At 60.0% G+C, this 55,519-nt stretch carries 61 protein-coding genes (2 of these 61 running past the window's edge); 49 read left to right on the forward strand and 12 right to left on the reverse strand.

Annotated features, from left to right (window positions below; all coding sequences use genetic code 11):
- A protein-coding gene (locus tag ACTIEN_RS02155; RefSeq protein WP_439521457.1) for a DEAD/DEAH box helicase crosses the window boundary here: on the forward strand, positions 1-708 show its final stretch. The gene continues 1,503 nt to the left of window position 1, outside the view; the window shows 708 of its 2,211 coding nt (coding positions 1,504-2,211); the start codon falls outside the window, past its left edge; it ends in the stop codon at positions 706-708.
- Between the two features lie 31 nt (positions 709-739).
- On the opposite strand, the gene ispH is transcribed toward ACTIEN_RS02155, so the two are convergent.
- The gene (gene ispH / locus ACTIEN_RS02160) at positions 740-1,690 is read right to left on the reverse strand and encodes a 4-hydroxy-3-methylbut-2-enyl diphosphate reductase (RefSeq protein ID WP_439521458.1); all 951 of its coding nucleotides are present in this window, start codon (positions 1,688-1,690) and stop codon (positions 740-742) included.
- A 134-nt stretch (positions 1,691-1,824) separates the two neighbouring features.
- On the opposite strand from ispH, the gene ACTIEN_RS02165 reads away from it, so the two are divergent.
- Both ACTIEN_RS02165 and ACTIEN_RS02170 read left to right on the forward strand, forming a co-directional pair.
- Positions 1,825-2,292, forward strand: coding sequence for a c-type cytochrome (locus ACTIEN_RS02165; protein WP_439521459.1), 468 nt, complete (start codon positions 1,825-1,827; stop codon positions 2,290-2,292).
- Between the two features lie 83 nt (positions 2,293-2,375).
- Positions 2,376-3,629 (forward strand): MFS transporter, encoded by a 1,254-nt coding sequence (locus ACTIEN_RS02170; protein ID WP_439521460.1) that lies wholly within the window; start codon positions 2,376-2,378, stop codon positions 3,627-3,629.
- On the opposite strand, the gene ACTIEN_RS02175 is transcribed toward ACTIEN_RS02170, so the two are convergent.
- Positions 3,610-4,047, reverse strand: a complete 438-nt coding sequence (locus ACTIEN_RS02175) for a YqaA family protein (RefSeq protein ID WP_439521461.1) — start codon at positions 4,045-4,047, stop codon at positions 3,610-3,612. The genes ACTIEN_RS02170 and ACTIEN_RS02175 overlap by 20 nt on opposite strands.
- Before the next feature lie 23 nt (positions 4,048-4,070).
- Positions 4,071-4,643 carry a LabA-like NYN domain-containing protein gene (locus ACTIEN_RS02180; protein ID WP_439521462.1) on the reverse strand — a complete coding sequence of 191 codons (573 nt, stop codon included), beginning with the start codon at positions 4,641-4,643 and terminating at the stop codon, positions 4,071-4,073.
- Positions 4,644-4,795: 152 nt separating this feature from the next.
- On the opposite strand from ACTIEN_RS02180, the gene folK reads away from it, so the two are divergent.
- The 17 genes from folK (at position 4,796) to ACTIEN_RS02265 (ending at position 18,100) form a co-directional block, all read left to right on the forward strand.
- Positions 4,796-5,359, forward strand: a complete 564-nt coding sequence (gene folK / locus ACTIEN_RS02185) for a 2-amino-4-hydroxy-6-hydroxymethyldihydropteridine diphosphokinase (RefSeq protein WP_439521463.1) — start codon at positions 4,796-4,798, stop codon at positions 5,357-5,359.
- A 74-nt stretch (positions 5,360-5,433) separates the two neighbouring features.
- Positions 5,434-5,787: a DNA-directed RNA polymerase subunit omega gene (rpoZ, locus tag ACTIEN_RS02190; protein ID WP_292289188.1), complete on the forward strand. Its 354-nt coding sequence runs from the start codon at positions 5,434-5,436 to the stop codon at positions 5,785-5,787.
- A 39-nt stretch (positions 5,788-5,826) separates the two neighbouring features.
- A complete protein-coding gene (locus ACTIEN_RS02195; protein ID WP_439521464.1) occupies positions 5,827-7,965 on the forward strand; it encodes a RelA/SpoT family protein in 2,139 nt (712 codons plus the stop codon).
- A 20-nt stretch (positions 7,966-7,985) separates the two neighbouring features.
- Entirely contained in the window at positions 7,986-8,639 is a 654-nt protein-coding gene (locus ACTIEN_RS02200; protein WP_439521465.1) for a DUF2062 domain-containing protein, read from the forward strand.
- Between the two features lie 26 nt (positions 8,640-8,665).
- Positions 8,666-9,418 carry a pyridoxine 5'-phosphate synthase gene (locus tag ACTIEN_RS02205; protein WP_439521466.1) on the forward strand — a complete coding sequence of 251 codons (753 nt, stop codon included), beginning with the start codon at positions 8,666-8,668 and terminating at the stop codon, positions 9,416-9,418.
- A 9-nt stretch (positions 9,419-9,427) separates the two neighbouring features.
- The gene (locus tag ACTIEN_RS02210; RefSeq protein ID WP_439521467.1) at positions 9,428-10,912 is read left to right on the forward strand and encodes an alpha/beta fold hydrolase; all 1,485 of its coding nucleotides are present in this window, start codon (positions 9,428-9,430) and stop codon (positions 10,910-10,912) included.
- A complete protein-coding gene (gene acpS, locus ACTIEN_RS02215; protein WP_439521468.1) occupies positions 10,909-11,307 on the forward strand; it encodes a holo-ACP synthase in 399 nt (132 codons plus the stop codon). The genes ACTIEN_RS02210 and acpS overlap by 4 nt, the downstream gene beginning before the upstream one ends.
- A gap of 71 nt (positions 11,308-11,378) precedes the next feature.
- Positions 11,379-12,215, forward strand: coding sequence for a signal peptidase I (gene lepB / locus ACTIEN_RS02220; RefSeq protein ID WP_439521469.1), 837 nt, complete (start codon positions 11,379-11,381; stop codon positions 12,213-12,215).
- The gene (rnc, locus tag ACTIEN_RS02225; protein WP_439521470.1) at positions 12,215-12,904 is read left to right on the forward strand and encodes a ribonuclease III; all 690 of its coding nucleotides are present in this window, start codon (positions 12,215-12,217) and stop codon (positions 12,902-12,904) included. The genes lepB and rnc overlap by 1 nt, the downstream gene beginning before the upstream one ends.
- A complete protein-coding gene (locus ACTIEN_RS02230) occupies positions 12,901-13,800 on the forward strand; it encodes a DMT family transporter (protein ID WP_439521471.1) in 900 nt (299 codons plus the stop codon). Before rnc ends, ACTIEN_RS02230 begins: the two co-directional genes overlap by 4 nt.
- A 28-nt stretch (positions 13,801-13,828) precedes the next feature.
- Entirely contained in the window at positions 13,829-14,737 is a 909-nt protein-coding gene (gene era, locus ACTIEN_RS02235; protein WP_439521472.1) for a GTPase Era, read from the forward strand.
- Positions 14,730-15,068, forward strand: a complete 339-nt coding sequence (locus ACTIEN_RS02240) for a DUF1491 family protein (RefSeq protein WP_439521473.1) — start codon at positions 14,730-14,732, stop codon at positions 15,066-15,068. Before era ends, ACTIEN_RS02240 begins: the two co-directional genes overlap by 8 nt.
- A 9-nt stretch (positions 15,069-15,077) precedes the next feature.
- Positions 15,078-15,824, forward strand: a complete 747-nt coding sequence (recO, locus tag ACTIEN_RS02245; RefSeq protein ID WP_439521474.1) for a DNA repair protein RecO — start codon at positions 15,078-15,080, stop codon at positions 15,822-15,824.
- 91 nt (positions 15,825-15,915) lie between these two features.
- Positions 15,916-16,575: a CDP-diacylglycerol--glycerol-3-phosphate 3-phosphatidyltransferase gene (gene pgsA / locus ACTIEN_RS02250; RefSeq protein WP_439521475.1), complete on the forward strand. Its 660-nt coding sequence runs from the start codon at positions 15,916-15,918 to the stop codon at positions 16,573-16,575.
- Between the two features lie 4 nt (positions 16,576-16,579).
- Positions 16,580-16,825, forward strand: coding sequence for a molybdopterin converting factor subunit 1 (gene moaD / locus ACTIEN_RS02255; protein WP_439521476.1), 246 nt, complete (start codon positions 16,580-16,582; stop codon positions 16,823-16,825).
- On the forward strand, positions 16,825-17,271 hold the full coding sequence (locus ACTIEN_RS02260) for a molybdenum cofactor biosynthesis protein MoaE (protein WP_439521477.1): 447 nt from the start codon (positions 16,825-16,827) through the stop codon (positions 17,269-17,271). Before moaD ends, ACTIEN_RS02260 begins: the two co-directional genes overlap by 1 nt.
- Before the next feature lie 58 nt (positions 17,272-17,329).
- Positions 17,330-18,100, forward strand: coding sequence for an FCD domain-containing protein (locus tag ACTIEN_RS02265; RefSeq protein ID WP_439521478.1), 771 nt, complete (start codon positions 17,330-17,332; stop codon positions 18,098-18,100).
- Between the two features lie 44 nt (positions 18,101-18,144).
- On the opposite strand, the gene ACTIEN_RS02270 is transcribed toward ACTIEN_RS02265, so the two are convergent.
- Together ACTIEN_RS02270 and ACTIEN_RS02275 are read right to left on the reverse strand one after the other, a co-directional pair.
- Positions 18,145-19,548: an aspartate aminotransferase family protein gene (locus ACTIEN_RS02270; protein ID WP_439521479.1), complete on the reverse strand. Its 1,404-nt coding sequence runs from the start codon at positions 19,546-19,548 to the stop codon at positions 18,145-18,147.
- A 64-nt stretch (positions 19,549-19,612) separates the two neighbouring features.
- Positions 19,613-20,257, reverse strand: coding sequence for a GntR family transcriptional regulator (locus ACTIEN_RS02275; RefSeq protein WP_439521480.1), 645 nt, complete (start codon positions 20,255-20,257; stop codon positions 19,613-19,615).
- A gap of 206 nt (positions 20,258-20,463) precedes the next feature.
- Between ACTIEN_RS02275 and ACTIEN_RS02280 the strand changes: the two genes are divergently transcribed.
- The 15 genes from ACTIEN_RS02280 (at position 20,464) to ACTIEN_RS02350 (ending at position 35,143) form a co-directional block, all read left to right on the forward strand.
- Complete coding sequence (locus tag ACTIEN_RS02280; protein ID WP_439521481.1) at positions 20,464-21,549, forward strand: polyamine ABC transporter substrate-binding protein; 1,086 nt, start codon at positions 20,464-20,466, stop codon at positions 21,547-21,549.
- A 68-nt stretch (positions 21,550-21,617) separates the two neighbouring features.
- On the forward strand, positions 21,618-22,742 hold the full coding sequence (locus tag ACTIEN_RS02285) for an ABC transporter ATP-binding protein (RefSeq protein WP_439521482.1): 1,125 nt from the start codon (positions 21,618-21,620) through the stop codon (positions 22,740-22,742).
- A 3-nt stretch (positions 22,743-22,745) separates the two neighbouring features.
- Complete coding sequence (locus tag ACTIEN_RS02290) at positions 22,746-23,636, forward strand: ABC transporter permease subunit (RefSeq protein ID WP_439521483.1); 891 nt, start codon at positions 22,746-22,748, stop codon at positions 23,634-23,636.
- A 109-nt stretch (positions 23,637-23,745) separates the two neighbouring features.
- Complete coding sequence (locus tag ACTIEN_RS02295) at positions 23,746-24,564, forward strand: ABC transporter permease (protein ID WP_439521484.1); 819 nt, start codon at positions 23,746-23,748, stop codon at positions 24,562-24,564.
- Complete coding sequence (locus ACTIEN_RS02300; protein ID WP_439521485.1) at positions 24,561-25,883, forward strand: NAD(P)/FAD-dependent oxidoreductase; 1,323 nt, start codon at positions 24,561-24,563, stop codon at positions 25,881-25,883. Before ACTIEN_RS02295 ends, ACTIEN_RS02300 begins: the two co-directional genes overlap by 4 nt.
- A 143-nt stretch (positions 25,884-26,026) precedes the next feature.
- Entirely contained in the window at positions 26,027-27,790 is a 1,764-nt protein-coding gene (ilvD, locus tag ACTIEN_RS02305) for a dihydroxy-acid dehydratase (RefSeq protein WP_439521486.1), read from the forward strand.
- A 17-nt stretch (positions 27,791-27,807) separates the two neighbouring features.
- Positions 27,808-28,476 carry a dihydroxy-acid dehydratase gene (locus ACTIEN_RS02310; protein WP_439521487.1) on the forward strand — a complete coding sequence of 223 codons (669 nt, stop codon included), beginning with the start codon at positions 27,808-27,810 and terminating at the stop codon, positions 28,474-28,476.
- Between the two features lie 63 nt (positions 28,477-28,539).
- The gene (locus ACTIEN_RS02315; RefSeq protein ID WP_439521488.1) at positions 28,540-29,313 is read left to right on the forward strand and encodes a DUF6478 family protein; all 774 of its coding nucleotides are present in this window, start codon (positions 28,540-28,542) and stop codon (positions 29,311-29,313) included.
- A gap of 10 nt (positions 29,314-29,323) precedes the next feature.
- Entirely contained in the window at positions 29,324-29,701 is a 378-nt protein-coding gene (locus ACTIEN_RS02320) for a hypothetical protein (protein WP_439521489.1), read from the forward strand.
- Positions 29,702-29,793: 92 nt separating this feature from the next.
- Positions 29,794-30,534 carry a sulfite exporter TauE/SafE family protein gene (locus ACTIEN_RS02325; protein ID WP_439521490.1) on the forward strand — a complete coding sequence of 247 codons (741 nt, stop codon included), beginning with the start codon at positions 29,794-29,796 and terminating at the stop codon, positions 30,532-30,534.
- 83 nt (positions 30,535-30,617) lie between these two features.
- Complete coding sequence (locus ACTIEN_RS02330) at positions 30,618-31,532, forward strand: DMT family transporter (RefSeq protein ID WP_439521491.1); 915 nt, start codon at positions 30,618-30,620, stop codon at positions 31,530-31,532.
- Positions 31,533-31,598: 66 nt separating this feature from the next.
- Entirely contained in the window at positions 31,599-32,537 is a 939-nt protein-coding gene (gene accD, locus ACTIEN_RS02335) for an acetyl-CoA carboxylase, carboxyltransferase subunit beta (RefSeq protein WP_439521492.1), read from the forward strand.
- 35 nt (positions 32,538-32,572) lie between these two features.
- Positions 32,573-33,811 carry a bifunctional folylpolyglutamate synthase/dihydrofolate synthase gene (locus ACTIEN_RS02340; RefSeq protein ID WP_439521593.1) on the forward strand — a complete coding sequence of 413 codons (1,239 nt, stop codon included), beginning with the start codon at positions 32,573-32,575 and terminating at the stop codon, positions 33,809-33,811.
- A 106-nt stretch (positions 33,812-33,917) separates the two neighbouring features.
- Entirely contained in the window at positions 33,918-34,502 is a 585-nt protein-coding gene (locus tag ACTIEN_RS02345) for a rhodanese-like domain-containing protein (RefSeq protein ID WP_439521493.1), read from the forward strand.
- Positions 34,499-35,143, forward strand: a complete 645-nt coding sequence (locus ACTIEN_RS02350; RefSeq protein ID WP_439521494.1) for a LysM peptidoglycan-binding domain-containing protein — start codon at positions 34,499-34,501, stop codon at positions 35,141-35,143. The genes ACTIEN_RS02345 and ACTIEN_RS02350 overlap by 4 nt, the downstream gene beginning before the upstream one ends.
- A 351-nt stretch (positions 35,144-35,494) precedes the next feature.
- Here ACTIEN_RS02350 and zapE read toward each other — a convergent pair whose 3' ends face one another.
- Together zapE and ACTIEN_RS02360 are read right to left on the reverse strand one after the other, a co-directional pair.
- The gene (gene zapE, locus ACTIEN_RS02355) at positions 35,495-36,553 is read right to left on the reverse strand and encodes a cell division protein ZapE (RefSeq protein ID WP_439521495.1); all 1,059 of its coding nucleotides are present in this window, start codon (positions 36,551-36,553) and stop codon (positions 35,495-35,497) included.
- 41 nt (positions 36,554-36,594) lie between these two features.
- Positions 36,595-36,936, reverse strand: coding sequence for a DUF2794 domain-containing protein (locus ACTIEN_RS02360; RefSeq protein ID WP_439521496.1), 342 nt, complete (start codon positions 36,934-36,936; stop codon positions 36,595-36,597).
- A gap of 280 nt (positions 36,937-37,216) precedes the next feature.
- Here ACTIEN_RS02360 and ACTIEN_RS02365 point away from each other — a divergent pair, with 280 nt between their 5' ends.
- Complete coding sequence (locus ACTIEN_RS02365) at positions 37,217-37,399, forward strand: hypothetical protein (RefSeq protein WP_439521497.1); 183 nt, start codon at positions 37,217-37,219, stop codon at positions 37,397-37,399.
- A 161-nt stretch (positions 37,400-37,560) separates the two neighbouring features.
- Here ACTIEN_RS02365 and ACTIEN_RS02370 read toward each other — a convergent pair whose 3' ends face one another.
- Both ACTIEN_RS02370 and ACTIEN_RS02375 read right to left on the reverse strand, forming a co-directional pair.
- Positions 37,561-39,228 (reverse strand): Y-family DNA polymerase, encoded by a 1,668-nt coding sequence (locus ACTIEN_RS02370; protein WP_439521498.1) that lies wholly within the window; start codon positions 39,226-39,228, stop codon positions 37,561-37,563.
- 103 nt (positions 39,229-39,331) lie between these two features.
- The gene (locus ACTIEN_RS02375; RefSeq protein ID WP_439521499.1) at positions 39,332-39,598 is read right to left on the reverse strand and encodes an I78 family peptidase inhibitor; all 267 of its coding nucleotides are present in this window, start codon (positions 39,596-39,598) and stop codon (positions 39,332-39,334) included.
- Positions 39,599-39,685: 87 nt separating this feature from the next.
- Here ACTIEN_RS02375 and ACTIEN_RS02380 point away from each other — a divergent pair, with 87 nt between their 5' ends.
- The 4 genes from ACTIEN_RS02380 to ACTIEN_RS02395 all read left to right on the forward strand — a co-directional run bounded on the left by ACTIEN_RS02380 (position 39,686) and on the right by ACTIEN_RS02395 (position 44,445).
- Positions 39,686-40,798 carry an S-(hydroxymethyl)glutathione dehydrogenase/class III alcohol dehydrogenase gene (locus tag ACTIEN_RS02380; protein WP_439521500.1) on the forward strand — a complete coding sequence of 371 codons (1,113 nt, stop codon included), beginning with the start codon at positions 39,686-39,688 and terminating at the stop codon, positions 40,796-40,798.
- A 103-nt stretch (positions 40,799-40,901) separates the two neighbouring features.
- Complete coding sequence (ggt, locus tag ACTIEN_RS02385; RefSeq protein WP_439521501.1) at positions 40,902-42,710, forward strand: gamma-glutamyltransferase; 1,809 nt, start codon at positions 40,902-40,904, stop codon at positions 42,708-42,710.
- An 82-nt stretch (positions 42,711-42,792) separates the two neighbouring features.
- Positions 42,793-43,503, forward strand: coding sequence for an NYN domain-containing protein (locus tag ACTIEN_RS02390; RefSeq protein ID WP_439521502.1), 711 nt, complete (start codon positions 42,793-42,795; stop codon positions 43,501-43,503).
- A 126-nt stretch (positions 43,504-43,629) separates the two neighbouring features.
- Complete coding sequence (locus ACTIEN_RS02395; RefSeq protein WP_439521503.1) at positions 43,630-44,445, forward strand: cobalamin B12-binding domain-containing protein; 816 nt, start codon at positions 43,630-43,632, stop codon at positions 44,443-44,445.
- Here the strand turns inward: ACTIEN_RS02395 and ACTIEN_RS02400 are convergent.
- Positions 44,409-45,050 (reverse strand): TetR/AcrR family transcriptional regulator, encoded by a 642-nt coding sequence (locus ACTIEN_RS02400; RefSeq protein ID WP_439521504.1) that lies wholly within the window; start codon positions 45,048-45,050, stop codon positions 44,409-44,411. The genes ACTIEN_RS02395 and ACTIEN_RS02400 overlap by 37 nt on opposite strands.
- A 138-nt stretch (positions 45,051-45,188) precedes the next feature.
- Between ACTIEN_RS02400 and mbfA the strand changes: the two genes are divergently transcribed.
- Positions 45,189-46,163, forward strand: a complete 975-nt coding sequence (gene mbfA / locus ACTIEN_RS02405) for an iron exporter MbfA (protein ID WP_439521505.1) — start codon at positions 45,189-45,191, stop codon at positions 46,161-46,163.
- 76 nt (positions 46,164-46,239) lie between these two features.
- Here the strand turns inward: mbfA and ACTIEN_RS02410 are convergent, their stop codons facing one another.
- Both ACTIEN_RS02410 and ACTIEN_RS02415 read right to left on the reverse strand, forming a co-directional pair.
- Positions 46,240-47,556, reverse strand: a complete 1,317-nt coding sequence (locus tag ACTIEN_RS02410; protein ID WP_439521506.1) for an ammonium transporter — start codon at positions 47,554-47,556, stop codon at positions 46,240-46,242.
- Between the two features lie 38 nt (positions 47,557-47,594).
- Complete coding sequence (locus ACTIEN_RS02415) at positions 47,595-47,933, reverse strand: P-II family nitrogen regulator (RefSeq protein WP_439521507.1); 339 nt, start codon at positions 47,931-47,933, stop codon at positions 47,595-47,597.
- 250 nt (positions 47,934-48,183) lie between these two features.
- On the opposite strand from ACTIEN_RS02415, the gene ACTIEN_RS02420 reads away from it, so the two are divergent.
- From ACTIEN_RS02420 to ACTIEN_RS02455, 8 genes are all read left to right on the forward strand, one after another.
- On the forward strand, positions 48,184-50,349 hold the full coding sequence (locus ACTIEN_RS02420) for a transglycosylase domain-containing protein (RefSeq protein ID WP_439521508.1): 2,166 nt from the start codon (positions 48,184-48,186) through the stop codon (positions 50,347-50,349).
- Positions 50,350-50,456: 107 nt separating this feature from the next.
- Positions 50,457-50,918, forward strand: coding sequence for a RidA family protein (locus ACTIEN_RS02425; protein WP_439521509.1), 462 nt, complete (start codon positions 50,457-50,459; stop codon positions 50,916-50,918).
- A complete protein-coding gene (locus ACTIEN_RS02430) occupies positions 50,915-51,670 on the forward strand; it encodes a glycerophosphodiester phosphodiesterase family protein (protein ID WP_439521510.1) in 756 nt (251 codons plus the stop codon). The genes ACTIEN_RS02425 and ACTIEN_RS02430 overlap by 4 nt, the downstream gene beginning before the upstream one ends.
- A gap of 48 nt (positions 51,671-51,718) precedes the next feature.
- The gene (locus tag ACTIEN_RS02435) at positions 51,719-52,918 is read left to right on the forward strand and encodes a GNAT family N-acetyltransferase (protein WP_439521511.1); all 1,200 of its coding nucleotides are present in this window, start codon (positions 51,719-51,721) and stop codon (positions 52,916-52,918) included.
- Complete coding sequence (locus ACTIEN_RS02440) at positions 52,915-53,205, forward strand: 4a-hydroxytetrahydrobiopterin dehydratase (protein ID WP_439521512.1); 291 nt, start codon at positions 52,915-52,917, stop codon at positions 53,203-53,205. Before ACTIEN_RS02435 ends, ACTIEN_RS02440 begins: the two co-directional genes overlap by 4 nt.
- A 95-nt stretch (positions 53,206-53,300) precedes the next feature.
- Entirely contained in the window at positions 53,301-54,248 is a 948-nt protein-coding gene (locus tag ACTIEN_RS02445) for an ABC transporter permease (protein WP_439521513.1), read from the forward strand.
- Entirely contained in the window at positions 54,245-55,060 is an 816-nt protein-coding gene (locus ACTIEN_RS02450; RefSeq protein WP_439521514.1) for an ABC transporter permease, read from the forward strand. The genes ACTIEN_RS02445 and ACTIEN_RS02450 overlap by 4 nt, the downstream gene beginning before the upstream one ends.
- Positions 55,057-55,519, forward strand: the 5' portion of a protein-coding gene (locus tag ACTIEN_RS02455; RefSeq protein WP_439521515.1) for an ABC transporter ATP-binding protein. The gene runs 1,181 nt beyond the window's last position; the window shows 463 of its 1,644 coding nt (coding positions 1-463); the start codon lies at positions 55,057-55,059; its stop codon lies off the right edge, out of view. The genes ACTIEN_RS02450 and ACTIEN_RS02455 overlap by 4 nt, the downstream gene beginning before the upstream one ends.

Consider the following 55,519-nt stretch of genomic DNA (forward strand, 5'->3'; position numbering starts at 1 on the left):
GTCGGCCCCGAGATGGAGCTCGAAAAGGGTGTGACGCTGACCCGACTCGACAAAGCGCCTGATTTTGACCGCGGCGCGCGGCCCGGTGGCAAAGGCGCCCCCCGCCCAGAACGCAAGCCCCACAGCGACGGACCAAAGCCCGAGCGCAAGTCGTATGCCGACCGACCGAAATCGGAACCGGCGGCATCCAGACCGGACGACGCTCCGGCGGCCCCCAAGGCCACACCAAGATCAGCTGCCCCGATTGACTGGAACGACGATCCTGCCCCACGCGTGCGCAAGCCGAAACCCGCAGATCGCAAAGGCGGCAAACCCGAAGGAAAATATGCCGGCAAATCGGATGGCCCGGCCCGTGAGCGCAAGCCCTATCAAGGCAAATCAGACGGACCGGCGCGCGAACGCAAGCCCTATGGCGACAAACCCGGTGGCGACCGCGCGCCACGTCGGTCCGAAGGCGAGTTTCAGGCACAGCCCTACAAAGGCAAGGGAAAGCCCAAAGGTCCGCCCCCGCCCGAAGGCAGACCCGACAGCAAGAAGAACGTTGCCCGTGCGGCGGCCCGCGCCAATGCAAGCGATCCGTCACAAAGCATGCGCAAGCCGCGTGCAGGTGCCCCGAAACCAGGCGGAAAGTCCGGTGGCAAGCCGGGTGGAAAACCAACCGGCAAACCTGCGGGCAAGTTCGGCGGGAAACCCGGCGGGAAAAAATGACAGTATTGAGGGTGCGTGCTTGCGCGCACCTTTACGCAGGCACCCTCAACGCGCGCGGCACCTTGAACTCCACGTTCTCGACCGCCGTTTCGACCATCTCGACCGTGACCTCATAGCGATCCCGGAAAGCGTCTATCACTTCGTTGATCAGCTCTTCGGGCGCGCTGGCGCCTGCGGTGATGCCGACGCTGGCAATCCCTTCCAAAGCGCGCCAGTCGATATCGGGCGCGCGTTGGACAAGCTGGGAATACGCGCATCCCGCCTTGCTGCCCACCTCGACCAGACGCCGCGAATTGGACGAGTTCGGCGCGCCGACCACCAACATGGCATCGCACTTTGGTGCCATCGCCTTGACCGCCTCCTGACGGTTCGTGGTGGCGTAGCAGATGTCTTCCTTGTGCGGTCCGACGATCTTGGGAAACCGCGCCTGAAGCGCGGCGACGATGTCGATGGTGTCATCGACGCTGAGGGTCGTTTGCGTGACGAAGGCCAGCTTTTCGGGGTCGCGCACCTCGACCGTGGCCACATCCGCGACGGTTTCCACCAAAAGCACCTCACCGTCGGGAAGTTGACCCATCGTGCCGACGGTCTCGGGGTGGCCTTCGTGGCCAATCATGATCATCTGCAAGCCGGTCTCGTGATGGCGCGCTGCTTCGATATGGACCTTGCTCACCAGCGGACAGGTGGCATCGACATAGATCATCTCGCGCTTGGCGGCCTCGGCAGGCACGGCTTTCGGCACGCCATGGGCGGAAAAGATCACCGGGCGGTCATCGGGGCAGTCGTCCAATTCCTCCACAAACACCGCGCCCTTGTCGCGCAAGGTGTCCACCACGTATTTGTTGTGGACGATCTCGTGTCGCACATAGACCGGCGCGCCCCATTTCTCGAGCGCCATCTCGACAATCTTGATGGCGCGATCCACGCCGGCGCAGAATCCACGCGGCGCAGCAAGGTAAAGGGTCAGCGGCGGTTTGGTCATGTCAGTCTCCGTCATACCCCGAACCTAAAGACTCAGGCCGCATGGTTCCAGAGGAATGCGGCTTCACTCAGCCGTGATTTGACCTTCCCGCGCTGGAATCCGGCGATACCCCTGCGATGACAGGAGTCCCAAAGATGCAAAAAATCGTGATCGCGGCCGTTGTCGGCTCTATGGTGGTTGCTGGCGCTGTGTTCGTTGCACCGGGATGGAGCGCAGACCGGTCCGCGACGACGCTTCCCTTTGCCGACGCAGACAGGGTGGCCGAAGGAAAGGCATTGTACGACACTTATTGTGCAAGCTGTCACGGCGCGAAACTTGAAGGTCAGGCCAATTGGCGCGAACCCGATTCCGACGGCTATCTTCCCGCACCCCCGCATGATGAGACCGGCCACACATGGCATCATGACAACGCGTTGTTGATGCGTATCGTGCGCGAAGGCACGGAAGCCATTGTCGGTGGCAGCTACAGGTCCAACATGATCGGCTTTTCCGACTCAGTGTCCGACGAACAGATCGCCAGCATTCTGGGCTATATCAAAAGCACCTGGCCTTCCGAAATTCAGGACATCCACACCGAAATGAACGCGCGGGTTCTGCCCTAGCCGCCAAGACAAACCGGCGGGCATGTTCCCGTTCACCGCTTTTGCACCTTGCAACGCTCTGATCATGGGGGCATGGCGGGCGTATGCAGATCACAGAGTATCTTCGCGCCAATGCGCCTTTCTTGACGGCAGGTGCCATGCTCACCTTCCTGTCGTCTTTTGGTCAGACCTATTTCATCTCGCTGTTTGCGGGCGAAGTTCGGCTGGCCTTTGACCTGAGCCACGGCGCCTGGGGCGGGATCTACATGATCGGCACCATGGCGTCGGCCGCCGTGATGGTTTGGGCCGGCGGCCTCACCGATCTGTTCCGGGTGCGCGTGCTGGCCCCGATTGTCCTTTTCGGTCTGGCGGCGGCCTGCCTTGCGATGGCGTTCAATCCCTGGGTGTGGGCCTTGCCATTGGTGATCTTTGCCTTGCGGTTCTTCGGGCAAGGGATGTGTTCGCATATCGCCGTGATCGCAATGGCCCGCTGGTTCGTCGCGACACGCGGACGCGCGTTGTCGATTGCGTCACTCGGCTTTGCCCTGGGTGAATCGTTTGTTCCGATGGCTGTTGTCGGTGCGATGACGGTCATGGCGTGGCAAAGCCTTTGGGTCCTTGGCGCAGTCATCTGCATCTGCGCCATTCCCGTCCTTGCCAAGCTGCTTGCGCAGGAAAGAACCCCTGCTTCGCATGCGGAATCGGACGTGTCTTTCGGCATGCGCGGCCAGCATTGGCGGCGACTGCAGGCTCTTCGGCATCCGCTTTTCTGGTGCATGGTCCCTGCGGTTCTGGGACCATCGGCGTTCAACACCGCGTTTTTCTTTCACCAGGTGCATGTTGCCGACGTAAAGGGGCTGGAGCACTTGGTCTTCGTAAGCTTCTTTCCGCTTTATACGGCGGTCGGAATCGGGTCGATGGTTCTTTCGGGATGGGCGCTTGACCGATTGGGAACTGCGCGCCTGACCCCGTTCTACCAATTGCCGATGGTGGCGGCGTTCCTGATCTTCGGTCTGACGCACAGCCCGCTTGGACTGGTGGTTGGTTTTGTCTTCTTGGGCATGACATCGGGCGCGAACGCCACCTTGCCCAACGCCTTCTGGGCAGAATTCTACGGCACCGCACATATCGGTTCGATCAAGTCGATGGCGACAGCAGTGATGGTGCTGGGGTCGGCAATCGGACCTGGTCTGACAGGACTGCTGATTGATCTGGGCATCGGGATCGAAACGCAATTCGTCGGAATTGCAATGTACTTTGTCGGGACGACCCTCTTGATGCTGTGGGGCATTCGCCGTGCTGCGCAAGACCTTGTGCCGGGAATAACCGACACCGATCTCAGAACGCCGCAGACGTGATCAGGGCCACGACGATATAGCGGATGGTCTTGGCAATGGCGACCAGCAGGAAGAAGAGCCAGACATTTGTCCGCATGACACCCGCAACGACCGTGAGCGCATCGCCCAATGGTGCCCAACTGAACAACAGCGTCCAGACTCCCCATTTGAGATACCATTCTCGGGCGCGGTTTAACTGGGCTTCGGAGACCGGGAACCAGCGGCGGCCACGATAGCGTTCCAGAACGCGACCCAGAGCATAGTTCAACCCCGATCCGAGGATATTGCCGACACTGGCAAAAATGACGATCCATTCAATCGCAATGTCGCCGCGCACTTGCAGCGCGACGAACACGATCTCGGATTGAAACGGTAGGATTGTCGCCGCGCCGAACGCCACGAAGAACAACCCGCTCAATGAAAGCAGGTCACTCCACATGTGCCATCCGGCGCAGAGTCAAATCAGTCCTGTTCCGCCGCAACAGGTTCACGTTCCGCCATCGGTTCACGCGGCGGGCGTCCGATGACGTCACGCAATTCGTCAAGCTCGATGAAGTTATCTGCCTGACGTCGCAATTCATCCGCGATCATCGGCGGCTGGCTGCGAATCGTGGACACGACCGACACACGCACACCTTTGCGCTGCAGGCTTTCGACCAGTGGGCGGAAGTCACCATCGCCAGAGAACAGCACGATATGATCGACGTGATCTGCCAATTCCATGGCATCAACAGCCAATTCGATATCCATGTTGCCCTTGACCTTACGGCGACCCTGGCTGTCGGTGTATTCTTTCGCCGGCTTCGTCCGCATGTTGAACCCGTTGTAGTGCAACCAGTCCACCAGCGGCCGGATCGGCGAATACTCATCATTTTCGAGAAGCGCTGTGTAGTAGAAGGCGCGCAGCAGTTTGCCACGGCGCACAAATTCCTGACGCAACAGTTTATAGTCGATGTCAAAGCCAAGAGACTTTGCTGCAGCGTAGAGATTGGAACCATCAATAAACAGCGCCAAACGCTCGTCTTTGTAGAACATGAATTGAACCTTTCAAAATAAAGTTGCGCCCTGGCCCACATTCGGGAGTGGTTGGTCCGAAGCTCATGGCCAAGCCGCGACGCGTGATCTAATGATTTGATCTAGCTTCGCAAGGTGCGATTTCCGATCACTCTCCCCTATATGACAACTTTATGAATGATTTTTACATTGCCTTGGGAGCTAATTTGCCATCAGGCGAAGGTCCGCCGAGTGAGACACTCAAAGCGGCGATTGAAGCAATTCGTCAAGAAAACATAGAGATCGTGGCGGTCAGCGCCCTTTATCAGACCCCCTGTTTTCCAGCCGGCGCAGGACCGGATTACATAAACGCCGCCGCCCATCTCAAGTGCGACATACAACCCCGCGACATTCTCGCGATCCTTCATGGAATCGAAGCAAAGTTCGGGCGAGAACGAATAGAACGTTGGGGTATGCGGACGCTTGACCTTGATCTGATCGCCTGTGGCGACGCGGTTCTCCCGGATGCCGAAACCTATGGTCATTGGCACGGTTTGGCCGAGGTGGTGCAAAAGACCAGCGCGCCAAATGATCTGATTCTTCCGCATCCCAGATTGCAGGATCGCGCATTTGTTCTTGTGCCGCTCCGGGATATTGCGCCACAATGGCGGCATCCGGTGCTGAATCGGACCGTAGAAGAGATGTGCAACGCGCTCTCGCCAGAGGATCTGGCCGAGATTCTTGTGCTTGAATCCTGATATCGACTTGTATTCACCCTGCCGGAGCGATATCTGTCAATTTCTCAAAGGCTGCCCGATGAATTGGAGTTCCCATGGCCCGCGTGACGGTTGAAGATTGCGTTGATAAAGTCCCAAATCGTTTTGAACTGGTGATGCTTGCCGCGCACCGCGCGCGTGAAGTGGCTGCTGGTGCAGCAATTACCGTGGATCGTGACAACGACAAGAATCCTGTTGTTGCGCTGCGCGAGATTGCGGACGAAACTCAGTCGGCAGATGAACTTCGTGAGCGTCTGATCGAATCGAATCAGACCCAGATCGAAGTCGATGAGCCGGAAGAAGATGCCATGGCGTTGCTGATGGGTGCAGAACCCGACAAGCCCGCCGAAGACGATCTTTCCGAAGAAAAGTTGCTGCGTGCGCTGATGGAGGCGCAGGGCCAAGGCTAAGGTCTGCCGCGATGTGGGCCGCATGAGAATGAGGCGCCGATGATCGCGGCTGACGACCTTGTTGCGCTTGTCCGCAACTACAACCCCAAGACCAACGAAGCCCTCATCCGCGCGGCCTATGACTATGGCCGCGAGATGCATGAAGGTCAGTTTCGCCATTCGGGCGAACCCTATTTTTCGCATCCCGTCTCCGTCGCTGCGATCCTGACGGAACAGCAGCTTGATGACGCCACCATCATCACCGCCCTGCTGCACGACACGATCGAAGACACCAAATCCACCTATTCCGAAGTGTCCCGGCGTTTTGGCAGCGAAGTCGCCATGCTTGTCGATGGTGTGACCAAGCTGACCAATCTACAGCTGTCCAGTTCGGAAACCAAACAGGCCGAGAATTTCCGCAAGCTGTTCATGGCGATGTCCAAGGATCTGCGGGTCATTCTCGTCAAACTCGCCGACCGCCTTCACAACATGCGCACCATCAAGGCAATGAAGCCGGAAAAGCAGGTGCAAAAGGCGCGTGAGACTATGGATATCTATGCGCCGCTCGCCGGGCGCATGGGGATGCAGTGGATGCGCGAAGAGCTGGAGGATCTGGCCTTCCGCGTGCTCAACCCCGAGGGACGTGCAAGCATCATTCGCCGCTTCATCACCCTTCAGAAAGAGACCGGCGACGTGATTCACCGGATCACCGGTGACATGCGATCCGAACTGGACAAGGCGGGGGTTGAGGCCGAAGTCTTTGGCCGCGCCAAGAAACCCTATTCGATCTGGCGCAAGATGCAGGAGAAAGAGATCGGGTTTTCCCGGCTTTCCGACATTTACGGCTTTCGCATCATCACCCGCACCAAGGCCGACTGCTACGCAACGCTTGGCGTGATCCATCAGCGGTGGCGGGCCATTCCGGGGCGGTTCAAGGATTATATCAGCGAACCCAAGTCCAACGGGTATCGGTCGATCCACACCACCGTGTCGGGTCGCGACGGCAAACGGGTTGAGGTGCAGATCCGCACACGGCAAATGCATGACGTCGCCGAGACCGGCGTTGCTGCTCATTGGTCCTACCGCGACGGCGTGCGCAGCGAGAACCCGTTTGCCGTTGATCCGGCAAAATGGGTTGCCTCGCTCACCGAACAATTCGTCGGTGAGGATGACCACGAGGACTTCCTCGAGGCGGTCAAGCTCGAGATGTATCCGGACAAGGTGTTCTGCTTTACGCCAAAGGGAGACGTCGTCAAACTCCCCCGCGGGGCGACACCGCTCGACTTTGCGTATGCCATTCACACGCGGATCGGGTCCGGCTGTGTCGGCGCCAAGGTTGATGGCATCCGCGTTCCGCTCTGGACCCGTCTCAAGAACGGTCAATCGGTCGACATCGTCACCGCAGAGGGGCAAAGCCCGCAGGCCACTTGGCTGGATATCGCGACAACCGGCAAGGCAAAATCAGCCATCCGCCGGGAACTGCGCGAGGCGGGGCGGGAGCGTTTTGCACAATTGGGCCGCGAACTGGCCCGGTCGGCCTTCGAAAATGTCGGCAAAAAGGCCAGCGACAAGGTGCTTGAGATGGCCGCGCGGAACCTGCGTATTCCGGATGCGCAGGAACTGCTTGCACGATTGGGCAGTGCGGAAATGTCCGCCCGCGAAGCCGTGGCCGCAGTCTATCCCGATCTTGCGCCCGAACCGATGGATTTCATCGAACTCCAAAGCGCCGTGATCGGCCTTGAACACGGACAGGCCTTTGACCGAGCGCCCTGCTGCCAACCCCTTCCGGGCGAGCGGATTGTCGGGATCGTGCAACGCGGCAAAGGTGTGGATGTTCACAGCATTGATTGCGGCGCGTTGGCCGCTTTCGAAGACCAGCCCGCGCGCTGGCTTGATCTTCACTGGGAAAGCGGGAACCACCCGCCAGTCTATGCCGTTTCTCTTGAACTCACCATCGGCAACGACGCGGGTGTCCTGGGACGGATTTGCACATTGATCGGGGAACAAAAGGCCAATATCTCGGATTTGAATTTTGTGGATCGCAAACCGGATTTTTACAAACTGCTCGTAGATATCGACCTGAGCGATGCCAATCATCTGCATACGGTCATGTCCGCGCTGGAAGCAGAAAGTGATGTAGCGTCTGTCGTCCGAAGACGGGATCCCGCATTGTCGGTGCAATCGGCTGCGGCCGAATAGGTAGATCGAAGGGACGCAACTTGGTATTCAAACGGCGGGACAGGCGTTCGATCCTGATCACCCTCCGCGAGGCGCTTTGGCCCCGCGGCGGGTGGGGTCGTGCCGCGCGCTATGTCCAGCACCGTCTGCACCGTTTGCCCGACCCACCCGAACGCATCGCACGCGGCATCTTTGCCGGTGTTCTCACCACGTTTACACCGTTCTACGGCATGCATTTCGTGACGGCCGGCATCATCGCCTGGGTGATGCGCGGGAACATCCTTGCCGCGCTGCTATCGACCTTCTTCGGCAATCCTCTGACCTATGTTCCGATCAGTGTCGCGTCTCTTCAGACAGGGTACTGGATTCTCGGCCTGGGAGAGATCAGGCATTCGCACGGCAGCATCGGCTACAAGTTCGCGAAAGCCGGCGAAGATCTCTGGCGCAATCTGGTGGCCATCTTCACAGAGGCAGAGGCAAACTGGGCCGGGCTCAAGATTTTCTATGACGAGGTTTTCTTTCCCTGGCTGGTCGGCGGTATCATTCCGGGAATCATCTGCGGCCTCATCTGTTATTATCTGTCTGTTCCCCTGATCCGCGCCTATCAGAACCGCCGAAAGGGCGCGCTCAAGGCGAAACTGGCGTCTTTGAAGAAAAAGAAGAAACAGGCTGACGACGGGTCGGCTGCCGACTAGGTTCAGCCTCAACAACGGAGGCGAAAATGACTGACTTTGCAGGCCGCTTGCGGCTGGGTGTGAACATCGACCACGTCGCGACACTGCGCAATGCGCGCGGCGGCACCTTGCCTGACCCCGTGCGCGCCGCGCAATTGTCCCAAGAAGCGGGAGCCGATGGCATCACGGCGCATCTGCGCGAAGACCGACGCCACATTATCGACAGTGACATTGATCGCCTGATGGACACCCTGAGTGTTCCCTTGAATTTCGAAATGGCCGCGACCGAAGAAATGCAGAAGATCGCCCTGCGCCACAAACCTCACGCGGTGTGCATCGTCCCGGAAAAGCGCGAAGAGCGGACCACCGAAGGCGGGCTGGAGGTTGCCCGCGAAGAGGACAAGTTGGCGCGCTACATCGCGCCTCTTGTTGATGCCGGGTGCCGTGTGTCGATCTTTATCGGTGCCGATGAGCGCCAGATTACCGCAGCACACCGCATTGGCGCGCAGGTAATCGAACTGCACACCGGCGCGTATTGCGATGCCCATGCCGAAGGCCGGTTTGAAGAGCGCGACAAAGAACTTGCAATGATCCGCGACATGTCGGCCTATGCCCATTCACTGGGGCTTGAGGTGCATGCCGGACATGGCCTGACATATGACACCGTCGCACCAGTGGCCGCGTTCCCGGAAGTGATGGAATTGAATATCGGTCATTTCCTGATCGGCGAATCCGTGTTCCGCGGCCTGGGTCCAGCTATCGACGAAATGCGCCGCCTGATGGATGCCGCGCGCGCCTGATCACATCCCATGACACGCACGGTCTTTGCCTTTATCGCGATCCTGATTGCCGCTGTCTCGGTCTTCGTGCTCGAGTCCGCCCGTTCCGGAGTGACCTATACCGAGCGTCTTGTGGGCCTCACGCCTGTCACCACGTTGGCCCGCGATAATGTCGATGGTCCAGACGTCGTCATAGCCCACGGCTTTGCCGGATCACGCGAGATGATGCAGGGATATGGCCTTGTCCTCGCCCAGGCAGGCTATCGTGTGCATATGTTCGACTTCGAAGGCCACGGCGCGCATTCGTTGCCCATGTCCGGGGATGTAACCCAGATCGAAGGCACAACGCGCCGGCTGATGGATCAGACCAAAGCGGTCATCCGGGATGTGGCGGGCGGTCAGCCAGTGGCGCTGTTGGGGCATTCGATGGCCACCGACATCCTGATCCGCGTCGCGGCCGAGGTTGAAACCGGGCCGCTTGTTCTTCTGTCGGCATTTTCCCAAGCAGTGACGGCACACCAACCGCGAAACATGCTGCTGATTGCCGGTCAATGGGAACCACATCTGCGCGACTTCGGCGTCGACGCGGTTCGGATGGTCGATCCACAAGCCAGCGAAGGCGACGTCGTTCGCACCCAAGACGTGGTCCGCGCCGCCTTTGTCGCGCCGTTGACGGAACATGTTGCGATCCTCCAATCACGGGTGGGCCGTGCCAAGGCGCTTGCCTGGATGAACGCCACTTACAACCGCGATTCCCCCGCCGCTGTTCCCCCGACCGGCTGGGCGTTCCTGGCGTTGATGGCGGCCATTACGATCCTGTCAGCACCGCTCGCGCGCCTGATCCTTGCGTCGCACACCTTACCCCCCAACCAACAGCCCACTATGGCACGCTTCGTGGCAACCCTTGCAGTGCCCACTTTGGTCACTCCCTTCCTTGCGGCCCCGTTGGATTTCGGCCTTCTCCCGGTCCTTGTCGCAGACTACCTGGCCATCCACCTTGGAATTTTTGGCCTGCTCAGCCTGCTGATGCAGCGGCTTCTTTGGGGGCGTCTGGTCTTTGGCTGGACTGGGGTCGTTTCCATTGGCGCCGCAGTGCTGGCGCTTCTGGTCTGGGGAATTGGTGTGTTCGGTTTTGCGCTTGACCGGTATGGCGCGAATTTCTTTCCGATTGCCGAACGCCTTCCGATCATCGCGGCGCTGATCTTGGGCGCGGTCCCTTTCATGGTGGCCGATGCACAATTGGTCTGGAAAGGGTCGATCTGGCGGCGCATTCTGGCACGAGTCGCGCTCTTGGTGTCTCTTGGCATCGCAGTCGCACTTGATCTTGAGGGATTGTTCTTTTTGATCATCATTGCGCCCGTGATCGTTCTGTTTTTCTTCGTTCACGGCGCGATGGGGCGGGGATTTGGCAAAAAGGCTGGGCCATTGGTGGCCGGTCTGGCGCTTGGCATTATCCTTGCCTGGGCGCTTGGCGTCAGCTTTCCCATGTTTGCACCAGGCGGAGGCGGCACATGATCTTAGGTATCGGCACCGATCTGGCTAATATCGACCGCATCGCGGGTACGCTCGAACGCTTCGGCGACAGGTTCCGCAACCGCGTCTTTACGGAAACCGAACAGCGCAAGGCGGAGCGCCGCCGCGATGTCGCGGGCACCTATGCCAAACGCTGGGCCGCAAAAGAAGCCTGTTCCAAGGCGTTGGGAACCGGGTTGCGCATGGGCATCGCATGGAAAGACATGTCCGTCCGCAACCTGCACACCGGCCAGCCCATCATGGAAGTCACCGGCTGGGCGAGGAAGCGACTGGATGACCTGACACCACCGGGTCACGAAGCGATCATTCATGTCACGCTGACCGATGACCACCCCTGGGCGCAGGCCACCGTCCTGATCGAGGCCCGTCCCAAGTAACGGCCCCTTGGCTTGACACCCGCGCCGCCCCCGCTCATGTAGCGCGGGACAATCGAGCAAAAGGCAGGATCATGGCGTCTGAAACCAAAAAAGGCGGTGGTATCGTCGAAACGATCAAGACCATCGTCTATGCCCTTCTGATCGCCGGGGTCTTCAGGACGCTGTTCTTCCAGCCCTTCTGGATCCCGTCCGGGTCGATGAAGGACACGCTTCTGATCGGTGATTTCCTGTTCGTGAACAAGATGGCCTACGGCTATTCCTACGCCTCCTGCCCGTCGCTTTACCTGCCCGGTTTCGGCATCGACATCGACGCCAAGGATCTGTGTGGTTGGGCCGACGGCGACAACAGCCGTCTGTTCGGGTCCGAACCCGAACGTGGCGATGTGGCGGTCTTCCGTCACCCTGTGACAGGGCGTGACTTCATCAAACGCGTGATCGGTCTTCCAGGTGACGAGGTGCAGATGATCCAGGGTGTTCTGCATATCAACGGCGAAGGTGTCGAAATTGCACCCCAACCCGACTTCGAGGAAACCGCCTCTCCGCAAGGCCCGCAAGGCCTGCGTCCGCGCTGTGCCAATGGTCCGGTTGGAACAGGTGGAACCTGCGTCAAGGAACGGTTCCTGGAAACCCTGCCCGACGGAACAACCCATTCGATCCTGAACATCGGCAACCAGGGTTCCGACAACACTCCGGTCTATTCGGTCCCCGAAGGCTATTACTTCATGATGGGTGACAACCGGGACAACTCTTCTGACAGCCGTGTACCAAGCGTGGCAGGGGGTGTCGGTTTTGTTCCCTTCGAGAACTTTGTCGGCAAGGCCAACCGCGTGATGTTCTCGTCCGCCGGATCGTCCATGCTGTTCTTCTGGACATGGCGCGGCGACCGCTTTTTCGAGAAGATCGAATAGTGAAACTCTCGGTTGACCTTCAGGCGCTGTCCGAGCGCTTGGGGCATCGGTTCGAACGCCCCGAACTTCTGGTACGCGCAGTGACCCATTCATCACGCGCCGGGATCAATCGCGAAGACAACCAACGGCTCGAATTTCTGGGCGACCGCGTGCTGGGCCTTGTCATGGCAGAAGCCCTATTGGCCGGGGACAAGACCGCATCCGAAGGTCAGCTTGCCCCTCGTTTCAATGCGCTTGTGCGCAAGGAAACCTGCGCGGATGTCGCCCGCGAAATTGAACTTGGGGCAGCATTGAAGCTGGGAAGATCCGAGATGCTTTCCGGAGGGCGGCGCAAACTGGCCCTGCTTGGCGATGCTATGGAAGCCGTCATCGCCGCCGTTTATCTGGATGCCGGTTTTGACACGGCCAAGGCGATGGTGCTGCGGCTTTGGGGGAACCGGATCGGATCGGTCGAAGACGATTCCCGCGATGCCAAGACCGCGTTGCAGGAATGGGCGCAGGCGCGGGGCATGCCCCCACCAAGCTATGTCGAGCTATCCCGCGACGGGCCTGATCATGCGCCGAACTTCGTGATCTCGGTTCGCCTTGAGAACGGTCAATCCGCCGAAGCCAAGGCCGGATCGAAACGTCTTGCCGAACAAGCGGCTGCAAAAGCGTTGCTCCGCGGTTTGGAAAAGAGCCCGTCTTGAGCGACAACCTGCGCGGAAGCCTGTTCATGGTCCTCGCCATGCTGGGCTTTGCCATTGAAGACGCGTTCTTCAAGGCGGCCACCGGCACGGGCGATGTGTCTGCCGGTGTCGGGACGATGCTTTTCGGGCTTTTCGGCATAGGCTTTTTCGTTCTGTACGCACTCTGGATCAGGGAACCGCTGGTCAGCCGCGCTTATATCGAAGGCCCGCTCTTGATCCGGTCGGCCTTTGAAATCCTCGGGCGGCTGTTCTTCGCTCTCAGTCTTGCTTTTGCTCCTCTGTCCACGACCTCCGCGATCCTTCAGGCCGCACCCCTCGTTGTTACGCTTGGTGCTGTTATCGTCCTCAAGGAAAAAGTCGGCCTGCGCCGCTGGATGGCGATGGCTGTTGGATTTTTCGGTGTTCTGCTGATCCTGCGCCCCACCCCGTCGGGCTTTGACGCAACTGCGATCTTCGCGGTTCTGGGGATGATCGGGTTTGCGGGTCGTGATCTGATGACCCGTGCCAGCCCGCCCGAAGTGTCCGCAACGCAGCTTGGCATTCTGGGGTTTCTGATGGTCTTTATTGCCGGTGTGGTGATTGCCCTTTTCGAAAACGGGCCACTGTCAGCCCCCAGTCTTCCGGCTTTGTCGATGCTCATGGGCACAGGCCTAGCTGGACTTGTCGGGTACAGCGCGCTGACCAAGGCGATGCGGACGGGCGAAGTGTCCGTCGTTGCACCCTTCCGCTATGCGCGGCTTCTGATCGCCCTCGTCTTTGCCTATCTCATCTTCGGTGAACGCCCGGACAGCCTCACACTGATCGGGGCCGCCCTGATTGTCGGCAGTGGCGTCTACACCCTTGTGCGCAGCGGCCGCAAAGACAGGGCTGGCTCTGCACCCCGATCTGGCGTATGAGGCCGGACTTCTGGATATGGATGTTGCTATGACCACCCGCGCCGGTTTCGTCGCTTTGATCGGAGAGCCCAATGCGGGCAAATCCACGCTGACCAATCAGATGGTCGGCGCGAAAGTGTCCATCGTCACCCACAAGGTGCAGACCACCCGCGCGCGCATTCGTGGCGTTGCCATGGAAGGCGATGCGCAGATCGTTCTGGTGGACACACCCGGCCTGTTCAAACCCCGCCGCCGTCTGGACCGTGCAATGGTTGCCGCCGCATGGAGCGGGGCATCGGATGCCGATATCGTCGTGCTGCTGATCGAAGCGCATCGCGGCATCACCGAAGGCGTCGAAGCGATCCTTGAAAACCTTGGCGAAGTGGTGGGCAAACGTCCCGTTGCGCTGGCCATCAACAAGATCGACCGCGTCGAGGCGCCAAGGCTCTTGGCGCTGACACAACAGATGAACGAGAAGTTTCCCTTTACCGAAACCTTCCTGATCTCGGCCGAAAAGGGGCATGGCGTGAAAGCCTTGCGCAAGTGGTTGGCAGCAGAACTGCCCGAGAGCCCGTGGCTGTATCCCGAAGACCAGATCGCAGACCTGCCCCTGCGCATGATCGCCGCGGAAATGACGCGCGAAAAGTTGACCCTGCGGCTGCATCAGGAATTGCCCTACCAATTGACGGTAGAGACCGAAAGCTGGGAAGAACGCGACGACGGGTCAGCCCGGATCGACCAGATCATCTATGTCGTGCGCGATGGTCACAAGGGTATCGTTCTTGGCAACAAGGGCGAAACCATCAAGGCGATCAGCAAAGCCGCGCGCGAGGAACTGGAAGAGTTCCTTGGCCGCCGCATTCACCTTTTCATGCAGGTGAAGGTGCGCGAGAAATGGCTGGACGAGGCCGAGCGCTATTCCGAGATGGGTCTGAATTTCAAGGACGGCAATGGCTGAGGCCCGGCTGGCCAGCGGGTTCTGGGTACAGGCTTATCTGCGCCGTCTGTCGCTGTTCGACATTCCCGCCTTTGTCACAGCGCATGGCGACGACACCGCCGGGGCCATATTGGTCAAACTGAACACGCTGGACGGCCAGGCAAAGGCATTCATGCGCCAATATGACCTGATGACCGGGGCGCGCGCATGGCAGGTTCTCGCGGACGGTTCTGAACCTGATGTCGATTCCAGTATCACCAACCAACGCAGTTTTGACAGTGACCTCTGGGTGATCGAGGTCGAGGATCGCGCCGGACGACATCTTCTGGATGAAGACGGGCTGTCGGGCTAACATCGCGGCATGGACTGGCGCGACACAGGTATCCTTCTCAGCAGCCGCCGACACGGCGAAAGTTCGATGATCATCGACGTGTTTACGCCCGAACGCGGGCGTCATGCGGGCGTGGTCCGTGGCGGCGCATCACGCAAGGTGGCCCCGACCCTGCAACCCGGCGCACAGCTTGACCTTGCATGGCGTGCCCGGCTTGAAGACCATCTGGGCAGCTTCACGGTAGAGCTCCAACGCTCCCGCGCCGCGATTGCCATGCAGAACCGGACCACGCTGGCCGGTCTGAACGCCACACTCGCGCTCTTGGCCTTTGTGCTGCCCGAACGCGAACCACATCCCGACCTCTATGCACAGACCCAGAACCTGCTGGACCTGCTGGACCAGACAGACCTCTGGCCACTGGCCTACCTGCGCTGGGAAACCGCGCTTCTTGAGGATCTGGGATATGGCCTTGATCTGAGTCGCTGTGCTGTCACGGGCACAACGGACAACCTGATCTATGTCTCGCCAAAGTCCGGCCGCGCCGTATCCGCCAAAGGTGCAGGCGACTGGGCAGACCGGCTCTTGCCGCTGCCTCAGGCGTTGCGTGCCGGTGGCGCGACCGAAAATGCCGATATTGCCGCCGCCTTGGGCCTCACGGGGTATTTTCTGGAACATAAGCTGGCCGCAGATCAGGTGGGCAAACCGCTTCCAGATGCGCGGGCCCGATATCTTGATCTATTGAACCGCGTCGCGCCCTCGCCCAAACCAGCCCCCTAGGCAAAGCAGGCAGAGTGCGCCGCAGGTGAAGTTCCGAAAAACACCAAAACGCCGCCTTTTCAGTTTCACGCAGGCACGATAGGTAAAGGTCATGACCATGACGGTGCCAAATATCCTGACTGTTCTGCGACTTCTGGCTGCGCCGGGATTGGCATTGATGTTTCTCTACTTTTCGCGCCCTGCGGCCGATTGGTTCGCCCTGATCCTGTTCGTTCTGGCCGCGGTCACCGACTGGTTCGACGGCTACCTCGCCCGCGCGTGGAAACAGGAAAGCAAACTGGGCGCGATGCTTGATCCGATTGCCGACAAGGCGATGGTGGTCATCGCTTTGATGGTGATCGTGGGCTATTCGTCGATGTCCCCCTGGCTGGTTCTGCCGGCCACATTCATCCTGTTCCGCGAAGTGTTTGTCTCTGGCCTGCGCGAATTCCTGGGCGATACGGCCGGCACTTTGAAGGTGACTCAACTGGCCAAGTGGAAAACGACGCTGCAAATGGTCGCCATCGCGGTCCTGTTCGCGCAAGGCGTGTTCGAACACTACCTTGGCATGTCCACAATGGGGATGAGCCCCGAGATAATTCAGGGCGTGATGACAGGCGAAATCGAAGATCTGCATGGCCTTTGGTGGAAACACGCCGGTATGGTCTGGGCAGGGAATGTCGGCATCGTGCTTCTCTGGCTTGCGGCCTTCCTGACCCTGCTCACGGGTTGGGATTATTTCCGCAAGGCTGTGCCGTTTTTGAAGGATTGATCAGATGGATGTTCTGTATTTTGCATGGGTCCGTGAACGGATCGGATTGCCCAAGGAAACGGTGACAACCGAAGCCGCCACCGTGACCGATCTGATCACCGAACTCCGCGCCCGCGAAGACCGGTATGATCTTGCCTTTTCCGACCTGAGCGCGCTGCGCGTGGCCGTGGATCAGGAACTGACCGACTTTGACGCCTCGATCAAAGGCGCGCGGGAAGTGGCCTTCTTCCCGCCGATGACAGGCGGTTGATGAGGGTCGTCGTTCAGGACGCGCCGTTCGATTTCGGCGCCGAGGCCGAGGCCTTTGCCAATGGCCGCCACGACATGGGGGCGATTGTCACCTTCACCGGCGTGGTGCGGGATTTTGGCAAGGGTGGGCTTGATGCAATGGAGATCGAACACTATCCCGGCATGACCCAAAAGGCGCTCGAGACCATTGCCGCCGAGGCTCGCGTGCGTTGGTCGCTGGGGGATGTTCTGGTGATTCACCGATACGGGCGGATGGAACCGGGCGATAAGATCATGATGGTCGCCACCGCTGCGCCGCATCGCAAGGACGCATTCGAAGCGGCGGAATACCTGATGGACTACCTCAAATCCCGCGCCCCGTTCTGGAAAAAGGAACACGCCGCGACCGGAGAAACCAGTTGGGTGGCCGCCAAAGACGAAGATGAAGACGCGCTGACGCGCTGGTAACTTGTACGGCTCGTGGTTTGGTCATATCAATTGACCACTTGTTTCAGTTGCGAGCATCATGCCCTTTCAACCCGTCACGCCGGAAAAGCTGTCGACCTCGGTCACACGCCAGATTGAAAAGCTGATCCTTCAGGGCATCCTGCGCCCCGGCGAACGCCTGCCGTCCGAACGGGAATTGTCCGAGCGGTTGAACGTGTCCCGCCCGTCCCTGCGGGAATCCATCGCCGACCTGTCGGACCGTGGGCTTTTGACCAGCCGCGCGGGGGCCGGTGTGTTTGTGGCTGATGTCCTGGGATCCGCCTTTTCCGATGCGTTGATCCAGTTGTTCGCCAACCATGACGAAGCCGTGTTCGACTATCTGTCGTTCCGCAAGGACATGGAAGGCTTGGCGGCCGAACGTGCGGCGCGGCTGGCCTCTGACACGGATCTCAAGGTGATCAACACCGTTTTCGAACGGATGGAGTCCGCGCATCAAAAGCGCAATCCGGCGGATGAAGCGGCCCTCGATGCCGAGTTTCACCTGTCCATCATCGAGGCCAGTCACAACGTCATCATGCTTCACATGATGCGATCAATGTATCAACTCTTGCGTGAAGGCGTGTTCTACAACCGTCAGATCATGTTCCGGCAACGCACAACACGGGCGACGTTGCTGGACCAGCACCGTGCGATCAACGATGCCCTTCAGTCGCGTGAACCAGAGGACGCGCGGCAAGCGGTGGTCGATCACCTGACCTATGTGGAATCCTGCCTCGCAGACAACCGCAAGGCAGAGGCACATGAGGCAGTGGCCCGGCAACGGTACCAACACACGGTTGCCAAAGGCTGAAATGCTTCAAAGCATTTCGCCAAAACCTTCGAAGGTTTTGGCGCCTAGCTGGACACGCGGGCCTTCATCAGACCGTCTTCCTTCAACTTCGCATGACACTCATCCAGCGACTGCCACGCCCGCGCAATCAACATGTCGATCTCTTCATGCGAAATCACAAGCGGCGGTGAAATGATCATCCGGTCGCCGACATGGCGCATGACGAGGTTGTTGGCGAAGCACCGTTCGCGACAGATGAACCCGACAGTCCCGGCATCCGCCTCAAACGCCGCGCGCGCATCTTTGTCCGGAGTGAGCGCAAGCGACCCCATCATGCCAACGATCCTGGCTTCACCCACCAATGGATGGTCGGTCAGGCTTTCGAACTTTTGTTGCAGATAGGGTGCCGTCTTTTCCCGAACGCGTGTCACGATGCCCTCTTCGTCCAGAATACGAAGGTTCTCCAACGCCACCGCGCTGGCCACCGGGTGTCCGGAATAGGTGTACCCGTGGTTGAATTCGACCGAGTTGATCACCTCGGCCACCTCGTCACAGATGATCGACCCGCCAATCGGCTGGTAGCCCGACGACAACCCCTTGGCGATGGTCAGGATGTGCGGACGGATGTTCATCGTCTGGCTGCCGAACCAGTTGCCGGTACGGCCAAAGCCGCAGATCACTTCATCCGCGATCAGCAGGATGCCATACTTGTCGACGATGCGCTGGATTTCCGGCCAGTAGGTTTCCGGCGGCACGATCACGCCACCGGCACCCTGCACCGGTTCCGCGATGAAGGCGGCCACGCGATCCGGGCCCAGTTCTTCGATGGCCGCCTCAAGTTGGCGCGCACGTTCAAGGCCGAATTCCTCGGGAGTCATGTCGCCACCTTCGGACCACCAGTCCGGCTGGTCGATGTGGTGAATATTCGGGATCGGCAGGCCGCCCTGCATGTGCATGCCCTTCATGCCGCCAAGGCTTCCCGACCCGACCGAAGATCCATGATAGGCATTCCATCGGGAAATCACGATGTTGCGGTCGGGCTGGCCCTTGGTCGCCCAGTAGGTCCGCACCAGCCGCAGGTTTGTGTCGTTCGCCTCGGAACCGGATCCGGCAAAGAAGACCTGGTTGAAACCTTCCGGCGCCAACTCGGCCAGTTTTTGGGACAGCGCGATGGCTGGAACATGGGTCGTCTGGAAAAACGTGTTGTAATACGGAAGCTCTTCCATCTGACGGGCTGCTGCCTGTGCCAGTTCCTTGCGGCCATAGCCGATATTCACGCACCACAGCCCCGCCATCGCATCCAGAATGCGGTTGCCGTCGCTGTCATTGAGCCACACGCCATCCGCCCGCGTGATCACGCGGGCGCCTTTCTCGGCCAGCCCTGCACCGTGGGTGAAAGGGTGCATGTGATGCGCGGCGTCAAGCGCCTGCAATTCGGATGTGGGCATGTGGTTGGTGATCAAAGCCATGGGGACAGATCCTTTCAAACAGGTTGCCGCCAAAATATGATCAAATTATTCCAAGTCAATCGAATCAGACCAGACCCTGACGGATTTGATCCATTCCCTGCGCGACGTCGCTTTCCATGGCAATCGCCGCGGCGTCGCCATCCCGCGTCACCAGCGCCGCAAGAACATCCTTGTGCCGATCCGGCAGGTTTCGTGTCCCGAACTGACCACACACAACCCGCAGCGACGGACCAAAGCGCAACCACAGCCTGTCCACCATTTCCGTCAGGATCGGAGCCTGCGCCAGACCGTTCAGATCAACGTGAAAATGATGGTTTTCGACAAGATACCGATGTACATCGCCTCGCCGGATCGCCGCATCCAACCGCATGTCGATCTCTGTCAGGCGCGCCACGTCCTCTGGGGTCGCACGTTGGGCAGCACGACGCGCCAATTCCGGCTCAAGCGCCCTGCGCGCAATGGTCAACTCTCCGACCGCCTGTGCATCCAGTACCGGAACAGCGATTCGGCGATTGCCCAGGAATTCGAGCGCCCCTTCCGCCGTCAGTCGACGCAACGCCTCACGCACCGGGGTCATTCCGACACCCAGCGCTTCGGTCAATCCCTGGATTGTGACGGGCTGCCCCGGCTCGAGTTCTCCGAACAGAACCTGATCGCGCAATTGACGATACACCAGTTCATGTGCGGGAAGACGCACAATTTCGGTCATAGGTTTCACTGATGTCCGACCGGTCATCCCACTCCTCACAAACTGCCGCCGCTTTAGGCACAATGCCCAATAGGCGGCCCATGACAAGTCATCTTGCACGTTCATTCCGAGCGTGAAAACATGACAGCTATTGCCAGATCGGGCAAGATTTGATCAAATTCAAATGCACGGGGCCGCAAGTGCCCCGGGATCAACGGGAGACTTTCATGAAAACCCATCTGCTGACCTTGACCGCAGGTGCCGCACTTTTGGCGTCCGTCGCCACCGCAGACGAAGTGCGCGTCTATAACTGGTCTGACTACATCGACGAAGAGCTGCTCGCGAAATTCGAGGAAGAAACCGGGATCGACCTCATCTATGACGTGTTCGACAGCAACGAACTGCTGGAAACCAAGATGCTGGCCGGGGGCTCGGGCTATGACGTCGTGGTGCCAACCGGCACATTCCTGCAACGCCAGATCCAGGCGGGCGCGTTCCAGAAGCTGGACGCCTCCAAGCTGCCGAACCTCGACAACATGTGGGAAGTCATCGAAAAGCGGACCGAACAATACGACCCCAGCAACGAGTATTCGATCAACTACATGTGGGGCACCACGGGCCTTGGCGTGAATGTCGGCAAAGTGACGGAAGTGCTGGGTGCGGATGCGCCGATGCGGTCGCTGGACCTGATCTTTGATCCCGCGAACATGGAAAAGCTGGCCGAATGCGGCGTGCATGTTCTGGATGCGCCGACCGAAATGATTCCGGCCGCGCTGACCTATGCAGGGCTCGACCCGGATCGCAAGGATGACGAAGCGCTTGCCGCTGCCGAAGAAGTGTTGATGGCGGTACGTCCCCACATTCTGAAATTCCATAGTTCGGAATACATCAACGCACTGGCCAATGGTGACATCTGCGTGGCATTCGGTTGGTCCGGCGACATTCTTCAGGCGCGTGACCGTGCTGCGGAAGCCGACAACGGCGTCGAAATCGCCTATAATGCCCCCGTCGAAGGGGCCTTGATGTGGTTTGACCAGATGGCGATCCCGGTCGACGCACCGAACCCGGATGGCGCGCATCAGTTCCTGAATTTCATCATGGACGCGCAGAACATGGCTGCGGCGTCGAACTATGTCTATTACGCCAACGGCAACAAGGCGTCGCAGGAACACCTGGTCGAGGATGTGATCGGTGATCCGGCGATCTATCCGGACGAGGCGACGCTTGAAAAGCTCTACACCACAACCCCGTTCCCGCCGCGCGAACAGCGGTCGCTGACGCGGATGTGGACAAAGGTCAAGTCGGGCACCTGACCCAATGTGCTTTCTTACCCGGCGGGAGTGTCTCGCCGGGTAAACGTCCTGGCTCGGAGGTGCCCGAAGTGTCCCAAACCGTTTTTGCGCCGTGGGAAGATCCCAACGAAAAACCGCTTATCCAGTTTCGCAATGTCACCAAGCGGTTCGGTGATTTCACCGCGATCGACAATCTGACCCAGGACATTTTCGAAAAAGAGTTCTTTGCCCTGCTTGGCCCGTCCGGCTGTGGCAAGACCACGATGATGCGCATGCTCGCCGGCTTTGATCAGGCAACAGAAGGTCAGATCCTGATCGCCGGTCAGGACATGGCAAAGGTCCCGCCCAACAAGCGCGCCGTGAACATGATGTTCCAGTCCTACGCGCTTTTTCCGCACCTGAGCGTCTATGAAAACATCGCCTTTGGCCTGAAACGCGAAGGCAAGGACACTGACAAGATCAATGCCCGTGTCGAAGAAATGCTCCGCCTCACGCGCCTGAGCAAATTCGCCAAACGCAAACCGCACCAGATTTCCGGCGGCCAGCGTCAGCGCGTGGCACTTGCCCGCTCTCTAGCCAAAGCCCCCAAACTTCTCCTTCTCGATGAACCACTCGGCGCGCTTGACAAGAAACTGCGCCAGGACACCCAGTTCGAGTTGATGGACATTCAGGAAAAGACCGGCACCACCTTTGTAATCGTGACCCACGATCAGGAAGAAGCAATGACCGTGGCAAGCCGCGTCGCCGTGATGGACGAAGGCCAGATCATTCAGGTCGCCACGCCCGCGCAAATTTACGAAGCGCCCAATTCCGTCTACGTTGCTGACTTCATCGGTGACGTGAACATCATCTCGGGCCGCGCCAAGCCAATTGGTGAAAAGGTCGCCATCCAATGGGCCGAAGGGCAGCCAGACATCCTTGGCACCACCGCAACACGCTTCGACGCCGGGCAGGAAATCCATTTCGCCATCCGTCCCGAAAAGGTCTCCATCAGTCCGGATGAACCGCAGGACGCCCCCAACAAGGTGCAGGGCAAGGTTCTCGACATTGCCTATCTCGGCAACATCTCCACCTATCATGTCGAACTGCCGACCGGCAATGTGATCAAGGCGCAAACCGCCAACACACGACGCCTGTCGCGGCGCCAGATCACCTGGGAAGACCCCGTTTGGCTTAGCTGGACAGACACCGCCGGTGTCCTGTTGGAGCGCTAGCGAATGCGCCGCCTCATCCTCATCGCGGTGCCGTATCTGTGGCTGGTCGCGCTGTTCCTGATCCCGTTTGTGATCGTTTTCAAGATCGCTCTGTCGGACGTGGCCCTGGCGCGCCCGCCTTACATGCCGCAGCTCGATTTTTCCGCCGGATGGGAGGGGATCAAATCCTTCTTTGCCGCGCTCGATCTCGAAAACTTCTGGTTTCTCACAACCGATGATCTGTATTGGAAAGCCTATCTCAGCTCGCTGCAAATCGCACTGATCTCAACAGTGATGACGCTTCTGGTGGGCTATCCCATCGCCTATGCCATGGCGCGCTCCGCCCCGGAATGGCGGCCAACGCTCTTGATGCTGGTGATTCTGCCATTCTGGACCAGTTTCCTGATCCGCGTCTATGCGTGGATGGGCATTCTTGCCAATGAAGGGCTCTTGAACCAATTCCTGCTCTGGCTTGGCGTGATCAACGACCCCCTGACGATCCTCAACACCAATATCGCCGTCTATATCGGCATCGTCTACACCTACCTGCCCTTCATGATCCTGCCGATCTATTCCGCGCTTGAACGCATGGATGACAGCCTGCTGGAAGCCGCCGAAGACCTCGGCTGTTCGCGCCTGTCGGCCTTCTGGCTCGTCACGATTCCGCTGTCCAAAAATGGCATCATCGCGGGCTGTTTTCTGGTCTTCATCCCGGTGATCGGGGAATTCGTGATCCCGTCACTGCTGGGTGGGTCCGGTACGCTGATGATCGGCAAGGTGCTGTGGGAGGAATTCTTCTCCAACCGCGATTGGCCCGTCGCCTCGGCGGTGGCGGTGATCCTGCTGCTGATCCTCGTGATCCCGATCATCCTGTTCCAGCGCAATGAACAGAAACAGCGCGAGGCCGAAGGATGAGACACGCCGTTTCCTGCTTCTTTGGGCTTGAAATACCTCGGGGGGTTTGGGGGGCTGGCCCCCCAATGTGTCGGCGCGCAAAGCGCGACGAAATTGTCGGGGGCGCATCATGAAACGCTTTTCCTGGTTCAACGCGACCTCCCTCACGCTCGGGTTTGCGTTTCTCTACATGCCCATGATCATTCTCGTGATCTACAGCTTCAACGCTTCAAAACTGGTGACGGTCTGGGCCGGGTTCTCCACCCAATGGTATGGTGAGTTGTTCCGCAACGAGGAATTCCTGAACGCCGCTTGGGTAACCATCAAAGTCGCCGTGATGAGCTCCACTATTGCCACTGTCCTTGGCACCATGGCCGCCTATGTGCTGGTCCGGGCCGGCCGGTTCTCGGGGCGCACGTTGTTCTCGGGTATGATCTACGCGCCTTTGGTGATGCCAGAGGTGATCACCGGCCTGTCGCTGTTGCTGCTCTTCATTGGCATTGGACTTGATCGCGGCGTTCTGACCATCGTGCTGGCGCACACCACGTTCTCGATGTGCTACGTTTCGGTCGTCGTCTCGTCACGCCTTGTCTCTTTTGACCAGTCGCTCGAAGAAGCCGCACTTGACCTTGGTTGTTCTCCGTTCGAGGCGTTTCGGCTTGTGACGCTCCCCATCATCGCACCTGCCGTGATCTCGGGCTGGCTCCTGGCCTTCACCCTGTCGCTGGATGATCTCGTCATCGCCAGCTTCACCACCGGTCCCTCGGCCACGACCCTTCCGATCAAGATCTTCTCGGCCGTGCGCCTTGGTGTCAGCCCGGAAATCAACGCGCTCTCGACCATCATGATCGCGATTGTCACCGTCGGGGTGATCACCGCGTCGCTCATCACCAAGCAGGCGGCGGTCCGACAGGCGCGCGACGAACGCATGGCCGAACGCCCTGCATGAAACGCATCTACGAAGGCGCGGCTTACGCAACGCCGGCAACCTGCTGGTGGCGGGACACGACGCCGCCGGCGGATCAGCCGTCGTTAAAGGGCGATCACAGCACAGAGGTCGCCGTGATCGGCGGCGGCTTCACCGGGTTGAACGCGGCACTTGCCCTGGCTCGGTCCGGGGTGGCCGTGACCGTGATCGACGCTGAACAGCCCGGCTGGGGCGCATCCGGGCGCAATGGCGGGTTCTGTTGTCTCGGTGGGTCCAAACTCGGCAGCGGCGTCATCGGCCGACGGTTCGGGCAAGACCAACGCGCAGCGTGGCACAAGACCGAACGCGCCGCCGTCGATCATGTTGAGGCGCTGCTGTCGGACAACCGGATCGACGCAGATCGCCATTCGCAGGGCGAGACCCTACTGGCCCACACACCCAAAGCCATGCAGGACATCCGGGCACATGCGGCAGAAACCGAAGCGACCTACGGCGTTCCACCAGAACTGTTCGCACCAGACGAATTGCGCCAACTTGGATTGGGCGGCACGTTCCACGGTGGCATGACCCTGCCCATCGGATTTGCACTGAACCCCGCCCAATACCACGCCGGTCTTGTCCGAACCGCGCACAAAAGCGGCGTGCGCAGCTTCGGTCAAAGCCCCGCTACCGCGCTCACCCAAAGCGGGGCGAAGTGGCGCGTGACCACCCCACAGGGCGCGATCACGGCGAACAAGGTCATTCTTGCCACCAACGGATATTCCTCGGAAGACATCCCCGAATGGCTGCGCGCCCGTTACCTGCCGGTGCAATCCACCATCATCGTCACCCGAGAGATCACGAAAGACGAGCAAGCCCGCCAGGGTTGGTCAAGCGCCCAGATGTGCTACGACACCCGCATCCTTCTGCACTACTTCCGCCTGATGCCTGACGGGCGGTTCCTCTTTGGCATGCGCGGCGGGTTGCGTGCCACACCGGGGGCCGAAGCGGCACTATCCCGCAAGATCCGCGCTGATTTTTGCCAGATGTTCCCTGAATGGCACGCGGTCGGGATCACCCATGAATGGTCCGGTCTGGTGTGCATGATGCGCAGCCTCACGCCGTTTGCAGGGGCGGTTCCCGACATGCCCGGCGTTTTTGCCGCGATGGGCTATCATGGCAATGGCGTCGCAATGGGAAGCTATCTGGGCGCGCGACTGGCCGACACCGTGATCGGGCGCGCGCCGCAGGGTCCGCTGCCGGAATTCATCACCAGCACACCGAAACGCTTTCCGCTCGGGGCAATGCGTCGAACGCTTCTGGCGCCGGCCTATGCGGCTGCCGCGTTCTGGGATCGGTAGACCGCCTTTCCAAAGGGGTCGCCACGCGGTTTCATAACCGCGTCCCAAGCTATTCTGAAATGGCTTGAAACCGCCCCTCTCTCTTGTGCCGCCCTGCCCCGTTCGTTATTCCAACTGTAACCACGAACTCAGGGAGGAGCGTCATGCTCAAGCGTTCATTCGACAAGTCGAAATTGCCCAGCCGCCATGTGACCGAAGGGCCAGAGCGCGCGCCGCATCGGTCGTACTACTACGCGATGGGCATGACCGAGGAAGAAATCCACCAGCCGCTGGTTGGTGTGGCGACCTGCTGGAACGAAGCGGCCCCCTGTAACATCGCGCTGAACCGTCAGGCGCAAGCCGTGAAGATGGGTGTCAAACAAGCTTACGGCACACCGCGCGAATTCACCACGATCACCGTGACCGACGGTATCGCCATGGGGCACGAGGGCATGCGCTCCTCGCTCGCCTCACGCGAAGCGATTGCCGACACGGTCGAACTCACCATGCGCGGCCATTGCTATGACGCGGTTGTCGGCCTTGCCGGGTGTGACAAGTCGTTGCCGGGCATGATGATGGCGATGGTGCGTCTGAACGTGCCGTCAGTCTTCATCTATGGCGGCTCGATCCTTCCGGGGCGTGCGCCGCAGGTTGACGAAATCCCCGAGGATTTCCGAACCCGCGACCTGACCGTTCAGGACATGTTCGAAGCCGTGGGTCGTCACCAGAACAACGAGATGTCGGACAAGGCGCTCGACATGCTGGAACGCGTGGCCTGTCCCTCGGCGGGTGCCTGCGGTGGTCAGTTCACGGCCAACACCATGGCCTGCGTGTCCGAGGCGATTGGCCTTGCGCTTTTCAATTCGTCCGGCATGCCCGCGCCTTATGAATCCCGCGATGCCTATGGCGAAGCGTCGGGGCGCGCCGTCATGGACCTCGTGGAACAGAACATCCGCGCCCGTGACGTGGTTACCCGCAAGGCGCTGGAAAACGCCGCGCGCGTCGTGGCCTGCACTGGTGGGTCGACCAATGCCGGTCTACACCTTCCCGCCATCGCGCACGAGGCGGGGATCGAGTTCTACCTCGAGGACGTTTGCGACATCTTCCGCGACACACCTTACTTTGTCGATCTGAAACCGGGCGGTGCGTATGTTGCCAAGGATCTCTACGATTCCGGCGGCATCCCTGTTGTGATGAAGGAACTGCGCAAGGCGGGCCTGATTCACGAGGATTGCATCACCGCCTCCACCCGCACCATCGGTGAAGAGCTTGACCTGATCGAACGCGAAGCCGATGGCAAGGTCATCTATTCCATCGAGACTCCGATCACCAAGACCGGCGGCGTTGTCGGCCTCAAGGGCAATCTTGCCCCCGAAGGCGCCATCGTGAAGGTGGCAGGCATTCCTGCCGAAGGTCAGGTCTTCACTGGCCCGGCCCGCGTGTTCGAATGCGAAGAAGACGCCTTTGAAGCGGTCAAGGATCGCGCCTACGAAGAAGGCGAAGTCATCGTCATCCGCAACGAAGGCCCCGCAGGTGGGCCGGGCATGCGCGAGATGCTGTCGACCACCGCAGCCCTGTCCGGTCAGGGCATGGGCAAGAAAGTGGCGCTCATCACCGACGGGCGCTTCTCGGGTGCAACCCGTGGCTTCTGCGTGGGCCATGTCGGCCCCGAAGCGGCACAGGGTGGCCCGATCGCGCTGCTCAGGAATGGCGATCTGATCACGATTGACGCGATCAAAGGGGCCTTGTCAGTCGACCTGTCCGACGACGAACTGGCCCAGCGCAAAGCAGACTGGAAAGGCCCGCGCCCAACCATCTACACTTCCGGAGCGATCTGGAAATTCGCCGAACTTGTAGGCCCAACCTACAAGGGTGCCGTGACCCATCCCGGTGCCGAAGGCGAAAAACATGTGTATTCCGATCTGTGAAACGGGCGCGGAAATCTTTGTTTGCCGCGCTGTTCGGCGCGGCATACCTGGCCGGATGTGACGACATCAAGACTGCGGGAAGCATGTCCTTGCTCGACACGGCATCGACAACGGCAACCCCGCTTCTGTCCTCAGCAGATCTCGCGCGGGGGCAAATCCTCATTTCCGGTCCGGACGGCTACTGCATTGATCCCGCGACATTGCGCAGTAATACAAATCGCGGTTTCGCAACCCTCGCAAGTTGCAACATCCTGTCAGGCGGCACGGATGGCCCACTTGTCGAACCGGTGCTCGTGACCGTCACCGTCAACCGTGCCACCACTGGCGCGCCGACACCGGCGGACCTTGCGGCGGCGCTGCAAACCGAACTTTTGCAAAGCCGGGAACTCAGTGCTCTTGCCGTGGGTCAAATGGCCACCGGCGGCGCAACGGCGTTCGAAGGCAGCGATCCCCGCCACTGGCGCGGCGCGTTTGTTCTTGGTCCGCATCTGATCGGTGTCACGCTGTACGCTCCAAAAGGCAGCCCGCTCTTGGGCGCGCAGGGCGCTGCGTTCCTGAACACGGTTTCTTCACGGATCCGCGCTAATTCTCCGGCGTCCTCGTCCGGCATTGCAGAACAGTCGCAATCGAAAACCGATCCGTTGGAGGCAAGACTTGGCCGTTTATTTGAACGGCGCGATCTGTAATACACTCGGGGAACCGGCGCAGCAAAGCATCGGACATAGAATGTCAGCAGGAGCGAGCAGCTCATGTCGGAGATGAAACCCGGCCTTCTGGATCGCGTCATCCAACAGTCCGCGCTCAGGCGGTTCCGCCGATGGGCCGAAACCGCGCGCGATATTGACCTGCGCGACCTGCGCCGCAATCGTGCCGCGGCGCGCCGGATCAAATATCACCTCGACGAACTGATCCATGTGGCCGATGAACGGCTTGCCCTGCCGATCCTTGGCAATCAGTCGGTGCCGATTCCCTACGATGCCGATTGGTCATGGCGACCCGAAGTCTGGTGTGGTCCATTGCCCGTGCAGGGCATTTCCTCGGTCGCGAACAAATCCACGCTGGGACGCGAAGTCACCCTGTTTCACGATTGCGCCCAGTCCGAACTGACGCTGCGCCAGCTGCGCAACACAAGCGCAGATGATCTGGCGGCCTATGGGTTGCGTCTGGATGTGTTCCGCTTCGATGGCTCTTACCTGTCGCTGGTGATCGACCTGCCTCCGGATGCGACAGTCAACCTGAAGCGGCGGCATCTGATCCGGTGCGACGCGATTGTAGAGCTAGAGCGGCCATTGGAAATCTTTGCCCGCCTCAATATTCAGCACGGCCCCAACACCGAACAGATTGTTCGGGAACTGCCGCTGAACGATCGGGAACTGGTGGTCGAATTTGATCTCGCCTACACAAAGCTGAACGAGAAACGGGTCGAAAAGGTCTGGATCGACCTGATTTTCGAAAACCCGGAAATGAGCGAGGTTGTCCTGCGCGACCTGTTCTTCAGCCGCCGCCCGCGGGCCGAGATGTGAGGAGCCGAAAATGACCGCGTATTCCCTGTCAAAGACCCGCCTTTTTGAAGGTGTCTGGGAAGGTGTGATCGCCGGCGATGCCGATGACAGCCCTGCCCCGAAAGTGGATGTGCGGGTGCATGATCAGGCAATCCCGGACGTGGCAATCGAACCTTTGCCCGATCCGGCGTCATGGCTTTTGAAAGTGCCGGTTCCTGCCAACATGATCGCGGATGGTGTGCATACCTTTGTGATCTCCGAAGCAAACCAGGGGCAGTCCCTAGGTGATTTCTCGATTATTGCAGGCGACGCTGTCGGAGAAGATATTCGCGCCGAACTGTCCCTCCTGCGCGCCGAACTGGACATGCTCAAACGGTCATTCCGGCGGCACTGCCGGGAAACCGCCTGATCCGAAGCCGCAGATCAGACCTGCCCTTTGCACCCGCCTCCCAAGACCGGTAAGTGACCTCTGACCCCCGATGGACACAGACGAGGCACTTCTTGGAATACTGGATCGTGGCAGGGCTGGCAGCCTTTCTGATGGGGTTGTCGAAAGGCGGTGTGCCCATGATCGCCCTGCTGTCCGTGCCTCTCATGTCACTGTTCATGGATCCCGCGTTGGCGGCGGGTCTTCTGCTGCCGATCTACATCGTGGCAGATTTCTACGCGGTCTACCTCTTCCGCCGCGCGTTTTCAGTGCGGAACCTCAAGATCCTGCTGCCGGGCGCGATTGGCGGAATTCTGATCGGGTTTGTGGCTGTGGCGTCTGTTCCGGGGGATGCGGTCAAACTGCTGGTGGCGACTATTGGCCTGTTCTACCTCGTGACAGCATTGCGACGCCGGTTTTCCAAGGTGGAAATTCCGCCGCGGCCTGCCGATGTGCCACGCGGGGTATTCTGGGGCATCATCACCGGAGTGACCAGCTACATCTCACATGCAGGCGGCCCGCCGTATCAGGCGTATGTGTTGCCGCAAAAGCTTGATAAAATGGTGTACCTTGGAACAACCACCATCCTCTTTACGGTGGTCAATCTTCTCAAGGTGCCGCCATTCATCCTTGCTGGCCAGATCACATGGGACAGCGCGTCCCAGGCGATATGGCTGGCCCCCTTTGCCCTTGCCGGAGCGTGGAGCGGCTCTGCTGTCTCTCGTGTTCTGCCCGAGCGCGTGTTTTTCCTTCTGATCGAGATCGCGCTCGCGGCGGTGTCTTTCAAACTACTGTACGAGGTGTTGTTGACCTGAACATGCTTTAAGGTACGGCAGTGCAATTGACCTTCCCGCACTGCACAGGCAGGTTATAGAGACACCCCTGACCCGGAGAACCTATGTCCTCGCTGCGCGGTATGGCGCTGAAGCTCAGCTCCGTCTTGCTTTTCGTCATCATGTCAGCGCTGATCAAGGCAAGCTCTGATGTGGTCCCCCCTGGCGAGGCGGTGTTTTTCCGGTCGTTCTTTGCAATTCCCGTGATCCTTTGCTGGCTGGCTCTCACCCGCCAACTCAGCACGGGCCTGCGCACCCGCAATGCTGCGGGGCATTTCTGGCGCGGCTTTATCGGCATCAGCGCAATGGCCTTCGGTTTTGCAGCACTTGGGTTGTTGCCCCTCCCGGAGGCGACCGTACTGGGGTACGCCGCGCCCATCATGACGGTGATCTTTGCGGCGCTCCTCCTTGGCGAGAAAATCCGGCTTGTGCGGATGTCGGCGGTGGCGATCGGGTTGATTGGCGTGGTGATCGTGATGCTGCCGCAACTGGGCAACCAGGCGCTTGGCACAGCCGCCCGGTGGGGTGTGGTTCTTGCGTTGGCCTCGGCCATGTTGCGCGCACTTGCCCATGTCCATATCCGCAAACTGGTGCAGCATGAAACCACCTCGTCGGTGGTGTTCTATTTTGCGCTCACCTCGTCCTGCCTGTCGCTGCTGACATCCCCGTTTGGCTGGGTCATGCCCGATGCCGCCACCGCAGCCCAGCTGATCGGGGCGGGCCTGATCGGCGGTGTGGCGCAAATCTTTCTGACGTCGTCCTACCGTCATGCCGAAGCGGCGTTGCTTGCTCCGTTCGATTATGCGTCGATCCTGTTTGCGTTGATCATCGGCTACACCATCTTCGATGAAATCCCGACGGTTCACACCATTGTCGGTTCCATCGTCATCATCGGAGCCGGGGTTCTGATCATCTGGCGGGAACGTCAACTGGGCGTCAAACGCGGACCTGCACGCTCGAATCTCACGCCGCACGGTTGATTGCATTTCCCGCCGCCGGGGCTTAGATCACATCCAGCTACGACAGGGTGACGGGAGCCGCACTGCATGAACTGGATCACGAACTACGTCCGACCGCGGATCAACTCGATCTTTTCCCGTCGGGAGCTTCCTGAAAACCTGTGGGTCAAATGCGACGAATGTGGAACGATGCTGTTCCACCGGGAAATGTCGGACAACCTGAATGTCTGCACCAATTGCAGCCACCACATGCACATCACACCACGCGACCGGTTCACCGGCCTGTTTGATGGCGGAATCTTCACCGAGGTTGCCGTCCCCGAACCGCTCGCTGACCCGCTGCACTTTCGCGACCAGAAGAAATACCCCGACCGGATGCGCGCCGCGCAAAAGCTCACAGGTGAAAAAGAGGCGATGCTTGTCGCCACTGGCGACATTGGCCGTACCCCCATCGTTGCTGCGGCACAGGACTTCAGTTTCATGGCCGGCTCGATGGGCATGTATGTCGGAAACGCGATCATTGCCGCGGCTGAAAAGGCCGTTGAACTGCATCGCCCGCTTGTCATTTTTTCGGCCGCCGGTGGCGCACGAATGCAGGAAGGCATTCTCAGCCTGATGCAAATGCCGCGCACCACCGTTGCCGTACAGATGCTGAAAGAAGCCAACCTGCCCTATATCGTGGTCCTGACCCATCCGACCACAGGCGGCGTCACCGCGTCCTATGCCATGCTGGGCGACATCCAGATCGCAGAGCCGGGCGCGCTTATTTGCTTCGCGGGTCCGCGCGTGATCGAACAGACGATCCGCGAAAAGCTGCCCGAAGGGTTCCAGCGCGCCGAATACCTTCTGGAACACGGGATGCTTGACCGTGTCACCGACCGCCGCAGGATGCGCGATGAACTGGTCCAGATCATCCGCATGCTGATGCACATGCCGCCCCCCGTCGCGGGTGACCTTCCGGCACCCGGACCGGCGGATTTGGTGTCCGTCGCACCGCCAAACACAAGCGAAGACCAAAAAGCGTGACCAAGACCACAGGTTCGGACGTCATTCTTGACCGGATGATGGCGCTTCATCCCAAGATCATTGATCTGACCTTGGATCGTGTCTGGGCGCTGTTGGCGGCACTTGATCATCCCGAAACACGCTTGCCGCCGGTCATCCATATCGCAGGAACCAACGGCAAGGGATCGACACAGGCGATGATCCGCGCCGGGCTCGAAGCCGCAGGCAAACGCGTTCACGCCTACACGTCACCCCATCTGGCGCGGTTTCACGAACGTATCCGCCTTTCTGGCGATCTCATCAGCGAGGCTCACCTGACCGACGTGCTGGACGAATGTTACCGCGCCAATGACGGTGCCAGCATCACCTATTTCGAAATCACAACCTGCGCCGCCCTGCTGGCCTTTGCCCGCACACCCGCCGACCACACCCTGCTCGAGGTTGGTCTGGGTGGACGGCTTGACGCGACCAATGTGATCGACCGGCCCGCGCTGACGATCATCACCCCGGTGTCGATGGATCACGAAGGTTACCTTGGCGACACGCTTGCCAGGATCGCGGGTGAAAAGGCCGGGATCATCAAGCGCGGCGTACCCTGCATCGTCGGCCCGCAGCGCGAGGACGCGATGGAGGTGATCGAAGCGCAGGCGGCCTGCCTTGGTGCACCATTGCTGGCATATGGCCAGCATTGGCATGTCACCGAGGAACGCGGGCGGCTTGTGTATCAGGACGAAACCGGGCTGCTGGACCTTGATCTGCCGAACCTGCCCGGCGCGCATCAGCTCCAGAACGCAGGCGCAGCACTCGCGGCACTGCGCTATCTCGAAATGCCGGAAGTGGCGTTTGATGGCGCTGTCCGGGACGCCCACTGGCCCGCGCGGATGCAGCACATCAAGGGCACACCCCTGAACGATCTGGTCCCGCAAGCCGACCTTTGGCTCGATGGCGGCCACAACCCCGCCGCTGGCGAAGCGCTTGCCACACATCTGCACAGCCTTTCCAAGCGGCCCACCTATCTGGTCTGCGGCATGCTCAACACCAAAGACGTGCGGGGGTATCTGCGCCCCTTGGCACGCGAGGCGGATCACCTGACCGCGATATCCATTCCCGGTGAGGCCAACACGCTGAGCGCCGGGGATACCGCAAAAGCCGCGCGCGATGTGGGACTGACCGCCCAAGAGGCACAAGACCTTGACGCCGCCCTTCGCCAGATCGGGGAAATCGCGCCACAGGCCCGCGTGTTGATCTGCGGTTCCCTGTATCTTGCCGGACATGTCCTTCGCCAGATCGGTTGACCTAAATCTGGACCGATCCGCTTTATATTGACCGAATTGCCAAAAATCGCCTATATATCGTCAAAAAAGAGCGGTGTCCGCAAAAGCGGAATGGGTAGGTGACAATATGGTATTGGTTCGGCGCGCCGTCGTTACGGCTGTCCTTGCTGCAGGCAGCCCCCTTTTTGCGCAGTCAGCAGCGATCACCGAAAACGCAACCGCGTTCACCTTCACCATGAACGGCGCCCAGATGACAGTGTCGCGCAATGGCCCGTCCTGCCCGTCCTCCTGTATCCAGCCCATGACCGCCGCAGCCGGAGTCGATACCCTGGCAGAGCTTGAGGTCATCGGCTTTCTGCAGAACGCCGTCAGCGATGGATCCGGTCTATTGGTGGATGTTCGGAGGCCCGGAACGTTTTCCTCGGGGTCGGTTCCCGGCGCTGTGAACGTCCCGGTGGACACGTTTCTTCCCGAAAACCCGTATCGAACTGACCTGTTGTCTGCCCTCGGTGTCAGCAATGCCGACACCACTCCGAACTTTGCAGGTGCCTTTACCTTGGTGATCTTCGCCAATGGCCCGGATGACAGCAGTGCCCACACCGCAATTCAGCATCTTCTGAGCGCGGGCTATCCGCCGGGCAAGATCAAGTATTACCGTGGCGGCGCTTCGACCTGGAGCGCGCTTGGACTCAACATCTCGGTGGGACAATGACACAGAACGCCAAGAACAGCGGATTGATCCGAATGGCCCTGATGGGCACCGCGTTTATCGCGCTGACAATTGTCCTGGTCGTGTTTCAACCCGGCTCACCCCGGCACGCACAAAACAGCACCGATCCTGACAACATCGCAAGCGTCACACGGGAAGCAGACCCGCTCAGCACCGATTCTGTCTCCGCTGAACCCCCACCCGCAGCGCCCATGGCTGTGGCGGCCCCCGCTCCATTGCCGCAAGTCACACCGTCGCCAAAGACTGATGCCCCCACCAACATGCGGGATATGACGTTCAGCGCAATTTCAAACCTGAAATCCGTCACCACCGGCGAAGCCCCTGCACCCGGCCAACCCGGCAGCCTCTTGCACAGCGTCGTGCAACGCAGCATTGCCAACAAGACGCCATCATCGGCAACATCGCCAACCCTCACCGAGGTTGAACAGGTCCGATCCGAACCTGTGCGCATGCCGTCGACCGGGGTCTATTTCGTCCGCCCCGGAGACACCTTGCTCAGCATCGCCAAGGAACTGTACGGCGACACGGCCATGTCGGCCGAGCTTTTCAGAAACAACGCTGACATCATGGTCAGCCCGGACAGCCTCAAACCCGGAATGGTCTTGAAACTGCCCAACCCGTAGACCACCACATCTAGAAAAACGTGCCCCCAGTAGAAAAGTTCCGCAACACCTCAGCTAAATGTTGACCGGTGCGAATCACTATGGCACAAGGTTCCCAGGCTTCGTGACTTGCTGGAAAAGCGAACACGGAACGGGGGATTTCTTAGTGTTGGCAAGTATCCAAAAACGTTTCGACAAGGCCCATTTTGGCCGTCGGACGTATGGGTCCGCTGCACAATCCGACCTCAGACTCCAAGACGACCAAACCTCCGGCGCCCCCTCGCGCCATCAACGTAAGGTATAGCAAGGACCTGAACACAGGCGAAAATTATTGAGCAGTCTCAGAGGTCCCTCGGGACCTCTTTTTTTGGTCTACTGCTCGCCCCACCCCTCGGCCTGCATTTCCCGCAACCGGCTTGCGGTGCGTTCGAATTCAAACGTGCCGGTGCCTTCGACATACAGCATTTCGGGCTCTGCTGCCGCAGACAGGATCAGTCGAACCTTGGCTTCGTACAATGCGTCGATCAGCGTGACGAACCGTTTTGCCTCGTTAAAGTTCTGGCGGCTCAGTCGTGGCACATCCTCGATGATCAGCACCCGCACCGCATCGGCCAATGCAAGGTAATCCGCCGGACCCAGCATCTTGCCGCACAGGTCATAGAATTTCGCCCGCGCCACGCCATTGTGAAAGCGCGGCAACTCGATCTCGCGGCCCTGAACATGAAGCGTCAGACTGGTCTGTTCGCCTTGGGTCAGGTCTTGCCAGATTTGGTTGATCGCATCCTTTGCGAGCGCATCGTTCGGGGTGAAATACGCCTGCGCCCCGGCCAGACGATCCTGCCGATAGTCTGTGTGCGACGCCAGTTCATGCACCACCATCCGATCTTTCAGCATGTCGATGAACGGCAGGAAAATCTTGCGGTTGAGACCGTCCTTGTAAAGATCATCCGGAAACCGGTTCGAGGTGGTAACCACCACAACGCCCGCTGCGAACAGTTTTTCGAACAGGCGGCCGACAATCATGGCATCGGTGATATCGGTGATGTGCATCTCGTCGAAAGCCAGCAACCGGATACTGTCGGCAACTGACTTGGCCACAGGTTTGATCGCGTCCTCGACGCCTTGCTGGCGGGCTTTGTGAATGGCGGCATGGATTTCCTGCATGAAAGCATGGAAATGAACCCGCCGCGCCGGCACGTCCAGACTTTCGACAAACAGATCCATCAGCATCGACTTGCCGCGCCCAACGCCCCCCCACAGGTAAAGACCTTTGGGCGGTTCGGGCGCTTTGCGAAACAGGCCTTTCTTGACCGGTTGGGCCAGCGCCGCGCGGATGCGTTCGAATTCCGGCAAAGCCTCTTCCTGCGCCGCATCGCGGGTCAGGGAACCATCTTTCACACGGGCGGCATATATCTCGGGCAGCGTTTGCATGTCCGCCGATTACCGCGTCTTTTCGGATTTGTGGAGGGGGGTTATTCGATTGCCCGGATCAGCTTGCGGTCAAGCACACGCAACACGGTCTTCAGGTCATTCCCCCGTTTGAGCACCTGACCATCAATCCCGATCACCGCATATTGCCCTTGGCGGCTGCGCAGCTTGGGACGTTTTTCAATGCGATAAAGCGGGTTTTCCGCCGTGCGTCGAAAGACCGAAAACACGGCCACGTCGCGCAGTGTCGAAATCCCGTAATCCCGCCATTCCCCCGCAGCCACCATGCGTCCATAGAGCGACAGGATGACACCCAGTTCGGTCCGGTGAAACGCCACCTGTTCCGGCGCGTTCTGGGGTTTCGGGAACGGCGTGATACTGTTCATATCTCATGATGTGTGCAGGTCTGGCGTGAAATCAAGCGTTTTGAAAAACGAGGCCGCCCCGACGTGGCAAATTGATCCTGCCGGGAAACCACGACCTGCCCCGATTGCGCCGGGCACCCCGCCGCATCCTGAAATTTGATCCGGCGCCTCGAAAGGTGTATGGTTCCGGTCCCACAGCGATGACCGATGCACAAGCACGGGACTGGATGCTGCGGCCGCCGATGCCGCGTCCGGAGGTGGATTTTGCACCCGCATCGCTGTCGAAGCAAAGGAGGATCCCATGGATGTCATGAAAGCGAGCGAAATCGCACATGCGCTGTACCGGGCGCGTGGGGACAAGGCAGAATACGAAGCTGCCCAGCGGGAACAACAGTTCAGGGCCGAAGGCAACACGGACGAGGCTGCCAACTGGCGCGCGATCCGTGGCAGCATTCGCCAGATGCGCGGCGCGAACCAGAGCTGACGCGCGACAGGTTGATCGCATGTCCTGCGGGAAAGGTCCGCTTCGGGCCTATTGTTTCGCGCGCGAAACATTGGGACCGGAACGGACCCTTTAACCCTTTGCAAACATTTGCACATGCCGCGTATTCGCCATGCGGAACAGCTCATGCCAACACGGCGTGCCTACGCAAACGCCCCCTGACAGAACCATCCCGACGACATCGACGCGCCATGTGCGTAGAAAAGCCAGAGACGGTGACCCTTGTCTGTGATCACCTCCCAGTAATCGCGTTGGCCACTGCGCCAAGCGGGATCGTCCAGCCACCATTCCGGTGCGATACGTTCGGGGCCACGGATGCTGTGAACCGTGTGGTCACGTCCGCGCCAGCGAAAGGTTTCAGGCAGGCGGGGGGTGTCCGCCACCATCACCGGCTCTGGTGACCACATCATGAGCGGGCGCAGCTTGGTACGATGCGGCCAGTCCTTGACCGGTTCGGACCATGCGGCGGCGACAGTGACCCATGTTTTTTCGGGGATGTGGCTGTCAGCAGGCTGCACACGGGTGATGGCCTCCATCCCGAGTCGCGTACCCAGCCGTCCGATCAACGTATCAAGCGATCCGGGCTTCGCACCCGCCAGCCGCGCGCGCCCCGCCTCTGCCGCCTCTAGATGGCCCGAGGCGGTGCGCAAATGGATCGGTTCGTGAACCACCGCTTCGAGCCGCAGCATGTCGATGCCGTACCCCGCATCCAGATCCTCGATCTTGAGCCGCAGCAGCGGGCGGATATGCTCGGGGTCGTCCGAGGGTTTGGCCATCGTGACATTCATCCACTGCATCGTGCCATCGGCGCGGTACGCCTCGAACCGCAGGGTACGCGCCCCGCGTCCCTTGTTGTGCAGCGACAGGCAAAGACGGGGCAGCATCCGGTCGATGGCGGCCATCACGTCGTCCTCGAGGCCGATGGGATCGGGCAGGCTCATCCGCGTGGCAAACCGGTCGGGCGGCGGGGCCGGGCTGACCGGTTCGGGCAACGCGCCCAACGCCTGATCCAGACGTGCCACCAGCCCACGGCCAAACCGGCGGACCAGCCCCGCGCGAGGTTGATCGACCAAGTCCTTCACCCGGCGCAGGCCAAGCCGGGCCAACTGTTTCATCGTGTGATCGTCCAGCCGCAGCGCCGCGATGGGCAGCGGGGCAAGTGCGGCGTAGGTCTTGCCCGGCGCGGCGATGCGAGCGCGGCCCGCTGCCGGGGCAACCGTCACCGAAGGGGCAGCCCCGCCGCGTTCCCAGTGCCGCCGCTTGCCCGCACGGGACCGTGTGGCGCGCGCCTCCTGGTCGATCGCGTCGCCGCTTCGGTGATGATCGCCCCCCTGCCCGCCACCGAACCGCGCCAGCGCCCAGGCGCCGCCCAGCGTGTCGGCAATGCCCAACTGAACCGACAGCCCCAGATCGGTGCAGTCCTGTTCGACCTGAAGCGCCAGTTGCTCTTCCCCGCCAAAAAGATGCGCACAGCCGGTCAGATCGACCACCAGCGCATCGGGTTCTTCGCGCGCGACCCAAGGCGAGAACTTGCCCGCCCAGCGGTGCAGCACGCCCAGAAACGCCGCCTCGGCATGGCGGTTCGACAACCGGGTGAGCAGATCGGCACTCATGGCATGGGCATCGCGCAGGGGCTGGCCTTCGTACAGGCCCGCCGCCTGCGCCAAGGGCGACAGCGACGCCAGAACCTGTGCCTGACCGACATCGCGCACCACGGCAAAGGGCACTTCCCCAAGATTGGGGTCGCGCCGGATATGGCGTTCGGCGGCCAGCCGGGGAAACCAGATGGACAGGATACGACGGTTGATCATGAGACTCGCGGCAGCGTTTGTTCCACTTTTGTTCTTTATATATCCGAACAGATGCAAGTCGAGTCACACCAACCTCTTGTCGTTCAAAAGTGTGAAAGCCGGATCAGCCGCACCAGATGCGCGCGACCTCGTCATTTTCATTCAGCGTGAAATTCACACGGTCGCCCCGGTAGTCCATCGTCATCACGTCGTCTTCCCCCAGGATGCGGTGGGGTTGTGAAAAGGCGATGCTTTCCAGCTGTGCGCGCGGCAACCCCATCAGATGGGACATTTCCTCGCTCCCGCAGGACTCAACCGGCTTATCCGCCACGATGGTTTCCTGACATGCCGCCAGACCAAAACAAACACCCAGGACACAAAAAATACGCATTGAGAAACCTTTCGAATATCCAAGCCAATGCTTGCAAACCAGACACTTTCCCGCAAGGTTCCTCGAAAGAAAACGAGGGAGATCGCTATGCGCACACGCGCCGCTGTTGCCGTTCAAGCCGGCAAGCCATTGGAAATCATGGACGTAAACCTTGATGGCCCCCGCGCCGGTGAGGTGCTGGTCGAGATCAAGGCCACGGGCATTTGCCACACTGACGAGTTCACCCTGTCGGGTGCCGATCCCGAAGGCATGTTCCCCGCGATTCTTGGCCACGAAGGCGCAGGTGTGGTCATGGAAGTGGGTGAAGGTGTGACAAGCCTGAAACCCGGCGATCATGTGATCCCGCTTTACACGCCGGAATGCCGGGAATGCGAATATTGCCTGCACCCCAAGACGAACCTCTGCCAGTCGATCCGCGAAACGCAGGGCAAGGGTGTGATGCCGGACGGGACATCGCGGTTCAGCACGTTGGACGGTGATCCTATCCTGCATTACATGGGCTGTTCGACGTTTTCGAACCACACCGTCTTGCCGGAAATCGCGCTGGCCAAGATCCGCGACGACGCGCCTTTCGACAAGGTGTGTTACATCGGCTGCGGTGTCACCACCGGCATCGGTGCGGTGATCAACACAGCCAAGGTCGAGATCGGAAGCCGGGCCATCGTGTTCGGTCTGGGGGGCATTGGTCTTAATGTCATCCAGGGTCTGCGGCTTGCCGGTGCGGACCAGATTGTCGGTGTCGATCTGAACCCCGACAAGGTCGAGATGGCAACGCGGTTCGGCATGACGGATTTTGTGAACCCCAACGAGGTCGAGGGCGATCTGGTGCCCTATCTGGTCAACCTGACCAAGGGCGGTGCGGATTACACGTTTGACGCCACCGGCAACGTCAAGGTCATGCGTGACGCGCTGGAATGCGCACACAAGGGCTGGGGCGAAAGCATCATCATCGGCGTGGCTCCTGCGGGGGCGGAAATCGCCACCCGTCCGTTCCAGCTGGTCACGGGCCGGACATGGAAAGGCACCGCCTTTGGCGGCGCACGCGGTCGGACAGATGTGCCGAAGATCGTGGACTGGTACATGGAGGGCAAGATCGAGATTGACCCGATGATCACCCACACGATGCCTTTGTCCGACATCAACAAGGGGTTCGACCTCATGCATGCCGGGGAAAGCATCCGGTCGGTTGTGCTTTACTGACCGAAGGACCGGAGTGGCGACACGCCTCTCCGGTGTCAAAGCGGCCCCTGTGAGGGCGTCTTACCGCACGGGCCGCGTTCATTCAGCGAAGAGGATCAAAACGATGATGTTTCAGTCCAGAACAGCACTGACGCTGTCGGCGGCGCTTGCGTTTGCCGTTGCGTCCGCCACCACGGCGCAGCAGACCGCCGACGCGGTGGCGCCCGAGGCTGCAACCGATACCACAACCGCTTTCGGGGGCCTGTCGCAGGCCGCAACCGATGCGCTTATCCTCAAGGGCGCGGGTCGCCCTGTCGAAGCAGAGGACTGGATGGTGGCCGCCGCCAATCCGATGGCGGTCGAGGCTGGCGCGCGTGTGCTGCGCGAGGGTGGCACAGCGGCGGATGCGATGGTCGCCGTGCAGGCGGTTCTGGGTCTGGTGGAGCCGCAAAGCTCGGGCCTTGGGGGTGGTGCGTTTCTTGTCTGGTACGATGCCAACAGCGGCGATGTGACCACGCTGGACGGGCGCGAAACCGCGCCATTGGAAGCGACACCGACGCTGTTTCAAACCGACGATGGGGAAACCATGGGCTTCTTTGACGCCGTGGTCGGGGGACGATCTGTCGGGACACCCGGCACACCCGCCCTGATGCAGGAAGCCCATGACAAATGGGGACGATCCGACTGGGCGTCGCTGTTCACCGAAGCCATCGACCTGGCCGAGGGCGGGTTCACCGTGTCGCCACGCCTTGCCGAATTGGTGGTTGGCGATGCCGACCGGCTGGGCCGGTTCCGCGCGACGCAAGACTATTTCTTTCCGGACGGTGAGGCGATTGGTGAAGGGGAGACGCTGACCAATCCAGACTATGCCGACACGCTGCGCCAGATCGCTGCGGAAGGCGCGGATGTGTTCTACACCGGCCCCATCGCGTCGGATATCGTGGCGACGGTGCGCACCGCGGCAGGCAATCCCGGCGTTCTGTCCCGCGCCGATCTGGCGCTTTACGAGGTCAAGGAACGCGACCCGGTCTGTGTGCCGTACCGTGCGCACGAGGTTTGCGGCATGGGGCCGCCGTCATCGGGTGCGCTGACCGTCGGGCAGATCCTTGGCATGCTGGATGGCTACGACCTTGCCGCGCTTGGCCCGGACAGTGCCGAGGCATGGCGGCTGATCGGTGATGCGTCGCGGCTCGCCTTCGCGGATCGCGGGCTTTACATGGCTGATACCGATTACGTCCCGATGCCGACCCAGGGCCTTGTCGCGCCCGCCTACCTGCAAGAACGCGGCGAACTTCTGAGCGGCGATGACGCGCTGCCCGAAGTTGCGCCCGGTTCTCCGGAGTGGGATCACGCGATGGAGCTTGCGCCGGATACCAGCCTCGAACTGCCCTCGACCTCGCATATCTCGATCGTGGACAGCTATGGCAACGCGCTGTCGATGACGACGACCATCGAGAACGGGTTCGGTTCGCGGCTGTTCGTGCGGGGGTTCCTGCTTAACAACGAACTGACCGATTTCTCGTTCAGCACCCATAGCGACGGGCGGCCCATCGCCAACCGGCTGGAGCCCGGCAAGCGGCCGCGGTCGTCGATGGCGCCGACCATCGTGATGCGGGGTGGCGCGCCGTCGCTGGTCATCGGATCGCCGGGCGGCAGCCGAATCATCGGCTATGTCGCGCAAGCGATCATCGCGCATGTCGACTGGGACATGGATGTGCAGCAGGCGGTGGCGATGCCGCATTTCGTCAACCGGTTCGGAACCTATGACATCGAGGCGGATACGTCCGCCGCCGATCTGGACACCGCGCTGACCGATCTGGGATTCGCGGTGAATGTCACCACGCTGAATTCCGGGCTGCACGCCATCGCGGTGGGGGACACCCTGACCGGCGGTGCCGATCCACGACGCGAAGGCATTGCACTTGGCGAATGATGTGTGACAGGGGCGGTGGGAGAACGCCGCCCCTGCAACCGCACATGTCCAGCCGGACCCCAAACATAAAAGGTGCCAAGTCATGTCCGAAAACCCGCCCCTGCTTGCCGTCCTGATCGACGCTGACAACACGTCGCCCAAATACGCGCGGGCCCTGTTCGAAGAAATCGCGTCCTTCGGCGAAGCCAGCGTGCGGCGGTGCTATGGCGACTTTTCCAGCCAGCAGATGTCGGGTTGGTCCAAGGTGCAGGCCGAATTCGGCCTTGTGCCGCATCACCAGCCGGCGAACACGGTGGGCAAGAATGCCAGCGATATCGCACTGGTCATTGATGCGATGGACCTCATGCATACCGGGCGGTTCAACGGCTTTGTTCTGGTCAGTTCCGACAGCGATTTCACCCGGCTCGCGCAGCGGTTGCGCGAACAGGGGCTGGAGGTGTATGGCATGGGCATGCAGAAGACGCCGGAAGCGTTTCGTCGTGCCTGCAAGAGGTTCATTTTCCTTGAAAATCTCGAAAGCGGGAGCGACAGCGACAGTCCCGAGGTAAAGCCCGCCAAAGCACGAAACCTTACCGAGGCGCGCAATCTGATCCTCAAGACGATGGACGCGATTGATCAGGATGAAGAATGGTATCGTCTGGGCCAATTGGGCCAGCACATCGTGTCCGCCAACCCGGATTTCGACACCCGCACCTATGGCAAACGCAAATTGAGCGATCTGGTGGCAGACATGAAAGTGCTCGAAGTCAAACGCGGATCCAACAATCAGTTGATGGTGCGTCGTCGCGACTGAGTCTGGCGAAACTCTGCCGGACGCGCCTCTGTCCACCAAAAATGATCATTGCAGCCTGTTGTGGCCCATGCCATGTTTCTGTCGGGGATGAGGGGTTTCTGCGCTTTGCGCGACGGAGACCGACATATGTTTACGATCGACACACCGAACATCGTGCGTGCCATCGACGACTGCGCGCACGGGCAAGACAGACGGCTTTCGGATGCTTCGCTTCTTGTGCTTGCGCAGGAAGTGATTACCCGTTTGTCTCATATATCGCGCAGCACACCGCTCGAGGTTGAGGACATCGACCTTAGTGGGTTTTGCCTTGCCCTGACCGAAGCCAGCGGTGAAGAGGCGAGACGGATTCTGATGCGCGCGCATGAGCGTGGTGCGAACCACCAGCATTTGTGCATTGCCTATATCGCAGCTGCGGCACGCCAGTTGGGTGAATGGTGGGAAGAGGACATCATCCATTTCAGCGATATGTCGATTGCCGCAGGTCGGATGCTGCACATGCTGCGCGATCTGAGGCGGATGACCCCGGCTGTGCCCATTCGTGGGCGACGCGAAGCGCTTTTTGCGGCGGTGCCCGGCGAACAGCATGTCCTTGGCATTACCATGGCGGCTGACATCCTGCGCGAGAAGGGCTGGGAAATTGATCTGCGGGTCGGCCATAGTGAAACCGAACTGTGCCAGATTGCGCATGATGGCGGGTATCCGATCATAGGACTGTCGGCATCGGGTGCAGACAGGGTGCGGGCCCTGACGCGCACCATCGTAGAGCTGCGCATTGCTGCGCCGCGATCGCTGATCTTCATCAGTGGCAATATCGTTCAGATCGAAAAGGACATCGCCATCCGCACCGGCGCAGATGCGGCCGCGGCGTCGATGGACCATTGCATGGAAACTCTGGAGTCGCTCTATCAGGCCGTTCTGAGCACCGGGTCGTCCAAACCGTAGCGGCACAGAAACGTCGCCACCGCACCATCAATCACACGCCGCTTGTCGTGTTCTGACACCGAATGAATGATTCCGAACAGCAGTTTCGGCCAAAGATCGGCTTTGCACAGCTCTGCGAACTGGTCCGCAGCCAAATTGAAATCGTCGATCCTGAGTTCACCACGTCCAACGGCCTGCCGCAGGTAATTGACCAGCGCGGTGCGCATGATCATCGGTCCGGAGTGATAGAATTCCCGCCCCAGTTGCGGGAACCGATCCGCTTCGGCGACGCAGATCCGAAAGATACGTTGCCCCATGTCAGAATAGATGAAGCCCAGAAACTGATCCGCAATCCGCGACAGAACTTCCTTGGGTGGTCGGGAACTGTCGATACTTCTGATGGAGGTGTGCGCCTGCGCCTTGCACTGGCGTGTGGCGACCTCCATGAAAAGAAGGCGTTTGTCGGGAAAGTAGCTGTAGAGCGTTGCCTTGGAGACTCCGGCAGCACGGGCAATGTCATCGACGCTGGCACCTTCGAAGCCGTCGCGCAGAAACACTTCGCGTGCCCCTTCGACCACTTGATCGAACTTGCGGCCCTTGCGAATTTGCGCCTGCCCGGTTGCCATTACCCACCTCATATGTCGCGTTCAAAATCTAAACAGATCAGTTTAGTCTAGCAAGTGGGGATATCTTGCGCCCGCGCCTGAAACGTATTTGGGTGTCGCAAGGGCAATCTTTTTCCCAATGAGCAGAGGGGTTTGAACATGCGTTTTTCTTTGAACAGGCGGCGCTTTTCCGATTTGTCCGAACAGGAGATCGTTGCACTGGCCATTTCCTCGGAAGAGGACGACGCGCAGATCTATCGCAACTATGCCGAACGTCTGCGGGCGGAGTTTCCAGCCACGGCGGCGATCTTTGATGGTATGGCGGCGGAAGAGGACACGCACCGCCAGCGTCTGGTGGATTTGCACCGTGAACGGTTTGGCGACGTCATCCCTCTGATCCGACGTGAACATGTCGCGGGGTATTACGCCCGCAGACCTGTCTGGCTGATCGAGAACCTAGGGATCGAGCGTATTCGTGCCGAAGCCGAGGCGATGGAGCGGGACGCGGAACAATTCTACCTCGCCGCGTCCAAGCGCACCACCGATGCAGCCACCCGCAAGCTTTTGGGCGATCTGGCTGCGGCAGAGGCGGGTCACCAAGAGACCGCAGAGGCGCTTGAGCAGGAACACCTGACCGACGACACACGCAGCAGCGAGGAGGAACACGCCCACCGGAAATTCCTGCTCACCTGGGTCCAGCCGGGTCTGGCCGGGCTGATGGATGGGTCGGTATCGACGCTGGCGCCGATCTTTGCCACCGCCTTTGCCACGCAGGACACCTGGACGACCTTCCTTGTCGGTCTGGCCGCGTCGGTCGGGGCGGGGATCTCGATGGGGTTCACCGAAGCCGCCTCGGACGACGGGCAATTGTCGGGCCGGGGCTCTCCGATCAAGCGCGGCTTCGCGTCGGGCATCATGACCACAATCGGCGGGTTGGGCCACGCCCTGCCCTACCTGATCCCCGATTTCTGGACCGCAACGATCACCGCCTTCGTCGTGGTGTTCATCGAGCTTTGGGCGATTGCGTGGATTCAGAACAGGTACATGGACACGCCGTTTTTCCGCGCTGCGTTCCAGGTGGTTCTTGGTGGGGCACTTGTCTTTGCCGCCGGTGTTCTGATCGGCAGCGGCTAGAGTCCTTTGCCCAACAAAAAACCCGGGCGCGAACGCCCGGGCAGTTGGTCACATAAGACTGACAGGAAGGAGGAGATCAGCCTTTGGAGAATTCCGGATAGGCCTCCATGCCCAGTTCCGCCATGTCGAGACCGTTGATCTCTTCTTCTTCGCTGACACGGATACCCATGGTTGCTTTCAGGATGAACCAGAGGATCAGCGAGCCGACGAAGGTGAACACACCGTAAGCCACAATACCTGTCAGCTGTGTCATCAGGCTTGCGTCACCGTAGAAGATCACGGCGATGGTGCCCCAGATGCCTGCGAAAAGGTGGACCGGGATCGCACCGACAACGTCGTCGATCTTGAGCTTGTCAAGGAACGGAATTGCGAAGACCACGATCACACCACCCACGGCACCGATCCAGAGCGCACCGAAGAGCGTCGGCGCAAGCGGTTCAGCCGTGATCGACACGAGGCCGGCCAAAGCGCCGTTGAGCACCATGGTCAGGTCGACCTTCTTGTAGAGAATCTGGGTCAGGATCAGAGCTGTCACAGAACCAGCAGCCGCCGCCATGTTGGTGTTGGCAAAGATGCGCGACACGTCGGACACGTCACCCACGGTGCCCATCGCAAGCTGCGAGCCACCGTTGAAGCCGAACCAACCCAGCCACAGGATGAATGTGCCGAGGGTTGCAAGAGCGAGGTTGGAGCCCGGGATCGGGTTTACCCGGCCATCCTTGTATTTGCCGATGCGCGGACCAAGCACAATCACACCAGCCAGAGCAGCCCAGCCACCGACAGAGTGAACAACAGTGGACCCAGCAAAATCGGAGAAGCCCATTTCGGACAGCCAGCCGCCACCCCACTGCCAGGAACCCGAGATCGGGTACATGAGGCCGGTCAGGACCACCACGAAGGCAAGGAAGGGCCACAGCTTGATCCGTTCAGCCACGGCACCTGACACGATGGACGCGGTTGCGGCAACGAACACCAGCTGGAAGAAGAAGTCAGAACCCACCGACGCATAATCAAGCGCGGCATCTGCTGCCGACACGCCCACCGCGTCGAGCACTGTCTGGCCACCGATGGCGAAGAAGCCATTGAAGTCGCCCGGATACATCGTGTTGAAGCCAATCAGCCAGTACATGATGGCCGCGATCGAGAAGAGCGCGATGTTCTTGGTCAGCTGCATCGCCACGTTCTTGGACCGCACAAGGCCCGCTTCGAGCATGGCAAATCCGGCGGCCATGAAGAACACGAGGAACCCCGCCATCAGGAACAGCAGCGTCGTAAAGATATACGGGCCGACCTCGTCCATTGTCGGCGCGGCGGCCTCGGCCTCTTGGGCCATGCCCATCACCGGCAACGCGATCAGCGCGGCAGCGGGCAGGAGTGTCTTGAATAGTTTCATCTTGGTGTTTCCCCTAATCTCTCTGTCACAGCGCTGGTTCAAAGCGCGTCCCCGTTGGTTTCGCCTGTACGCACGCGGATCGCCTGCTGCGCATCGAGTACGAAGATCTTGCCGTCACCGATCTTGCCGGTCCGGGCTGTTTTTGTGATGGCTTCGATCACCTGGTCGGCCATGTCTGCGGCGACGACGATTTCGAGTTTGATCTTTGGCACGAAGTTTACCGCGTATTCTGCACCGCGATAGATTTCGGTATGGCCCGACTGAGAGCCGAACCCTTTGATCTCGGTTACCATCATGCCGCGGACGCCAATGTCTGTGAGCGCCTCGCGGACCTCTTCAAGCTTGAACGGCTTGATTGTCGCTATGATGAACTTCACCTTGGTCCCTTTCCCTTGCAGGTCGACTGTGTTTGCAAGCGCAGAAAAGAGGCACAGCCGTCGGGAAGGAAAGGTGAGACGCCCTGTGTAAGCGGCAGCGAATTGGCAAGTTGCACAAATTTTGCACAATTTGCAGCTTTTGATTACTTTTTATGCAATTAAAAAACCAAGTAACCTGTTAGAGGACGGTCCACATCGACAGTGAAAACCTCTAAAATACAAAAAAAGAGCAGCATCACAGGCGGTCGGCATGACTGATTCACGACGCGGTAAGAACCGTCTGGTCGCAGACCGGCGATACCCGAAAAAACCAACCAAGACAGGCAAGCCCCGCAAGGCGGCACCTGCCAAGCGCAAGACGGCCAGGCCAAAGGCCAGGCGTGGCGGGATCGTCGGCTTCTTCGGCCGCATCATCAGCTGGGTGTTTCGGTTTTTCTTCCGGCTGTTCCTGCGCGCGGGAATTGTTGCCGCCCTGATCATCGCCGGTTTTGTCGGCTATGAATACACAACGCTGCCCGAGGCTTCAAAGGCTCTGGACGGACGCGCGCGCGGGTCTGTGCAACTTTTGGATCGTGACGGCGTCGCGTTCGCCTGGCGTGGCGATCAGTTTGGCGGCGTGGTGACAGCGGACACCGTGTCGCCCCATCTCAAGAACGCGGTTGTCGCAACCGAAGACCGCAGGTTCTACAGCCATTTCGGGATCTCACCGCGTGGCGTTGCATCCGCTGTGCGCATCAACCTTTCTGAAGGGCGCGGCCCTTTGTCCGGTCATGGTGGATCGACGATCACGCAGCAGACCGCGAAACTTTTGTGCCTTGGCGTCGAATACGATCCTGAAGACTGGAAGAACGAGGCCGAATATGTGGCCGACTGTCGGCAGGGGTCGCTGTTTCGCAAAGGCAAGGAAGCGATCTATGCGCTGGCGATGGAGGTCAAGTACAGCAAGGACGAGATCCTTTCGATCTATCTGAACCGCGCCTATATGGGCGGCGGGGCGTATGGTGCTGCCGCAGCTGCCGAACGCTATTTCTCCAAACCAGCCTCGGCCCTGACACCGCAGGAAGGCGCGATGATCGCCGGATTGCTGACCGCTCCATCCAGCCTTGCGCCCACGTCGAACCTTGAGCGATCCCAGGCCCGCGCGGCGACTGTGCTGCGCCTGATGAACGAACAGGGATACCTGACGGATGAGCAAACCCGCGCAGCGCAGTCCAATCCGGCAGAGCTTTCGGACAAGGCCAAAACCCAGACCGGCGGTTATTTCGCGGATTGGGTCATGCAATCCGGCCCCGATTTCTTTACCCGCGACACAACCGAAGATGTGATTATCTCGACCACTCTGGATCAGCGCATTCAGAAGGCCGTCGAAGCGGCCATCAAAGAGGTGTTCACCACCAAGGTGCGGGAAGGATCCAAGGCGCAAGCCGCGATTGTAGTGATGTCCGCAGATGGCGCGGTGCGCGGCATGGTCGGCGGCAGACAGACCAACGTGTCCGGCGTCTTCAACCGCGCGACACAGGCCAAGCGGCAGACCGGATCGGCGTTCAAACCCTTTGTCTACGCAACTGCACTTGAGCTGGGTTACAGCCCGTATGACACCGTGCAGGATGAACCCTTCTGCATGAACATCCCCGGTTCCGGCCAATGGTGCCCCGAGAACTATTCCCGCAATTACAGCGGGTCTGTCACGCTGGTGGACGCCCTGGCCAAAAGCCTGAACATCCCTGCGGTCAAGATCTCGGAATCCGTGGGCCGCGATCTGGTGCGAAAAGTGTCCGAGGATTTCGGCATCGACAGCGCGTTGACCGACACACCTGCCTTGGCTCTCGGAGCATCAGAGGCGTCGGTTCTGGAAATGACCGGCGCGTATGCGGGCATTTTGAACGGCGGATCCTCTGTCACACCCTATGGGTTAAAGGAGCTGCGCCTTGTCGGGGAAGACGCGCCGATGATGGGCAGCGGCGGCGGTATTGGCGAGCGGGTGATCAATGAACAAGCCGCCCGTCAGTTGATCTGGATGATGGAGAAGGTGGTCTCGACCGGAACCGGGGGGCGCGCCAAGCTGGGTGAACGGCAGGTTGCGGGCAAAACCGGCACAACGCAGGCCGCGCGGGACGCGTGGTTTATCGGCTTTACCGCCGATTACGTCGCCGGTGTCTGGATGGGGTATGACGACAACACCCCCCTGACCGGTGTGACAGGAAGTGGCCTGCCCGCAGAAATCTGGCACGAAGTCATGATGCGGGTGCATGAGGGTCTTCCGGTCAAACCCCTGCCGATGATCGCCCCCGAACCGCCCCGCCAGGTGGCACAGCCGCAGCGCGAGCCACAGCAACAAGCCCCCCAACGCGGTGGTGGCAATGCACTTGAGAATGCGTTGAACCAGTTGTTGCGCGATATTCTGGGTGGCAACTGATCGGACCCGAGCCGGCGAAATCTGCGCCCAGCCCTCTTCCCATTTGGCGCGGCGCGCAATAGCGTCCCGCCAACATTACAAGGCCAACATTACAAGGGAAGAACACCATGACCAACGCCATCGAAGCACGCCTTGCAGAGCTTGGACTGACATTGCCCGACGCCCCGGCCCCCGCCGCAAACTATGTGCCATTCGTGAAGACCGGGAACCAGGTTTATGTGTCCGGACAGCTTCCGACCGGGCCGGATGGTCTGGTCAAAGGGAAATTGGGGGCCGATCTTGATGCGGACGCAGGTGCTGCTGCGGCCAAGTACTGCGCTTTGGCGTTGCTGTCGCAAGCGCGCAAGGCAGCGGATGGCGATCTGAGCCGTGTGCGCGTTCTCAAACTGGTGGGTTTCGTAAATTCGACCGCCGATTTCGGGGACCAGCCGAAAGTGGTGAATGGCGCGTCTGACCTCATGGTCGAAGTGCTTGGTGAAAACGGTCGCCATGCGCGCTCGGCGGTGTCGGCGGCATCCCTGCCGTTCGGTGTTGCGGTCGAGATCGAAGGCATCTTCGAGATCGTATGACACCGCTGCCATCCGCCTTTCTGACGCGGCCCATCGCGCATCGCGGCTATCACGACAAGGCAAAGGGGCGGATTGAAAACAGCCCGTCGGCCTTTGCCGCAGCGACCGACGCCGGATATGGAATCGAACTGGACCTGCAACTGTCGCGCGATGGTATGCCGATGGTCTTCCACGACGATCTGCTTGACCGACTGACCGCAGAGACAGGCAGGGTGCGCGAGCGGGATGCCATCGACTTGCAGGGCATCACACTCAAGGGTGGCATCGAAACGATTCCGACATTGCGGGATGTTCTGCGCCAGGTGAACGGCAAGGTGCCCCTGCTGATCGAACTGAAGGACCAACAGGGCCAGATGCTTGGCTCTGATGGCGCCCTCGAAGCAGCGACAGTTGCGGCTCTCAAAGGGTATGATGGCCCAGTCGCGCTCATGTCCTTCAATCCGCACATGGTTGCACATCTGAACGAGATCTGTCCCGAGATGCCGCGCGGGCTGGTGACATCCGCCTTTCGCAAGATCGACGAATCGCATGTGCCTGTCGAAAACCGCGCGCGTCTGGCTGGTATCCCGGATTTCGAACGTGTCGGTGCGGGGTTCATCAGCCATGACCACACCAATCTCGATGCACCGCGGGTCGAACAGCTCAAGGCGCAAGGTGTGCCCGTTCTGTGCTGGACTATCCGCAGCGCCGAGCAGGAGCATCTGGCGCGCAAGCTTGCCGACAACATCACCTTTGAAGGCTACCCGGCTTGAACCACGCCTGATCAGGACCAAGTACCAAGGCGTAACCAAGGAACGGACATGTCCGACCCAGCTCACGCGCCCACCATTGGCATCACTATGCACAGCTCTCTGGCGCAGATCGCACCAGAGGATTGGGATTCCTGTGCCTGCCCCGAAGTGGCGGATGGTGGACGCGCCTTTGATCCGTTCACCACGCATCGCTGGTTGAGCGCCTTCGAGGACAGCCGCTCTGTCGGCACCGGTACAGGGTGGGATCCGCGATACATGACCGCCGAGATGGATGGCCAGATCATCGCCTGTGCGCCGCTTTATGCCAAAAGCCACAGTCAGGGTGAATATATCTTTGACCACAATTGGGCGCATGCCTGGGAACGCGCCGGTGGACGGTATTATCCGAAGCTTCAGATCGCTGTGCCGTTCACCCCTGCCACGGGACGGCGTTTCCTGACGCGACCGGGGTTTGAGGCCGAAGGGATCAGCGCACTGGTCCAGGGGGCGATCCAGGTGACGGCTGACAATAATCTGTCGTCCTTGCACATCACCTTCTGCACCGAAGCCGAAGCGATTGCAGGTGAGCAGATTGGCCTTTTGCGCCGCCGCACACAGCAATACCATTGGGAAAACCGGGGCTATTCGGATTTTGACGCCTTTCTGGGGGATCTGAGTTCACGCAAACGCAAGACCATCCGCAAGGAACGTGACCGCGCGCAGGGCTTTGGCGGAACCATCCATCAGTTCACCGGAGATCAGATTCAGCCGGAACACTGGGACGCGTTCTGGCAGTTCTATCAGGACACCGGCGCGCGCAAGTGGGGGACACCCTATCTGTCCCGCAAGTTCTTTGACCTTGCCCACGCGCGCCTGCGTGATGACATTCTGTTGATCATGGCCGAACGCGACGGTGAATGGATCGCGGGTGCGCTGAACGTGATTGGGCGCGATACGCTTTACGGACGCTACTGGGGCTGCAAAGAAGATCACCCGTGTCTTCACTTCGAATTGTGTTACTATCAGGCGATGGACTATGCCATTGCGCATGGTCAGTCCCGTGTCGAGGCGGGCGCGCAGGGCGAACACAAACTGTCACGCGGATATTTGCCGGTTTACACACATTCCCTGCATTGGATCGCCGATTCCGGCTTCTCGGACGCTGTGGCGCATTTTCTTGAGGCCGAAGCGAAGGCCGTTGATGAAGACATCGAGGTTCTGACCGGATACGGTCCGTTCCGAAAAAGCCAAATCGAGGACCATGAATGACCGAGAAACTTTCCGACACCGCACGCAAAACAGTTCTCGAACCGCTGCTTGACGCAGGGTGGGCGCTGGATGAAAATCGAGATGCGATCAACAAGACCTTTACGTTCAAGGACTTCACAGAAGCCTTCAGCTGGATGACACGCGCCGCGTTGTGGGCGGAAAAATGGGATCATCACCCCGAATGGAAAAACGTCTACAACAAAGTCGATGTGACGTTGACCACCCATGACGTGGATGGGCTGTCTTCGCTGGACGCAAAACTGGCGCGAAAACTCGATTCACTGTGACAAAGCATCCATCAGGTTGGGCAATCCCGTCTGCCCCGATTTGAGCGGTACTTTTTGCGTTCCCTCGCCCTTAGCGTTCGCCTAACCTGCCCACAATGCTGGGGTATATTCTCAAACGACTGGTGTCGCTGGCCATAAGCCTTGTTGTGGCCTCGATGGTCATTTTTGCCGTTGTGGAAATCGCTCCCGGCGACCCGGCCAGCTTTATGCTTGGCATCAACGCGCAGCCTGACACGATTGACGCCCTACGCTCCGAACTGGGCCTAGATCAGTCGAAACTGGACCGATATCTCAGCTGGGTCGGCGGGATGCTGAGCGGCGACTTCGGGATGTCCTATACCTACCGCACGCCCGTGGCGCAGATGATCGCGGATCGGATGTGGGTGTCCCTGCCGCTGGCGCTCTATGCCCTGACGCTGTCCACGCTGATCGCCTTTCCTGCCGGTATCTTTGCCGCCGCGCGCCGTGGTGGTCCCGGAGATCTGGGCGTCATGGGCGCAACCCAGCTGGGTGTTGCGATTCCGAATTTCTGGTTTGCCATGATGCTGGTGCTGATCTTTGCGATCAACCTGCGCTGGTTCAGCGCCGGCGGATTTCCCGGATGGGACACCGGGGTCTGGCTTGGCCTAAAGTCACTGACCCTGCCTGCCATTGCACTTGCCCTGCCACAAGCGGCGATCCTGACCCGCGTGATGCGGTCGTCATTGCTTGACATCCTTGGCGAAGATTTCATGCGCACTGCCCGCGCGAAAGGACTGTCCAGCCGACAGGCATTGTGGCGGCACGGGCTGCGCAATGCGCTGATTCCAGTGCTGACGATCATCGGCCTGCAATTCGCCTTTTTGCTTGCGGGTGCGATCATCATCGAACAGGTGTTCTTCCTGCCCGGCCTTGGGCGTTTGATCTTTCAGGCGATCACCCAGCGTGACCTGATCGTGGTGGAATCCGTGGTGATGCTGCTGGTCTTTGCGGTCATCATGGTGAACTTCCTTGTCGATCTGGCCTATGCCGCCGTCGATCCCCGGCTGAGAACCCGGACATGAGCCGCAACCTGATCCTCGGTGGTATGCTCACTGCGATTTTTGTCGTCGCAACGCTGCTTTCTTTCGTCTGGACACCGGCAAGCGTTGAAGCCATCGACATTGCCAACCGCCTCAAACCGCCCAGTGCGGCGAACCTTCTGGGCACCGACCATTTCGGACGCGATATCCTGTCGATGCTCATGGTCGGCGCGCGCACTTCGATTGCGGTCGCCCTGGTGGCTGTCGGCATCGGCATGGGCCTTGGTGTCCCTTTGGGCCTAGCCGCCGCTGCAAGACGGGGCAGCCTTCTGGACGAGGTCATCATGCGCACGAATGATCTGATCTTTGCCTTTCCGTCGCTGGTCATTGCCATTCTGATCACCGCCGTCTTCGGCCCATCCGCCACCAATGCGATCATCGCCATCGGCATCTTCAACATCCCGGTCTTTGCCCGCATCACGCGCGGCGCGGCGCTTAGCCTCTGGAAGCGCGAATTCATCATGGCGGCACAGGTGGCCGGCAAGACCCGCACCCGGATCAGCGTTGAACACATCCTGCCCAATGTCGCCAACCTGCTGATTGTGCAGGGCACCATCCAGTTCAGCCTTGGCATCCTTGCCGAAGCGGGGCTCAGTTATGTGGGCCTTGGCGCGCAGCCTCCGATCCCAAGCTGGGGGCGTATGCTGGCCGATGCGCAGACCATGGTATCGCTGGCACCGCATGTGGCGCTGATCCCCGGCCTGACCATCGTGGCGATGGTGCTGGGGCTGAACCTGCTGGGCGACGGGCTGCGAGATGCGCTTGATCCTCGGCTCCGGGTGGTGCGGACATGAGCCTGCTTGATATCCGGGACCTGTCCCTGTCGATCCACGAGAAACCGATCCTGCAAGGCATATCGCTGCGGATCGCCGAAGGTGAGATCACAGCCCTCACCGGAGAAAGCGGGTCCGGCAAATCCATGACCGCATTTGCGACGATGGGTCTTTTGCCCAAAGGGGCCCAAACCAGCGGTGAAATCAATTTCAACGGGGCAAACCTGCTGACCCAAACCGAGCCCCAACTTTGCGACCTGCGTGGACGCGAAATCGGCATGGTGTTCCAGGAACCGATGACCGCGCTCAATCCGGTTCAGACCATTGGCGCGCAGGTGATGGAAACCATCCTGATCCACAGGAAAAGAGGGCCCGCCTCGCGCGGCGATGCGATGACGCCCGTACAGGCCGAAGAGCGCGCCCGTGACGTGCTGACCCGCGTTGGCCTTCCCACCGATCGTTTCCCACTCTCCCGATATC

The organism is Marivita sp. (genome assembly GCF_051859345.1).
Taxonomy (GTDB): Bacteria; Pseudomonadota; Alphaproteobacteria; order Rhodobacterales; family Rhodobacteraceae; genus Marivita.

Bases quoted from the DNA above. Each gene is read 5' to 3' on its own strand.
- ispH (WP_439521458.1), bottom strand. From the start codon at position 1,690: ATGACCAAACCGCCGCTGACCCTTTACCTTGCTGCGCCGCGTGGATTC.
- ACTIEN_RS02165 (WP_439521459.1), top strand. From the start codon at position 1,825: ATGCAAAAAATCGTGATCGCGGCCGTTGTCGGCTCTATGGTGGTTGCT.
- ACTIEN_RS02170 (WP_439521460.1), top strand. From the start codon at position 2,376: ATGCAGATCACAGAGTATCTTCGCGCCAATGCGCCTTTCTTGACGGCA.
- ACTIEN_RS02175 (WP_439521461.1), bottom strand. From the start codon at position 4,047: ATGTGGAGTGACCTGCTTTCATTGAGCGGGTTGTTCTTCGTGGCGTTC.
- ACTIEN_RS02180 (WP_439521462.1), bottom strand. From the start codon at position 4,643: ATGTTCTACAAAGACGAGCGTTTGGCGCTGTTTATTGATGGTTCCAAT.
- folK (WP_439521463.1), top strand. From the start codon at position 4,796: ATGAATGATTTTTACATTGCCTTGGGAGCTAATTTGCCATCAGGCGAA.
- rpoZ (WP_292289188.1), top strand. From the start codon at position 5,434: ATGGCCCGCGTGACGGTTGAAGATTGCGTTGATAAAGTCCCAAATCGT.
- ACTIEN_RS02195 (WP_439521464.1), top strand. From the start codon at position 5,827: ATGATCGCGGCTGACGACCTTGTTGCGCTTGTCCGCAACTACAACCCC.
- ACTIEN_RS02205 (WP_439521466.1), top strand. From the start codon at position 8,666: ATGACTGACTTTGCAGGCCGCTTGCGGCTGGGTGTGAACATCGACCAC.
- ACTIEN_RS02210 (WP_439521467.1), top strand. From the start codon at position 9,428: ATGACACGCACGGTCTTTGCCTTTATCGCGATCCTGATTGCCGCTGTC.
- acpS (WP_439521468.1), top strand. From the start codon at position 10,909: ATGATCTTAGGTATCGGCACCGATCTGGCTAATATCGACCGCATCGCG.
- lepB (WP_439521469.1), top strand. From the start codon at position 11,379: ATGGCGTCTGAAACCAAAAAAGGCGGTGGTATCGTCGAAACGATCAAG.
- era (WP_439521472.1), top strand. From the start codon at position 13,829: ATGACCACCCGCGCCGGTTTCGTCGCTTTGATCGGAGAGCCCAATGCG.
- ACTIEN_RS02240 (WP_439521473.1), top strand. From the start codon at position 14,730: ATGGCTGAGGCCCGGCTGGCCAGCGGGTTCTGGGTACAGGCTTATCTG.
- recO (WP_439521474.1), top strand. From the start codon at position 15,078: ATGGACTGGCGCGACACAGGTATCCTTCTCAGCAGCCGCCGACACGGC.
- pgsA (WP_439521475.1), top strand. From the start codon at position 15,916: ATGACCATGACGGTGCCAAATATCCTGACTGTTCTGCGACTTCTGGCT.
- moaD (WP_439521476.1), top strand. From the start codon at position 16,580: ATGGATGTTCTGTATTTTGCATGGGTCCGTGAACGGATCGGATTGCCC.
- ACTIEN_RS02260 (WP_439521477.1), top strand. From the start codon at position 16,825: ATGAGGGTCGTCGTTCAGGACGCGCCGTTCGATTTCGGCGCCGAGGCC.
- ACTIEN_RS02265 (WP_439521478.1), top strand. From the start codon at position 17,330: ATGCCCTTTCAACCCGTCACGCCGGAAAAGCTGTCGACCTCGGTCACA.
- ACTIEN_RS02270 (WP_439521479.1), bottom strand. From the start codon at position 19,548: ATGGCTTTGATCACCAACCACATGCCCACATCCGAATTGCAGGCGCTT.
- ACTIEN_RS02275 (WP_439521480.1), bottom strand. From the start codon at position 20,257: ATGACCGAAATTGTGCGTCTTCCCGCACATGAACTGGTGTATCGTCAA.
- ACTIEN_RS02280 (WP_439521481.1), top strand. From the start codon at position 20,464: ATGAAAACCCATCTGCTGACCTTGACCGCAGGTGCCGCACTTTTGGCG.
- ACTIEN_RS02290 (WP_439521483.1), top strand. From the start codon at position 22,746: ATGCGCCGCCTCATCCTCATCGCGGTGCCGTATCTGTGGCTGGTCGCG.
- ACTIEN_RS02295 (WP_439521484.1), top strand. From the start codon at position 23,746: ATGAAACGCTTTTCCTGGTTCAACGCGACCTCCCTCACGCTCGGGTTT.
- ACTIEN_RS02300 (WP_439521485.1), top strand. From the start codon at position 24,561: ATGAAACGCATCTACGAAGGCGCGGCTTACGCAACGCCGGCAACCTGC.
- ilvD (WP_439521486.1), top strand. From the start codon at position 26,027: ATGCTCAAGCGTTCATTCGACAAGTCGAAATTGCCCAGCCGCCATGTG.
- ACTIEN_RS02315 (WP_439521488.1), top strand. From the start codon at position 28,540: ATGTCGGAGATGAAACCCGGCCTTCTGGATCGCGTCATCCAACAGTCC.
- ACTIEN_RS02320 (WP_439521489.1), top strand. From the start codon at position 29,324: ATGACCGCGTATTCCCTGTCAAAGACCCGCCTTTTTGAAGGTGTCTGG.
- ACTIEN_RS02330 (WP_439521491.1), top strand. From the start codon at position 30,618: ATGTCCTCGCTGCGCGGTATGGCGCTGAAGCTCAGCTCCGTCTTGCTT.
- accD (WP_439521492.1), top strand. From the start codon at position 31,599: ATGAACTGGATCACGAACTACGTCCGACCGCGGATCAACTCGATCTTT.
- ACTIEN_RS02340 (WP_439521593.1), top strand. From the start codon at position 32,573: ATGATGGCGCTTCATCCCAAGATCATTGATCTGACCTTGGATCGTGTC.
- ACTIEN_RS02345 (WP_439521493.1), top strand. From the start codon at position 33,918: ATGGTATTGGTTCGGCGCGCCGTCGTTACGGCTGTCCTTGCTGCAGGC.
- ACTIEN_RS02350 (WP_439521494.1), top strand. From the start codon at position 34,499: ATGACACAGAACGCCAAGAACAGCGGATTGATCCGAATGGCCCTGATG.
- zapE (WP_439521495.1), bottom strand. From the start codon at position 36,553: ATGCAAACGCTGCCCGAGATATATGCCGCCCGTGTGAAAGATGGTTCC.
- ACTIEN_RS02360 (WP_439521496.1), bottom strand. From the start codon at position 36,936: ATGAACAGTATCACGCCGTTCCCGAAACCCCAGAACGCGCCGGAACAG.
- ACTIEN_RS02365 (WP_439521497.1), top strand. From the start codon at position 37,217: ATGGATGTCATGAAAGCGAGCGAAATCGCACATGCGCTGTACCGGGCG.
- ACTIEN_RS02370 (WP_439521498.1), bottom strand. From the start codon at position 39,228: ATGATCAACCGTCGTATCCTGTCCATCTGGTTTCCCCGGCTGGCCGCC.
- ACTIEN_RS02375 (WP_439521499.1), bottom strand. From the start codon at position 39,598: ATGCGTATTTTTTGTGTCCTGGGTGTTTGTTTTGGTCTGGCGGCATGT.
- ACTIEN_RS02380 (WP_439521500.1), top strand. From the start codon at position 39,686: ATGCGCACACGCGCCGCTGTTGCCGTTCAAGCCGGCAAGCCATTGGAA.
- ggt (WP_439521501.1), top strand. From the start codon at position 40,902: ATGATGTTTCAGTCCAGAACAGCACTGACGCTGTCGGCGGCGCTTGCG.
- ACTIEN_RS02390 (WP_439521502.1), top strand. From the start codon at position 42,793: ATGTCCGAAAACCCGCCCCTGCTTGCCGTCCTGATCGACGCTGACAAC.
- ACTIEN_RS02395 (WP_439521503.1), top strand. From the start codon at position 43,630: ATGTTTACGATCGACACACCGAACATCGTGCGTGCCATCGACGACTGC.
- ACTIEN_RS02400 (WP_439521504.1), bottom strand. From the start codon at position 45,050: ATGGCAACCGGGCAGGCGCAAATTCGCAAGGGCCGCAAGTTCGATCAA.
- mbfA (WP_439521505.1), top strand. From the start codon at position 45,189: ATGCGTTTTTCTTTGAACAGGCGGCGCTTTTCCGATTTGTCCGAACAG.
- ACTIEN_RS02410 (WP_439521506.1), bottom strand. From the start codon at position 47,556: ATGAAACTATTCAAGACACTCCTGCCCGCTGCCGCGCTGATCGCGTTG.
- ACTIEN_RS02420 (WP_439521508.1), top strand. From the start codon at position 48,184: ATGACTGATTCACGACGCGGTAAGAACCGTCTGGTCGCAGACCGGCGA.
- ACTIEN_RS02425 (WP_439521509.1), top strand. From the start codon at position 50,457: ATGACCAACGCCATCGAAGCACGCCTTGCAGAGCTTGGACTGACATTG.
- ACTIEN_RS02430 (WP_439521510.1), top strand. From the start codon at position 50,915: ATGACACCGCTGCCATCCGCCTTTCTGACGCGGCCCATCGCGCATCGC.
- ACTIEN_RS02435 (WP_439521511.1), top strand. From the start codon at position 51,719: ATGTCCGACCCAGCTCACGCGCCCACCATTGGCATCACTATGCACAGC.
- ACTIEN_RS02440 (WP_439521512.1), top strand. From the start codon at position 52,915: ATGACCGAGAAACTTTCCGACACCGCACGCAAAACAGTTCTCGAACCG.
- ACTIEN_RS02445 (WP_439521513.1), top strand. From the start codon at position 53,301: ATGCTGGGGTATATTCTCAAACGACTGGTGTCGCTGGCCATAAGCCTT.
- ACTIEN_RS02450 (WP_439521514.1), top strand. From the start codon at position 54,245: ATGAGCCGCAACCTGATCCTCGGTGGTATGCTCACTGCGATTTTTGTC.